The following is a 55,750-nucleotide window of genomic DNA, read 5'->3' on the forward strand; positions in this document are numbered from 1 at the left end:
CTTCAGCTTCGAGATGCAGATGGATACCATCGAGCAATTGCGCGGCTGACGCGCGGCTGACCCCGACGCCGCGCGCAGTTCCCGCCCGAGCGGCAGGGACGGCACGCGGAACCCTTGCCGGCAGCGAGGCTCCCTCCGTGGGTGAGCAATCCTTCCGTTATTTCCCGTTCCTTCTCCCAGACGCTGACTGCCTTGCATCCCCTGTCCATGACCCGGCTTCGCACCTACCTTCCCGACTGGATGCAGGAGTGGCTCGACATCATCGTGCCCGGCGTCCAGATCGTGCTCATCCTGGTGCTGGCCATGCTGCTGCAGCGAACGCTGCGCCGCCTGCTCGAACGTGCGGGCCGCCACTACCATTGGCCCATCGAGCTCATGGTGCCCATCAACGGCCTGGTGCGCTGGGTCATCATGGGCAGCGCCGTGCTGCTGGTACTGGAACGGCTGGGGGTTTCCGCCACCGTGCTGTGGACCGCATTCACCGGCTTCGCGGCCGTGGGCGCGGTCGCTTTCTTCGCGGCGTGGAGCGTGCTCTCCAACCTGTTCTGCGCCCTGCTGATCTTCACCGCCGGCCCGTTCCGGCTGGGCGACTACATCGAGGTGCTGGACACCGCTGAAAAGCCGGGCGCCAAAGGCCGCGTCGTGGACATCAACCTGCTCTACACCACGCTCGAGGATTTCCACGGCACGCCGGATGCGCCCGTGCTGCTGCAGATCCCCAACGCGCTCATCTTCCAGCGCGTGGTGCGGCGCTGGACCAGCGCGCCGCCCCGGCCGGCGGATGCGGCGCAGACACAGACCCCTGCGCCCGCGCATGCCACGACCCCGGTGGCGCCGGACACCCCATCGCTGCCAGCAGCCTGACGGAGAGCACGGGCCGCCACTCCGGCCCGCCCTCTATCCAGCACCTCAGCCGCCTTCGTGCGGCTTGTGCCCGCCTCCGTGGTGCGGAGGCTGCTGCTGCGGCGCGGGCCGGGATTCGCGCAGTGCCTCGTGCATGGCTGGCCGCGGCGCAGGCTGCTGCGGCGCATGCATGGCCGCGACCGGCATGCTGCGCGGCTCGGCATGCATGGGCTGCGGCTGCACAGGCTGCGGCATGTGGACGGGTTGCTGCTGCATGTGCGGCGAAGGCGCCGCCATCTGTCGAGGCTGCTGCAGGGCATGGGCCATCGACATATCCGCCGGCATCTGCGGGCGCTGCGACGGAGCCGGCATGGGAGAAGGAGGCGCCACGAAGGCGGCATGCGGGTTCCGGTTCTCGGGCATCGCGGGGTTGGCACGCCCGGTCTCCGGTCGCGGCGGCTGTCCTGCCGGAGCCAGCCCCATGGCGGACGCCATGGCCGGTGCCGCCGGGTTGTTCCGGTGTTCGGCGGAATGCTGTGGTTCGGCGGAACGCTGCAACTCCGGCGCACGCTGAGCTTCCATGGGACGCATGGCATGGCCGGTGCGGCTGTCCTGGAACGCTGCGGACAATGTTCGCGGCGCGCCAGGCACGGCCTCTGAGCCTGGCTGGGCGAAAGCGTGCGCCGGTGCGGGCTGGCCCGGTGCCACCGGCATCGGCGCCCGGCCCGGCCCCTGCATGAGGGCCTGGGGCTGGTGAACGCCATTCCGGTCGCCGGCCAGGGGCGGGGCCTGCACGTGGCGCTGCTCGAACGCCATGGGTCGCTGCCCTGCCGCGTGGCTGTCCTGCAGCGCCGCGGCCAGGGACTGGCCGTGCGGCCCGTTCGGGCCCATCGGCGGCGCCATGGCAGCGCGCACGGGGGCGGCCGGCCCGCCGGCGAATCCCAAGGCGGGCGCACCCGGCGCAGGCAGGCCTGGCGGCTGGCCCGGGGCATTCACATAGACATTGCGGTTGTTCACCGTGATGCGGTTATGGATGTTCTCGATCACCGTGGGTGAGTTCGACACGTAGGTGGCTCCGCGGTACACGACCGCAGGCCCCCAGGCGGGCGGCGGCGGCGCGGGCCCCCAGGCGATCGGTGGCGGAGGCGGCGGCCCCCAGTGCAGGTTCCAGTCGTTCCATCCCCAGCCATGGTGGTGGCTGGTGGCCAGCGCGCCCACCAGGACGCCGGCACCGAAGGCCAGCGCGCCCACGGCCACGGGGTCCGGCCCCACCGCCACCGGTGCCGGCTGCACCACCGGCACGGCCCAGCTGTAGCTGGGATACACGGGCACCGGCGTTCCATACACCACGGCCGGGTCATAGCGCGGCACGTAAACTGTCTGCACCTCGGCAGGCTCGATGGTGATGACGGTGGGTGGCGGAGTGACCACCGCCGGCCCCTGGTACAGCGCCACGGGCGCCTGCGATGGCGGCAGCGGCGGCGGCAGGGAACGGGCTTCCACCGTCGCCACGCGCAGGCGCGGTGAGCTCTTGAGCGTACCGGCATGGGCGGCGCGGGCGCGCATGGCCTGGATGGCGTTCATCACGTCCGCAGGATCGTGGTAATAGGCCTTGCCCAGAGCGGTCGTCCAGGGCAGGTTGGAGGCCATCTGCTCCAGCACATTGGGAAACGCCGTCAGGGATTTGACGCTGGGATCCCAGGGCTGGGGATCCACCGCATTCACCAGGGCGCTGCCCTTCAGCCCCGGATTCTGGGCGAGCCAGGTTTCAGCGGCAGAGACCTGGTCCGGGTAGGTTGCGCCGGCGAGCACCTGGGCCACGAGTTTGTCGGGATAGAGTGCGATCGGGGCCACCATCTGGTAGAGGACGTCCGCGGACGGCGGCGTGTAGGCCACTGGCACCGCGGCGGGCGCAGAGGCCGCGGGCTCCGGCGCGGGCACGCTGGCAGCAGCCTGGGGAGCGGGCGTCGTGACACGTTCGCAGCCGGCCAGGGCGCATGCGGCCGCTATGCAGGTGACGGCCGTACCCCATGCGGCTCGGCGGGGCCGGGTGGAGACGGCGACTTCAGGGAAAGCAGGATCACGCACCATGGAAAGACCTCCGGCAAGGGCCGCGCCGCCCTCATGGCCGCGGGCACTGCTTGCTGTTCGTAACGCCATGCTTGGGCACGCGTTGACGCCGTGTGTAGCCCGATGTGTCCGGCCTGCGGCCGGGCAATGCACATCCACGGCGCGGTTTTCCCATGCGCCCCGGCTTGTTACGAAAAACAAGCACCGCGCCACCACGGAATCATTTGGTTACAAACAATCCAGCCTCAGGGCAGGCAGTCCAGCGCCCTCAGGTAATCCGGCTCCAGCATGAGCTCGTCCCAGGGATGGGGCATCGTCTGTGGAAGCAGGGCGAGCCGGCGGGCCTCGCTGTCCGGGCTGGGGCGCCAGCGCCCTTCGCCGCGTGCGCGCTCCAGGGCATCGAGCACATCGTCGAGCGCCCTGCCCTGCTCGCGCCCCTCGCCCACCAGGCTCTGGTTGCACAGCAGCACGAGGTCGCAGCCGGCATCGAGAGCCGCGCGCGTGGCGGTCGCGAAGTCCACCGCATGGCCATCGATGCGGCGAGCGCCTTCCATGCTGAGATCGTCGCTGAACACCGCTCCGCTGAACCGCAGGCGCTGTCGCAGGATGTCCTGCAGCCAGCGGCGCGAGAACCCGGCCGGAAGCCGGTCCACGCGCGGATAGATGACATGCGCCGGCATCACGCCGGTCAGCGTGTTCGACAGCCAGGCATACGGCGCGGCGTCATCCGCGAGGATCGCGCCCAGAGGGCGCCGGTCCACGGGCACGTCGGTATGCGAGTCGGCCGCGACGAAGCCGTGTCCGGGGAAATGCTTGCCGCAATGCGCCATGCCTGCCTTGAGCATGCCGTGCGCCACGCTTTTGGCCAGCATTGCCACCACGCGCGGGTCGCGGTGGAAGGCCCGGTCGCCGATCACGCTGCTCGCCGAGGCGCTGCCTGCAGGCCCTCCCCCCCCCGGCGGCCAGTCCAGATCCAGCACCGGTGCGAACGAGAAATCCACGCCGCAGGCACGCAACTCGCTGGCCAGCACGTAGCCGGCGGCGCTGGCGGCATCCATCGCGCGCATCGCGCCGGTGCCCGGGCCCTGGCGGCCGTCGTCCATCCACAGGGTGCCCAGGGCCCGCATGGGCGGCAGGTGGGTGAAACCGTCGGTGCGAAAGCGCTGCACCCGCCCGCCCTCGTGGTCCACGCAGATGAGCAGGTCGTCCCGCACGGCCTTGATCGAGGCCGTGAGCTCCAGCAGCTGCGCCCGGTTGTCCCAGTTCCGGGCGAAGAGGATGATGCCCCCCGTGAGCGGATGGGCCAGGCGCCTGCGGTCGGCAGGAGTGAGCGCCGTTCCGGCGATGTCGAGGATGAGGGGGGCGTGTTCGATGTCGGCGGTCATGCAGGAAACGGGGTATGTGCGTAAAAAGGAAACGATGGATGCGGCGGTGCGGCTCAGGCCGGAAGGTGCTGCACGGTCTCCGGGCGGACGCCCTCGCCCGGATCCCCGCGCTCCACCACGCAGAAGCTCGCGGCATAGTCGCTCTCGTCGGTGACGCTCAGGTGGCAGCGCAGCCCCTGCGACTCGAACCAGGCCTTGAGCGCACCATGCAGCACGATGACGGGCTGGCCGCTGGGCAGCTTGGCCACCTCGCAATCCCGCCAGGTCATGGGCATGCGCATGCCCATGCCGATCGCCTTGCTGAAGGCCTCCTTGGCGGAAAAGCGCGTGGCGAGATAGCGCACGCCGCGCTCGGGCCAGCGCGCGCTGCGTTCGCGCCAGGTGTCCAGTTCGCCGGCCGCGAGCACCTTCTCGGCGAAACGGTCTCCATGGCGCTCCAGGCTCGCCCGGATGCGGCGGACGTCGCAGATGTCGGTGCCGATGCCGTAGATCATGCGCCGGCCTGCCGCTGTGCCATGCCGTCATCGATGCAGCGCTGGTAGGCCTGCACGGTGGCGGCGTAGCCCAGTTCCAGCGCATCCGCGACGAAGGCATGCCCGATCGACACTTCCATCAGGCCCGGCACGCGCGCCACGAAGGCCGCGAGATTGTCCCGGTTGAGATCGTGCCCCGCGTTCACGCCGAGCCCGGCCTCCAGCGCCGCCCGGGCCGTCGCCGCATAGCGCACGAGCTGCGCCTCCTGCGCGGGCGTGCCCCAGGCCGCGGCATAGGGTTCGGTATAGAGTTCCACGCGGTCGGCGCCCACGGCATGCGCTGCAGCCATCTGCGCCGGCTCCGCATCCATGAACAGGCTCACGCGCACGCCCAGCCCGCGGCATTCGGCCACCAGGGGCGCGAGGCGCTCGGCGTCCTGCGGAAAGCTCCAGCCGTGGTCGCTCGTGAACTGGTCCTCGCCGTCCGGCACGAAGGTGGCTTGGTGCGGACGCACAGCGCGGATGAACTCCATGAGGTTCTGCGACGGATTGCCCTCGATGTTGAACTCGCGGTCCGGCCACTGGCGCAGGAGCGCAGCCAGTGCGGGCACGTCGCCCGCGCGAATGTGGCGCCCGTCCGGGCGCGGATGGATGGTGATGCCCTGCGCGCCCGCCTCCAGGCACAGCAGAGCGGCGCGCTCCACGCCGGGAATGCCCAGGTGGCGCGTGTTGCGCACCAGGGCCACCTTGTTGACGTTCACCGACAGGGCGGTACGCACGGAATGCTGGGTCATAGGGATTGGAGATCGATCATGAGCTGCCGCGTCCGCAGCAGGGGACTGCCGCAATGGTATTGCAGCAGGGCGCGGAGCTGTGGCTTGAGGTCCGCGGCCGGAGAAGCGCTGGCGGCGAGCCCCGCCACGATCGCACGCAGCGTGGCCGTGTAGGGCTGGGCGTCGCCCAGCGAACGCTCCAGCTGGCGCCACTGCGCACCGCCCAGCGTGCTGCGGTCCGAGGGAAGGGCCGGACGCAGGCCGGCCTCCGGCACCAGCGCGTAGCGGGCCGCCGGAGCCAGCGGCGCCAGCGTGGACGTTTCCACATCCAGCGCGGGCAGCAGCCCGATCTCGCGCAGCAGCAGCAACTCGAAACTGCGCAGCACGGGCTCCAGCGCGTCGCCGTGCTCGCTGGCCAGCACCCGCACCACGCCGGCATAGGCGTCGAACAGCGCGGCATGCGTGTCCTCGCGCGCCAGCAGCCGCATCAGCAATTCATTGAGGTACAGGCCCGAGAGCAGCGCGTCGCCCGTCGGCATGACGTGCCCCCCCACCCACTCGGCCCCCTTGAGCCCATGCACCTCCTCCCGACCTTCGCCGTTCAACGTATAGGTGACGCGCAGCGGCTGCAGCGGCAGCAGCACGGGCCGGAAATTGGACGTCGGCTTCTTCGCCCCCTTGGCCACCAGCGCCACCCGCCCATGGTGGCGCGTGAACACATCCAGGATCAGGCTGGACTCGCTCCAGTCGTAGCGGTGCAGCACATAGGCGGGTTCGTCGGAAATGCGGCGTACGGCCATGGAGGGCTATGCAATCAATGGCGAGTTGGCGCTGGAAGACGAGGAAAGGCGAGCAACGATTCCACCCGAAATCCAAAGCGCCAGCGCCCTCACCCCGGAGCGCCCATCGCCGGCTGCCCCTGTGCTGCTCCGGAACGAAAGGCCGCGGAGCAGGCCAAGCCAGCAGACGCCGCGGAACCGGCTTCGCCGGGCCGCTGGCGTCGTCCCCCCTCCCGCAGGAGAGGGGGGAAGGCGCGCAGCGCCTCAGGGGGGTGTTCGTCACTCATACCCGAAAGAGCGCACCCGTGCCTCGTCGTCGGCCCAGCCAGAGCGCACCTTCACCCATACTTCCAGGAACACCTTCGCGTCCATCAGCCGCTCCATTTCCTGGCGCGCCTCGGTACTGATGCGCTTCAGGCGTTCGCCCTTGTCGCCGATCACCATGGCCTTGTGGCTGTCGCGCTCCACCACGATGGTGGCCGCCACGCGGATGAAGCGCTTGTGCGTCTTGCTGGGCTCTTCCTCCATCTTGTCGATCACGACGGTAGAGGTGTAGGGCAATTCGTCGCCGGTGAAGCGGAAGAGTTTCTCGCGCACCGTCTCGCTTGCGAGAAACTTCTCGCTGCGGTCCGTCAGCTCGTCTTCGCCATAGAACCAGGGCTGCTCGGGCAGGTACTTGGCGCAGATGCCGAACAGCCGCTCGATGTCGCCCTTGTTCTTGGCCGACATGGGCACGAACTCGGCGAACGGATGGCGTTCCTGCATGCCCTTGAGCCAGGGCGCGATCTCGGCGCGGCGGTGCACCTCGTCGAGCTTGTTGGCGATCAGCAGCGTGGGGATGCCGGGCTTGAAGAGCGACAGCACCTTGGCGTCGGCCAGCGTGAAGCTGCCTGCCTCGACCACGAAAAGGATCAGGTCCACGTCGCCGATCGCGCCCATCACCGTCTTGTTGAGCGACTTGTTGAGCGCCGTGCTGTGCCGCGTCTGGAAGCCGGGCGTGTCGACGAAGACGAACTGCGTGCCTTCGCGCGTGCGGATGCCGGTGATGCGGTGGCGCGTGGTCTGCGCCTTGCGCGAGGTGATGCTGATCTTCTGCCCGACCAGCGCGTTCATGAGCGTGGACTTGCCGACGTTCGGCTTGCCCACGATGGCGATGAGGCCGCAGCGCTGCGGGCCCTGCACGGCGGTGGCCTCCGCGACGGCTCCAGTGCCGCCCGGCTTGGCGGGCGCAGCGCCCGGTCGTGCCGCGGCCAGCATGGCCTCCAGGTCGTCCTGGGGAGCGGCAGGGGTAGCGGGGTTGCCGGAAGCGGGGGGAACGGAGGAATTCATGGGTGTTTCGCTTTCAGGGTGGCCAGCATGGCGGCGGCGGCAGCCTGTTCGCCCGCCCTCCGCGATCCGCCGATGCCGCGCTCGGTCAGGCCCAGTTCCGGGATATCGCATTCCACGTCGAAGGTCTGACGGTGGGCGGCCCCCACCGTGGCGACCACGCGGTACTGCGGCAGCTTCATTTTGCGGCCCTGCAGCCACTCCTGCAATGCGGTCTTGGCATCCTTCTCGGCCGCCTGCATGCGCGGATTGATCTCCACGTCCTGGTAGAGCCGGTGCACCAGTGCCTCGGCACACTGGTAGCCGGCATCCAGATAGACGGCGCCGATCAGGGCTTCCAGGGCATCGGCCAGGATGGACGGGCGCTGCTTGCCGCCGGACTTCGTCTCGCCCTCGCCCAGGCGCAGAACCTGCGGCAGCTGCAGGCCCAGGGCCAGACCGTGCAGGGCCTCCTGGCGCACCAGGTTGGCCCGCACCCGGGAGAGATCGCCTTCCGGCAGGTCGCGCAGGCGCTGGTAGAGCAGGCTCGATACGGCCAGATTCAGCACCGAATCGCCGAGAAACTCCAGGCGTTCGTTGTGGTCGGCCGAGAAGCTGCGGTGCGTGATGGCCCGCTGCAGCAGGGATGGATCGGAGAAGGCATGCTGCAGGCGGTCCTGCAGGGCGGAAAGACTGGGTGAAACCAAAACAGAGAAGGAAGGAGAAAAAGGGTCAGTTGGTCTGCTCGTGGAAGCGGTACACGAGGTAGGCGGGGCCGACGAGCGCGATCTCTCGCGAGTAGCTGAAGGACACCACGATCTTGTCGTTGCGCTTCGTCACTTCGAGGTCCTTGCCGGTGATGGAGCTGATGTCGTCGATGGCGGCTGCCCGGTCGAAGGAGGCCCGCACCTCCGGCACCGTGGACGCCTCGCGCGCTGCCTTGGCAGCCGCCTTGCGGATGGCCTGGTACTCCAGGAAGATGGGTACGGACTGGCCGCCGATGGCGAAGGCGGCCACCGCGAACACGGCGAGGAACACCAGGCCGATGAAGGACAGGCCGCGCTGGCGGGATCGCCGGACCGCCCGCGGGGCGTTCGATGCGGAGCGAGGCAGGTGGTGCTGATGCAGACCCATGGTCCGGACCCTCTTCTGAGCTTTAGGTATGTATTGGGGAGCGCCGCGGTCCGCGGCAAGCCGCTACTGGAAACCGCCGATGCGCTTCAGGTTGCTGAAATTCATCCACACGAAGAAAGCCTTGCCGACGATGTTCGCATCGGGCACGAAGCCCCAATAGCGTGAATCAAGCGAATTATCGCGGTTGTCGCCCATCATGAAATAGTGGCCCTCGGGCACCTTGCACACCACCCCCTCCACGCTGTAGCGGCAATTCTCGCGGAAAGCGTAGTCGCTGGCCCCCTGGATGAATGCCGGCACGTCGGGGTTGTTGATCATGCGGTGCGGCTTGGCGCCCAGGTGCTCGTCGTACTGCTTGAAGTAGCGCATCGTGTCCTCGTCGAGGAAATCGGGCAGCGCCGTGGTCTCGACCGGCTTGCCGTTCACCGTGAGCCGCTTGTTCAGGTAGGCGATCTCGTCGCCCGGCACGCCGACCACGCGCTTGATGTAGTCCATGCTGGGCTGCGGCGGATAGCGGAACACCATCACGTCGCCGCGCTGCGGCGGCGTGCCCTGCGTGATCTTCTTGTTGATCACCGGCAGGCGGATGCCGTAGGTGAACTTGTTCACGAGGATCAGGTCGCCCACCAGCAGGGTCGGGATCATCGATCCGGAGGGGATCTTGAACGGCTCGAAAAGGAACGAGCGCAGCACGAAGACGATGGCGATCACCGGAAAGAGTCCCGCCGTCCAGTCCAGCCACCACGGCTGCATCAGGATGCGGTCCTTCGTCTCCTGCACGTCGCCATCCACCTTGGCGATGCCCATGCGGTCCAGCTCGGCGCGCCGCTGCACGGCCGCCTGCTCGATGGCCTGGGCCGCGCGGCGGCGCCGCGGCAGGAAGACGAAGCGCTCGGCCAGCCAGTAGGCGCCGGTCACCACCGTCGCCAGCAGCAGCAGCAGCGCGAAATTGCCCTCGATGGCACCCACGTACCAGGCGCCCACGTAGCCGACGAAGGCCGCCAGGATGGCGGCGGTCACATATTGCATGGCTTGCATCGGATCACTCCTCCACTTGCAGGATGGCCAGGAAGGCTTCCTGCGGCACTTCGACGGAACCGATCTGCTTCATGCGCTTCTTGCCCGCCTTCTGCTTCTCGAGAAGCTTGCGCTTGCGGGTGATGTCACCCCCATAGCATTTCGCCAGCACGTTCTTGCGCAGGGCCTTGATGGTCTCGCGCGCGATGATGTTCGCGCCGATGGCCGCCTGGATCGCCACGTCGAACATCTGCCGGCTGATGATCTCCCGCATCTTGGCAGCCACCGCGCGGCCGCGGTAGGCCGACTGGCTGCGGTGGACGATGATGGACAGCGCATCCACCTTCTCGCCGTTGAGCAGGATGTCCACCTTCACCACGTCGGAGGCGCGGTACTCCTTGAACTCGTAGTCCATGGACGCATAGCCGCGCGACACCGACTTGAGCTTGTCGAAGAAGTCCAGCACGATCTCGCCCAGCGGCAGTTCGTAGGTCAGCATGACCTGCCGGCCGTGGTATGCCATGTTCAGCTGCACGCCGCGCTTCTGGTTGGCCAGCGTCATCACCGGACCGACGTATTCCTGCGGCATGTAGAGATGCACGGTCACGATGGGCTCGCGGACTTCCTGGATGCGACCCTGGTCCGGCATCTTGGAGGGGTTCTCCACCATGATGACCTCGCCGTCGCCCTTGACCACTTCATACACCACGCTGGGCGCGGTGGTGATGAGGTCCTGGTCGAACTCGCGCTCCAGGCGTTCCTGCACGATCTCCATGTGCAGCAGGCCCAAGAAGCCGCAGCGGAAGCCGAAGCCCAGCGCCTGCGACACCTCGGGCTCGAAATGCAGCGAGGCGTCGTTGAGCTGCAGCTTCTCCAGCGCGTCGCGCAACTGGTCGTATTCGCTGGCCTCGGTCGGGTAGAGGCCCGCGAACACCTGCGGCTGGATTTCCTTGAAGCCGGGCAGCGCCTGTTCGGCCGGGCCCAGGTTGTTGGGCAGCTTCTTCTCCAGCGTGATGGTGTCGCCCACCTTGGCGGCCTTGAGTTCCTTGATGCCGGCGATGATGTAGCCCACCTCGCCCGCGTTCAGCGCATTGCGCGACTCGTTGGCGGGCGTGAAGACGCCGAGGTTGTCGGCGTTGTACGCCGCACCCGAGGCCATCATCTTGAAGCGCTCGCCCTTCTGCAGCCTTCCATCGACCACGCGCACCAGCATCACGACGCCCACGTAGGGATCGAACCAGCTGTCGATGATCATGGCGCGCAGCGGCGCATCGGGATTGCCGCGCGGCGCCGGCACCTTGGCGACGATGAGCTCGAGGATCTCGTCGATGCCCATGCCGGTCTTGGCGGAGCAGGGAATCGCATCCGTCGCGTCGATGCCGATCACGTCCTCGATCTCGGCCTTGGCGTTGTCGGGATCGGCCTGCGGCAGATCCATCTTGTTGAGCACGGGCAGCACTTCCACGCCGAGGTCCAGGGCGGTGTAGCAGTTGGCCACCGTCTGGGCCTCCACACCCTGCGAGGCATCGACCACGAGCAGTGCGCCCTCGCAGGCGGACAGCGAGCGGGAGACCTCGTACGAGAAGTCCACGTGGCCGGGCGTATCGATCAGGTTGAGGTTGTACACCTGCCCGTCTTTGGCCTTGTATTGCAGCGCGGCGGTCTGGGCCTTGATGGTTATCCCACGCTCTTTTTCGATGTCCATCGAATCGAGCACCTGTGCTTCCATCTGGCGCTCTTCCAGGCCGCCGCAGCGCTGGATCAGGCGGTCGGCGAGCGTCGATTTGCCGTGATCAATGTGCGCAATGATCGAAAAATTTCTGATGTGATTCATCAACGAGAAGCGACAAGTAGTTGAATTAGAACGGCGCGCACAAGAAAAAAGGGCGCGTCAAGTGGTGACGCGCCCTGAACCAACAATCTTTGGCAACTGCGATGGTTGGAGCTTCATTGTAGGCAAAAAGGCCGACAGGGAAAGCCCGCATCATGACCCGCAGGGCGCGTTGCCACCCTGCAACGCAGTATTTATGCACAGCTTATTCACAATATGCCGACACATCATGAGAACAACTTGTGGGCGATCTGTGGAACACCTGTGCATGAAAAGGGGCGATCCCATATGGTGATGTTACCGGCTTTGCATATGCAGACATGCCCCTGAAAACGTGCAGCATTCTATCCAAATGCATAGATAGAACTTTTTTCCCGCCCCTGCGTGTTCAAAGCCCCCGCCCAGAGGGGGATCACCGGCTGCGGAAAGGCCCCAATTCCCACTCCAGGATGGGGCCTTTGCCTTTCATTGCCGCGTCTTACCGGCTCGGCCGGATGACGGCGTACTGGGTCCAGTCACCCCGGCGGAAAAGCACATTGATGGGCTTGGACTTGTCCGCCTTGGCCAGGACGGCATCGAAGTCCTTCATGCTGGAGACCTCGGTGTTGGCAACCCCCAGGATCACGTCGCCCTCCCGCAGGCCTGCCCTGGCCGCCGCATCGGTCACGCCCGTCACGCGCACTCCGCCCTTGACCTTCAGTTCCTTCTTCTGGGCATCGGTCAGGTCGGCGGCCGCGAGGCCGAGCTGCATTGCGGCAGGCGACGCCTTGGGCTTCGCGCCGCGGTCTCCGGCTGCGGCCGTCGGCTTGTCGTCGGGCTCCACCTCCGCCACCGTGATGGGCAGTTCCTTCGTGGCACCGCGCCGGAACACCGTCACGGTGCTCTTGTTGCCGGGCTTGGTGTTGCCCACCAGGCGCGGCAGGTCGGAAATCTTCTCGATGCTCTTGCCATCGAAGCGGGTGATGATGTCACCAGCCTCCACGCCAGCCTTGTCGGCCGGAGAGCCGGTTTCCACGCCCGTCACCAGCGCGCCCTGCGTCTTGCCCAGGCCGATCGATTCCGCCACATCCTTCGTGACCTGGCCGATCTGCACGCCGATGCGTCCGCGGGTCACGCGCCCCGTGGCCCGCAATTGGTCGCTCACGCGGATGGCCTCGTCGATCGGGATGGCGAAGGAGATGCCCATGAATCCGCCGGAGCGCGAGTAGATCTGGCTGTTGATGCCCACGACCTCGCCGCGCATGTTGATGAGCGGGCCGCCCGAATTGCCGGGGTTGATGGCCACATCCGTCTGGATGAACGGCAGGTAGTCGCCCGTGTCGCGCTGCTTGGCGCTCACGATGCCGGCGGTGACCGTGTTCTCGAGGCCGAACGGCGAGCCGATGGCCATCACCCATTCACCGACGCGCAGCCGGTTCATGTCGCCGACCTTCACCGCGGGGAGCCCCGTGGCGTCGATCTTCACCACCGCCACATCGGTGCGCTTGTCCGAGCCCACGATCTTGGCCTTGAACTCCCGCTTGTCGGTCAGCGTGACCAGCACTTCCTGCGCGCCCTCCACCACGTGGGCGTTGGTCATCACGTAGCCGTCGGAGGTGAGGATGAAGCCGGAACCCACGCCGCGCGGCTGCTCGTCGTCCGGGCGCTGGGGGCGCTGCTGGCGCGGCGCGCCCGGCATCGGCAGGCCGAAGCGCTTGAAGAACTCCAGCATCTCCTCGTCCATCCCATTCGCGGAGGAACGGTCGGGCGCTTTCTCGATGGTCCGGATGTTCACCACCGCCGGGCCGACCTGGTCCACCAGGTCGGTGAAGTCCGGCAATCCCTGCACCACCGGGGGCGGGCTGGCCGTGGCGGCCTGCGCGTGCAGCGCACCGGCGGGGACCAGGGCGACGGCTCCGGCTGCAGCGAGGGAGCGGACGAGTGTCCGGAAACGCGATGGGTTACACGGCATGGAGAACATGAAAGACCTTTCTTTCTTTTCGGGGCAAATCGCCGATGTTGTGCAAAAACGCATGCGAAGGTGTGAAGGACAAGGCCGTGTTTGGTTCCCGGCGCCACGGCGGGCATCCACCGGCCGCGCGCGGATCAACGCGCGGGCTCGATCTGCTCCACCAGTTGCCGCAGGGTCTCCTGCGGCACCTCGCCTACGGCGGTGAGCCAGGTGGAGCCTCCGCCCACCCGCTGCGCCAGGGTCTGGGTGGCGCCCATGTCCATGCGGCGCGGCTCGCCGGCGTGGCGCGCGGCGTCGTAGGGCTCGAAGAACAGGGAGACCGTTGCCAGGCCGTCCGAGAAAATGCACTGCAGGGGCGGCATGGGCATCCTGGCCAGCACGGCCGGATCCCGCTTGTAGCAATCGCCAGGGACAAAGCCGGCCACCGGCCTGCTCAGTTGCCACCCAGCCTCCCGTGCCGTCGTCTTCACCAGCGGAAGGGCCAGCAGCCGGAACCCGCGGGTATCGTCCATCTGCGCCGCCAGCTGGGGCACGGTGGGCGGCGTGTCGAAGTCGATCTGCGAGAACGCGGCCTGCTCCAGCACCTGGCCGCGCAGGCCCAGCGTCTGCAACTTGACGACCAGGCCGCTCGGCTGCGCCATCCAGATGCGGTATCCGAAGCGCAACCCGTCGCGGGGCTCCAGCCACAGGATGCGGGCATCCTGGCCCGCCACCCGGTCGCTGCCGAGGAACCGGGCCCGGTAATGGCGCAGCACGGCACTGCTTTCGGCCTGCGGCAGATGGGGAAACAGGCCCGGCATGTCCCGCCGCTCTTCCTTCACCACCTGCGCCCGCGGCAGGAAAGTTCGCACCAGATCGTCCTTGCGGAACACGGTGCGCGGCGAGCCATCCAGGGCCTCGATGCGCTCGATCTGCACCTTGCCGTCCGTGGCGTGCCAGATGCGCGAACTGGTCATGCCCCCTGCGGAAGACCAGACCACGAAGCTCCCGCGGTAGCTCTGCTCTCGCGATGCCCGGTGGATGCGCTCCACCCAGTCGTCGATCTCGGCGCGGACCTCCGGGGCGGAAGCGGCCGATGATCCAGTCCGGACCATGGCACCGGCACCGGCGCTGCCGTCCCCGGTGCCTGCCCAGGCGCCGGGCCACGGGGCGCATGCCAGCCATGCCGCCAGGCCCGCCACGGCCTTCGCCCGGTGACCGCACCGGGCCCACTTCCACCAGCCACCGGCGTTGCGCGGACCTGCCAATCCTGATCTCCGGTATTGCAAGCGCTCAGCGCTGGGGCGTCTCGAAGGTGGCATTGCGCAGGAAACCTGCCGGCATCTGGAGCGCGGAAGCACCTCCGTACTGGCGGTGCGCTGCCAGCAGCTCGTCCAGGCGCGGGTCGCGCAGCATCACCTGCGGTTCGCCCGAGGGATCCGTTGCGGACACCAGCGTCGTGGCGGCAGGCGCCTCCAGGCGGGCCGGCGCGGCAGCCAGCCGGGTTTCGCCACCGGCCGGCAGCCCGCCGGACAGGCCACTCCAGCCCAGCACGCCGACCGCGGCCAGCGATGCCATCCCGGCGACCATCTTCCAGCGGAACACGGCAGCATTCGCCGCCTCGCCCTGGGCCTGGACCGCAGGAGCGAGGGGGACCGCGGCGTCCGGCAGGGCCACCTCGGCGGCCGGCCGCCCTTCCCGTGCCAACTGGGCCATCACGCGATCGGCCAGCACAGTGCTTCCAGGACGGGCCAGCTCCGGGGAGCGCAGCACATCGCCGATCAGGTGATAGACGGCCCAGGCCTCCTGGCCTTCGGCGGTCTGGGCATAAGTGAAGGCTTCGCCCCACTCGGCCTCGCCGATGCCGCCGTCGGCCAGCGCGGAAAGCTGCTCACGCATTGTCGGATCGTCTTTCATGCTTCTCACCTGCTATCGTCCTTGGGCCGGCACGCCGCCCCGGCTCCCCGGGCACGCCTGCGTCACCAGCGCTTGCCTGTCTGCTTTTCCAGCAATGGCCGCACCCGGGCGGAAATCGCCTCCCGGGCACGGAATATCCTCGATCGCACCGTTCCTATGGGGCACTGCATCACCTCGGCGATTTCCTCATAGGTCAGGCCTTCGATCTCGCGCAGCGTGACCGCCTGGCGCAGATCCTCCGGCAACGCTTCCATGGCCGTGTTGACCGCCGCGGCGATCTCCTGCGCGGCCATCACGGTTTCCGGCGTTTCGTCGGTGGTTAGTTCGTGTCCGATACGGGAAGTTTCATCCTCGTCTTCTCCTCCGCGCAATGCGTTCTCGGAAATGACGGGATTGCGCTTGATGTCCATCAAGGCCTTCTTCGCCGTGTTGACCGCGATGCGGTAGAGCCAGGTGTAGAACTGCGCTTCTCCGCGGAACTGGTGCAGTGCACGGTAGGCACGCAGGAAGGTTTCCTGGGCGATGTCCTGCACCAGGTCCGAGTCGCGCACCATGCGGCCGATGAGGCGTTCGATGCGGCGCTGGTACTTCACGACCAGCAGCCCGTAGGCCCGCTGGTCGCCGGACACGGTGCGCTCCACGAGCTGGAGGTCGCTGTCGGCAGGGGAAGGCGGGGGCAGGGAAGCGTTCATGTATTCGTGAGCTCACGCATCGAGGCGATGAGCAGGGGGCATCGTCGGCCCCTGGGCTGCGGGCTCCCGTCTGGGGCGCGAATATACCGCACGGCGCAGCGCGGCCCATCCGGGGGCATGGCGGCCCGGCTCGAGGCCCAGCCATGCCCGCCGGCCATCCTGGCCTACGAGGCGAACCAGCAGGAACCGCTGCAGATCCAGCGCCACCTCCAGCCGCCCGCATACCGGGGGATGCGCCCTGCCACGGTCCAGGCGCCACAGCAGCCCATCCCATGCCACGACTCCGGACGGCCACCGGGACGCCGCATGCCAGCCCTGCAGCAGGACCACGCTCCACAGCACCATTGCGCAGGCGGCAGTCCGGACGGATCCGCCGCTTCCGAGGAGCGCCCATGCCGAACACGCCATGAAGCCCGCGAGACCGGCCCCGAGCACCCAGCTGCGCACACGGTGCCCTGCGCCTGCGGGATGGCGCAATACCGGAGCGAGGAACTCCTCCTGCGCGGAATCGGCCATGGATGCAGGTGCCTCGGAGCCGTGACGGCGGTGCAGCCGTCAGATGCGCCGGAAGACCAGCGTGCCGTTGGTGCCGCCGAAGCCGAAATTGTTCTTCACCGCGACGTCCATCTTCATGTCCCGCGCAGTGTTGGCGCAGTAGTCCAGATCGCACTCCGGATCCTGCTCGAAGATGTTGATCGTGGGAGGCACCTTCTGGTCATGCAGCGCCAGCACGGTGAACACGCTCTCGATGCCGCCGGCACCGCCGAGCAGGTGGCCGGTCATCGACTTCGTCGAGCTCACCACCATGTTCCGGGCATGGTCGCCCAGCGCCGCCTTGATCGCATTGGTCTCGTTCAGATCGCCCAGGGGCGTCGAGGTGCCATGTGCGTTCAGGTAATCGACCTCGTCGGCATTGATGCCGGCATTGCGCAGGGCCGACAGCATGGCACGCCGCGGGCCGTCCATGTTGGGGGCGGTCATGTGGCCGGCGTCCGCGCTCATGCCGTAGCCGGACAGCTCGGCATAGATCTTCGCGCCGCGGGCTTTCGCATGCTCGTACTCTTCCAGCACCAGCACGCCGGCACCTTCTCCCAGCACGAAGCCGTCGCGGTCCTTGTCCCACGGACGGGATGCCGTGGCGGGATCGTCGTTGCGCGTGGACAGCGCGCGCATGGCAGCGAACCCTCCCACACCCAGGGGCGAGACCGTGGATTCCGTGCCGCCGGCGACGATCACGTCGGCGTCGCCATACTCAATCTTGCGGGCGCCCTCGCCGATGCAGTGCAGGCCCGTGGTGCAGGCGGTGACCACCGAGAGATTCGGCCCCTTGAAGCCGAAGCGCATGGAAACATGCCCTGCCACCATGTTGATGATGGACGCGGGAACGAAGAAGGGAGTGATGCGACGCGGGCCGCGGTTCTCCAGCTCCGCATGCGTGTTCTCGATCAGCGGCAGGCCGCCGATACCCGAGCCGATGATACAGCCGATCCGGGTGGCCAGCTCCTCGTCCAGGGCTTCGCCCACAGGCAGGCCCGCATCGCGCACGGCCTGCTCCGCTGCGGCTATGCCGTAGTGGATGAAGCTGTCCATCGTGCGCGCATCCTTGGCGCTGATATAGGCATTCAGGTCGAAATCCTTGACCTCGCCAGCAATCCTGCAGGCAAAGTTCGAAGCATCGAACTTGGTGATGAGGCCAATGCCGGACTGACCGGCAAGGATTCGGGCCCAGGCTTCCGCCACCGTGTTACCGACGGGGCTGACGCAACCCAGGCCGGTCACGACGACGCGACGACGGCTCATGCGCTAAGACTCTTTCGTGCTGATACCGGACCGCAGGGCGATCCGAGGGGAAGGCGAGACCGCAGGCTCAGGCCTTCTGGTGGGTGTTCGCGTAGTCGATGGCGTTCTGCACCGTCGTGATCTTCTCTGCGTCTTCGTCAGGGATCTCGATGCCGAACTCGTCTTCCAGCGCCATCACCAGCTCCACCGTGTCGAGCGAGTCGGCACCCAGGTCGGCCACGAAAGCCTTTTCATTGGTGACTTGCGACTCTTCCACGCCGAGTTGCTCGGCGATGATTTTTTTGACACGTGCTTCGATATCGCTCATGGTTTCCCTTTGGGGGTTGTGAATGAATCCGCGATTCTAGCCGTATCGGGATACACCTCGAAATGGCTCGCCGGGCGGAACAACCGGCGTCAACTTTCATCAATTACATGTACATGCCGCCATTGACATGCAACTCCTGGCCGGTCACATAACCTGCGTCGTCCGAAGCGAGGTAGGCGACGGCCTTGGCGATGTCCGATGGCTGGCCCATGTGGCCCAGCGGGATCTGCGTCTGCAGGGCCTTGTGCTGCTCTTCGGAGAGCTCGGCGGTCATGTCGGTGCGGATGAAACCGGGGGCCACGCAGTTCACCGTGATGCCGCGGCTGCCCAGTTCGCGGGCCAGCGAGCGCGTCATGCCGGCAAGGCCTGCCTTCGCCGCGGCGTAGTTGGCCTGGCCCGGATTGCCGGAGGCGCCTACCACGCTCGTGATGTTGACGATGCGTCCGTAGCGCTGCTTCATCATCGGCCGCATCACGGCGCGGCAGGCCCGGAACACCGCCTTGAGGTTCGTGTCGAGCACGGCATCCCAGTCGTCGTCCTTCATGCGCATGGCGATCTGGTCGCGCGTGATACCGGCGTTGTTGACCAGCACATGCAGGCCGCCCTGCTCTTTCACGATGCCGTCGATCAGTGCGTCCAGCGCCGCGGCGTCGTTCACGTCGAGGGCGGCACCACGGCAGCCTGCGTGCGCGGACAGCGCCTGGGTGATGCGTTGCGCGCCGTCTTCGGTGGTGGCCGTGCCGATGACGCGGAAGCCCCGCGCCGCCAGTTCGGCGGCGATGGCGGCACCGATGCCGCGGGAGGCCCCCGTCACCAGAGCGATGCGGGTGGTGTTGTCGGAAGAATTCGAAAGGGTCATGGTGTCTCTCCGGGCAGCCGTCTCAGGCCAGCAGTTCGCGGGTTTCCTGCAGGGATGCGGGGTCGTACACGGAGCCGGCCACCAGGGTCGCGTCGATGCGCTTGGCCATGCCCGTGAGCACCTTGCCGGGGCCGCACTCGATCACGTGGGTTGCCCCCAGTGCCTTGAGCGCGCCGATGCACTCCACCCACCGCACCGGGCCGAAGGCCTGGCGATAGAGCGCATCGCGGATCGCGCCCGCATCCTGCACCACGGCCACGTCGATGTTGTTGACCACGGGGATGCGGGGAGCGGCCAGGGACAGGCCGGCCAGTGCCTCGCGCAGCTTCTCGGCAGCCGGCTTCATGAGGCTGGAGTGGAATGGCGCGGACACGGGCAGTGGCAGCGCGCGCTTGGCGCCCGCAGCCTTGAGCATCTCGCAGGCCTTCTCGACGCCCGCCTTGGTGCCGGCGATCACGGTCTGGGCCGGATCGTTGAAGTTCACGGCCTCGACGACGTCCGCGCCGCCAGCCCCGAAGGCGGCGGTGGCCTGGGCGCAGCCCTCGATCACCTTCGCGGATTCGAGCCCGAGGATGGCTGCCATGGCACCCACGCCCACGGGCACGGCTTCCTGCATGGCGGAAGCGCGCAGCCTCACCAGCGGAGCTGCCTGCGACAGGGTGAGCACGCCGGAGGCCACCAGGGCGGAATATTCACCCAGGGAGTGCCCGGCCACCGCGGCAGGTTGCGCGCCGCCTTCCGCGAGCCAGACGCGCCAGGCCGCCACGCCGGCGACCAGCATCGCGGGCTGGGTGTTGGTGGTCAGCGCCAGGGCTTCCTTGGGGCCTTCATGGATCAGGCGGCCGACGTCCTCGCCGAGTGCGTCGGAGGCCTCCTGGACGGCTTCGGCCACGGCGGGATGGCCGCTCCAGGCGTCGAGCATGCCGACGGATTGCGATCCCTGTCCGGGAAAGACGAATGCGAAGTTCTTCGTGGTCATGAGGGAAATTCAGGTCGTAAGAGGCACCGGGGCCGCGCGTCGGCGCAGCCGCGGCAGGCCTCACAGCGTGAGCAGCACGGCGCCCCAGGTGAAGCCGCCCCCCACGCCTTCGAGCAGCAGGTTCTGGCCGGGACGGGTCTGGCCGGAGCGCACGGCATGGTCGAGCGCCAGGGGAATGGATGCAGCCGACGTATTGCCATGCTGGTCCACCGTGACCACCACCTTGTCCATGGGCAGGCCCAGCTTCTTGGCCGTGCCCTGCATGATGCGGATGTTCGCCTGGTGGGGAATCAGCCAGTCCACGTCCGACTCCTTCAGGCCGGCCTTGTCCAGCACGGCGCGGGCGGCCTTGTCGAGCACGCCCACGGCCAGCTTGAACACCGCCTGGCCATCCATCTTGAGCAGCGGGTCGCCAAGGATCTGGCCGCCGTACACGTTGCCCGGCACGCACAGGATGCCGACATGCCTGCCATCCGCATGCAGGTCGCTCGCGAGGATGCCCGGCGTCTCGGAGGCCTCCAGGACCACTGCGCCCGCACCGTCGCCGAACAGCACGCAGGTGGTGCGGTCGTTGAAGTCGAGCAGCCGGCTGAACACTTCGGAGCCCACGACGAGGGCGCGGCGGGCACCGCCCGAGCGGATCATGGAATCCGCCACCGTCAGCGCATAGATGAACCCGCTGCACACCGCCTGAACGTCGAATGCGGGGCAGCCATTGGCGCCCAGCTTGTTCTGGAGGATGCACGCAGTGGAAGGGAAGACCATGTCCGGCGTGGACGTGGCGACGATGATGAGGTCGATGTCCGCAGGCTGCAAGCCCGCGGCATCCAGCGCCTGCCGCGCCGCCTCCAGCCCCAGATCGCTACTGCACACGTCCCGCTCGGCGAAATGCCGGGCGCGGATGCCCGTGCGCTCCACGATCCACTGGTCCGAGGTCTCAACGCCCCGCCCGGCCAGTTCGGCCACGAGGTCGGCGTTGGTCAGACGGCGCGGGGGCAGGCTGCTGCCGGTGCCTGTGATGCGGGAATAACGGCTCATTCATTGGGGCCCGAAACGGTCCGTCAGGGCGACGGCTGCGCGGCGGCGGGCCCCAGCAGGGGCGCGGCATGCGCAACCCGCGAACGGACTCGATCGAGCAGGTTGTTGCGGGCCGCATCATACGCGCGGATCAAAGCCTGCTCGAACGCCAATATGTCAGCGGACCCGTGGCTCTTGAAGACGAGCCCCCGCAGCCCGAGCAGCGCCGCACCGTTGTAACGGCGGTGGTCCATGCGCCGCATCAGCGCAGATAGCACCGGATAGGCCACAACTGCCGCGATTTTCGTGAAGATGCCGCGTTTGAACTCCTGCTTGAGTGCGCCGACGATCATCGATGCGACGCCCTCGCTGGCCTTGAGCGCCACGTTGCCCACGAAGCCATCGCACACGACGATGTCCACGGTGCCCTTGAATATGTCATTGCCTTCCACGTTGCCATAGAAGTTCAGGTCACCGGATTCGGACGCGGAGCGCAGCAGCTCGCCGGTGCGCTTGATGACTTCATTGCCCTTGATGACCTCTTCGCCAATGTTGAGCAGGCCGACCGCAGGCTCTTGCGCACCCTCGTGCAGCGCCGACACCAGGGCCGCGCCCATGACGGCGAACTGCAGCAGATGCTCGGCACTGCAATCCACGTTGGCGCCCAGGTCCAGCACGGTGGTCGCACCGCCCCGGGCATTGGGCATCTGGGTGGCGATGGCGGGCCGGTCGATGCCGTCCAGGGTCTTCAGGAGGTAGCGCGCGATCGCCATCAGTGCACCGGTATTGCCCGCCGACACGGCGACCTGGGCTGCACCGTCCTTCACCTGCTGAATCGCCACGCGCATGGAGGAGTCCTTCTTGCGGCGAAGGGCCACCTCCACGGGGTCGTCCATCGAGACGACCTCACTGGCCGGGACGACCTGGGCACGCTCGTGCGCGAACCCGCCCAGGCTCTCGGGCCGGCCCACCAGCAGCAGCCGCGCTTGCGGATGGTGTTCGAGGAATTGGCGGCAAGCCGCCAGCGTGACGCGGGGGCCGTGATCGCCCCCCATGCAGTCGACAGCCAGTGTGATCATGGGCGACTCGCCGGATCGCACGCGAGCGGGATCCGGAAAAAAGAAGCAGCGGACAAAACAAAGGCCCGCGCTACCGCATGTGTAGCAGCGGGCCTCGGCGCGCGGGCGAAGATCAGGCTTCGGACTTGTTCTTCAGCACCTGACGACCACGGTAGAAGCCGTTGGGGCTGATGTGGTGGCGCAGGTGGGTTTCGCCGGTGGTGGGCTCGACAGCGATGCCGGGCACGTTCAGGGCGTTGTGCGAACGGTGCATGCCGCGCTTGGAAGGGGACTTTTTGTTCTGTTGAACAGCCATGGTGGCTCCTGGTCTTGAAAGGGTGGGTTGGTAAAAACGCGATCAGCCCATTGAAGACACGAGGGGATTCGCGCGAAGCCCATGATTATAGCCCAAATGGTTTTTCAACCCCCAGGCTTGCCGGTCTTGAGGGATGCGAGCGCAGCGAAGGGGTTCGGCTTGTCCGCGCTGGCCTCCTCGAAATCCTCGTCGCTGGAGGCCATCCGCACGGGGGCAGGACATTCGTCGTGCCGCGGCACGAGCGGCAGCGCCATGAGGAGTTCGTCCTCGATCAGTTCACGCAGGTTGAATTCGCGGCTCAGGGCCAGCAGGTCTTCCTCGCTCTCGTCGTCGAGCGCCTCGGCCGTGGCCTCGTCGGCAACGAACCGGAACTCGCGATCGACCTCCAGGGGGACGTCCACCGGCCCGAGGCAGCGCTGGCAGGTCATGGGGAAAGCAGCGCGCACCCGCAGCCGCAGCCAGATCTGGCCACCGATGCCGTGCGTGGTCCGCACTTCGCCGTCGGCCGTCCAGTCCACGAGCAGGTCAGGGTGCAGCCCTTTGGCCTCCTGCGCCAGTCGCTCGTATTTCAGGAGCGAATCATGGCCGGACAGATGACCGCCCGCCTGCGCGAATGCCTTGACGTCGAGGCGCTGGGGAGAGAATTCCTTGGTCATGCCGGCAGTGTAAGAGAATCGCCGCCATGTCTGCCCCCGCCCCCCCTCTCCGCCCACTGGTACTGGGCTCCACCTCCCGCTACCGGCGCGAACTGCTCGCCCGGCTGGGAGTGCCTTTCGACGTTTCCGCGCCCGATGTGGACGAAACCCCTCAACCCGGCGAGTCTCCGCGCGATCTGGCCCTGCGGCTCGCGCAGGCCAAGGCGCGCGATGTGGCGCGGCGCCACCCCGATGCGGTCGTCATCGGCTCCGACCAGGTGGCGGACCTGTCCGGCTCCCCGCTCGGCAAGCCGGGCACCCATGAGCGGGCCGTGGCCCAGCTGCAGCGCATGCGCGGCCGGACCGTGGTGTTCCAGACGGCCGTGACCGTGGCCTGCGCCGCCACGGGTTTCGAGGCCACCGATCTCGCACCGGTGGAAGTGCGCTTCCGGGATCTCTCCGATGAAGAGATCGAGCGCTATCTGCGCGCCGAACAGCCCTATGACTGCGCGGGCAGCGCCAAGAGCGAAGGCCTGGGCATCAGCCTGCTGGACGCCATCGTGAGCGACGATCCCACGGCGCTGGTGGGCCTGCCGCTGATCCGCACGTGCCGCATGCTGCGCGACGCGGGCCTGGTGCTGCCATGACGGAGCAGGCCCGCCCTCCCCTGCCACCCGGTGCGGCCGGCACGTCCCGCGGCACGCTGTATCTCGTCCCGGCCCCCCTGGATTTCGGGTGCGACGAACAGGCACCGCTGGAGGATGCCCTTCCCGCGGGCACCCTGCGGAAGGCGGCAGGCATCACCCACTGGATCTGCGAGAACGCGAAGAGCACGCGCGCCTACCTCAAGCGCATCGATGCGCTCCACCCGCTGGCGGCGCCACTGCAGGAACAGTCCATTACCGAATTGCCGCGCGAGGTCCACAAGAAGGGGGACCACCAGGGAGCCCCCGGTGGCGCGGCCGGTTTCGATGCCAGCCCGTTGCTGGCCGCGGCGATGGCGGGCCACGACATGGGGCTGGTCAGCGAGGCAGGGATGCCCGCCGTGGCGGACCCCGGCAGCTCGGTGGTGCGCGCGGCCCATGACCTGGGCGTGCGCGTGGAGCCGCTCACCGGTCCCGTCTCGCTGCTGCTCGCCCTGGCGGCCAGCGGCCTCAACGGCCAGAACTTCGCGTTCAACGGCTACCTGCCGCAGGATGCGGCCCAGCGCACGCAGCGCATCCGGGAACTGGAGGCGCTGGCGCTGCGGCAGGGGCAGACACAGCTGTTCATCGAGACACCCTATCGCAACCCTGCGCTGTGGCAAGCCCTGGTCAAGACGCTGCAGCCCCACACCCGGCTGGCATTCGCCAGCGGCCTGACCCTGGCCAGCGCCCGCACGGCCAGCCAGCTCGTGCGCCACTGGCGCCAGCAGCCGGAGGCGCTGGACAGCCGCACGCCCGTCGTGTTCGCCATCGGACGGTGATCTCCGGCGGGAACGAAAAAGAGGCGCCGCGGCGCCTCTTTTTCTTGCGGGAGGGAACCCGCCTGTTCAGCGCACGGCCGGCAAGCTGGCACCCAGGGCGCGGATGGCGGTTTCGCCCATGGCGGCGCCGAACTTCTTCACCAGGCGCTCGGCCACGTTGTCCCGGCGCGTGTAGTCGATGATGTCCTCGGCCTTGACGACTTCGCGGGCCACGTAATCGAGGTTGCCCAGGTGGTCGGCCAGCCCCATGTCGACGGCCTGCTGGCCCGTCCAGAACAGGCCGCTGAACGTGTCCGCCGTGGGCTTGAGGCGATCGCCCCGCCCTTTCTGGACCACGTGGATGAACTGCTGGTGGATCTGGTCGAGCATGGCCTGTGCATAGGTACGCTGCTTCTCGGACATCGGGCTGAACGGATCGAGGAAGCCCTTGTTCTCGCCCGCCGTGAGCAGGCGGCGTTCCACGCCGAGCTTTTCCATGGTGCCGGTGAAGCCGAACCCGTCCATCAGCACGCCGATGCTGCCCACGATGCTGGCCTTGTCCACGAAGATCTGGTCGGCGCCGGCCGCGATGTAGTAGGCAGCCGATGCGCAGGTTTCCTCGACCACCGCATAGACCGGCTTGTTGTACTTGGCCTTGAGCCGGATGATCTCGTCGTTGATGATGCCAGCCTGCACGGGGCTGCCGCCAGGGGAGTTGATGAGCAACACCACGGCCTGGGAGCCGGAGTCCTCGAAGGCGCTGCGCATGGCAGCGACCACGAATTCCGCGCTCGCCTCTGCACCGGACGCGATCTCGCCCTTGATGTCCACCACGGCGGTGTGCGGCGTGCTTTTGCTGGGCGTCGTAACGTCGCGCGCAAGCAACACCCAGGCCACGGCGACCAGGAAAACCAGCCATGCCATGCGGGTGAAAACACGCCAGCGGCGCGCTGAGCGCTGTTCGGAGAGGGTGGCGAAGACGAGTTTTTCCAGCACCTCACGCTCCCAGCCAGGGGGCCTGTCGGCCGCGGCCGGGGTGTCTTTCGCTATTTTTTCAGGAGCACTCTGGGCCCACAGGTCAGGCGTGGGCGACGGATCAGCTTCCAGGCCGGAGGGTTCTTTCCGGGTCGGATCGGTCATGGGATGTCTCAGAATTCCACGGGTTGCAACTGGGAGCCAGTATGCCAGCGCACCACTCCGGACTCTTCCGAAATTGCGATCTTCACCAGTCCGCCACGGCAGGGGCCGCCCGCACAGGCGCCGGTGTCGGGGCGGTAGGCCGCGCCATGCGAGGCGCAGAGCAGCCAATGCCCCGTGTCATCGAAGAAGCGGTTGGGCTGCCAATCCATCTCCATGGGCACATGGGTGCACTGGTTCAGGTAGGCATGGACCTGCCCCTGGTAGCGGATGGCGAAGGCACGGCAGGACTGCCCGGCCCACACGACATCAAATGGAACGGCATCGCCGCCCTCCCGCAGCGCGTCGCTCGGGCACAGGGGAATGGCCGGTCCCGGGACATCGGTCATGTTCGGCCCTCCAGGGTGCGCCGGTGCGATCAGCCGTTGCGCACCAGCCAGTCGTGCAGGTCGGCCACGGAATGGGCGACGTGCAGCGGCTCCAGCGCATGGAATCCGGAGGGCTCGTGCGCTCCGTAGCTCACGCCCACGCCGGCACAGCCGGCCGAGCGGGCCATCTGCAGGTCGTGGGTGGTGTCGCCGATCATCAGCAGCCGCCCGGGCGGCACGCCGAACTCCGCCATCAACTCCTGCAGCATCAGGGGATGCGGCTTGCTGGCGGTCTCATCGGCCGTCCGGGATCCATCGAACATGCCCCGCAGCGAAACCGTGTGCAGGACTTCGTCGAGCCCCCGGCGGCTCTTGCCTGTGGCCACGGCCAACAGGTGGCCGGAGGCGCGCAGGTCTTCCAGCATCGGCAGCACCCCCTCGAAAAGGCTCAGGTCGTTCTGGTGGCGCGCGTAGTGGTAGCCGTAGCGGCTGCGCAGTTCCGCATGCTTTTCGCGCGGCACGTGGGGTGCTGCATGCGCCAGTGCCTCCATCAGCCCCATGCCGATCACCCAGGCGGCATCGCGGTCGCTGGGCACCTGCCCGCCCACGTCGCGCACGGCATCCTGGATGCAGCGCACGATGATGGCGGTGGAGTCGAACAGGGTCCCATCCCAGTCGAAGGCGATGAGGTCGAAGCGGCGGGCACGGGTGGCGGACATGGGGCGGCGGGCGTCAGGTGGGAGCGGGAGCGGGAGCGGCGGGCAGGAAGCCGGACAGCTCCGCCGGCAGTTCGGCATGCAGTTCGACGCGCTCGCCGCTGGCGGGATGGCTGAACTGTAACCGCCATGCATGCAGGAACATGCGGCGCAGGCCGTGCTTCTGGACACGGCGGTTCAGATCGAAGTCGCCGTATTTGTCATCGCCCACGATCGGGTGGCCCCGGCTGGCCAGGTGGACCCGGATCTGGTGGGTGCGGCCGGTCTTGATCGTCACTTCCAGCAGCGCCATGGCGGGCAGCCCCTCGGTCGGCCGGGCCGGTACGCGGCTGCGCACCTTCACGAGGGTGATGGAGCGCATGCCGTCGGGATCGACTTCCGTGGTCACGCGCACGCGGCGCTCGCCGTCGGCCTGCAGGTACTTGTGCAGGGGGGCGTCGATGACCTTCAGGCGCTCCGGCCACTCGCCCGACACGAGGGCCAGGTAGGTCTTGCCGGTTTCGCGCTCGCGGAACTGGTCCTGGAGGTGCGTGAGCGCCGAACGCTTCTTGGCCACGAGCAAAATGCCCGAGGTTTCCCGGTCCAGGCGGTGCACCAGCTCCAGGAAGCGCGCCTGCGGGCGCGCCTGGCGCAATTGCTCGATGACGCCGAAGCTCACGCCGCTGCCTCCATGCACGGCCACGCCGGCGGGCTTGTCCAGGGCGATCAGGTGCTCGTCCTCCAGCAGCAGGGGAAACTCCCTGGCCGGCGCGGGCCGCTCCGCCTTGGCAGCCACCTTATCGGAAATGCGCACGGGCGGCACGCGGACCACGTCACCGGCCTCGACGCGGGTGTCGGCCGCGGCCCGCCCCTTGTTGATGCGGACCTCGCCGCTGCGGATGATGCGGTAGACGTGCGTCTTGGGCACGCCCTTGAGCTCACGTATCAGAAAGTTATCCAGCCGCTGCCCCGCGGACTCGGCATCGACCTCCACCCAGCGCACGGCCACGGCACCCGGTTCGGAGTCGGCGGGGGGACGGCCGGGTGCCGGTTTGGCCCCTATAATGTGTTTCACCTGTGCGACGTTGTGTAAGTGGTTGATTTGTCTGGAGTTTAGTCCACGCGATCCAACACGCCGTACAGGAAGGTCGATGCCAACGGGCGTCGTGCGCGCAGATTGCAGGCCGGTTGCCTGCGAAGGCCCGCATGCCACCCGGCCCGGCTGACAAATTGAAACACCCAAACGGAATCCCCAACCGGCAGGCCGCCTCTCCACGGAGATCGCCCCTGCCGCGGATCAAAGCGAAAAACATGTTGGCGCTGATGGCTTGGATCATGGCACTGTGGCAGGGGCAGAAGCCCCTGGCGCGGGCCGTCCGCATGCCCGACGTGCCCGCATGGCGCGCCCTGCCGGCGACATTCTTCCCGGCCAGGAAGCGCGCTTCCTTCATCGCCCCCATCCACGCCCCACCACCCCGGCTGCCGAGCTAGTCAACAGCTTCGCGGCCGCCTGGCTTTCAGCGGCAATTCCCTTCGTTTCAGTGCGTCGGCCCCTGGCATCCATGGCTCCTGAAGAGCCTGTGTCAACGGTTGAACCCGGGACGCATGCAGCCCCTGTGCTGCGCGGCGTCCCGCACCCATACGAAGAAGGAAACGCATCATGAAGCGGATGCTCATCAATGCCACGCAGCCCGAAGAACGGCGCCTTGCCATCGTGGACGGCCAGAAGCTGCTGGACTACGAGATCGAGATCGAGGGGCGCGAACAACGCAAGGGCAACATCTACAAGGCGGTCGTCACCCGTGTCGAGCCCAGCCTGGAAGCCTGCTTCGTGGATTACGGCGAGGACCGCCACGGCTTCCTGCCCTTCAAGGAAATCTCCCGCCAGTATTTCGCCGAGGGCGTCTCGCCCAGCCAGGCCCGCATCAACGACGTGATCCGCGAAGGCCAGGAACTGCTGGTCCAGGTCGAGAAGGAAGAACGCGGCAACAAGGGCGCGGCCCTGACCACCTTCGTGTCGCTGGCCGGCCGCTACGTGGTGCTGATGCCCAACAACCCGCGCGGCGGCGGCGTGTCGCGCCGCATCGAGGGCGAGGACCGCGCCGAGCTCAAGGAGGCGATGGACCAGCTCGAGTACCCGAAGGGCATGAGCATCATCGCGCGCACCGCCGGCATCGGCCGCTCGGCGCCCGAGCTGCAGTGGGACCTAAACTACCTGCTCAAGCTCTGGACCGCCATCGACGGCGCCGCCAGGGGCGGCAAGGGTGCCTTCCTGATCTACCAGGAATCCTCGCTGGTGATCCGCGCGATCCGCGACTATTTCAACAACGACATCGGCGACATCCTCATCGATACGGACGACATCTATGAACAGGCGCAGCAGTTCATGTCGCACGTCATGCCCGAGCATGCCGCCAAGGTCAAGCGCTACCGCGACGACGCGGCGCTGTTCAGCCGCTTCCAGATCGAGCACCAGATCGAGTCCGCCTATGCCCGCACGGTAACCCTGCCCTCCGGCGGCGCCATCGTGATCGACCATACGGAAGCGCTGGTGTCCGTGGACGTGAACTCGGCCCGCGCCATCAAGGGTGGCGACATCGAGGAAACCGCCACCCGCACCAACCTGGAAGCCGCCGACGAGGTGGCCCGCCAGATGCGCCTGCGCGACCTGGGCGGCCTGATCGTGATCGACTTCATCGACATGGAGGAGAGCAAGAACCGCCGCGAGGTCGAGAACCGCCTGCGCGACGCGCTGCGCCACGACCGCGCCCGCGTGCAGTTCGGCACGATCAGCAAGTTTGGCCTCATGGAGATGAGCCGCCAGCGCCTGAAGCCGTCGCTCAGCGAAGGTGCGCACATCCGCTGCCCGCGCTGCGACGGCACCGGCCACGTGCGCGACACGGAAGGATTCTCGCTGCAGATCCTGCGCATGATCCAGGAAGAGTCCATGAAGGACAACACGGCCGCCGTGCACTGCCAGGTGCCGGTGGAAGTGGCTTCGTTCCTGCTGAACGAGAAGCGCACCGAGATCGCCAAGATCGAACTCAAGCAGCGCGTGAGCGTGCTCATGGTGCCCAACAAGACCATGGAGACGCCCAAGTACAAGCTCGAGCGCCTCAAGCACGACGACCCACGCCTGGACCACATCGCCGCAAGCTACAAGCTGGCCGAGGAGATGGAAGACCCGACCACGGTGACGCGCCGCTCCCAGGAGCCGACAAACAAGCAGACCCCTGTGATCAAGGGTGTGCTGCCCGATGCGCCCGCCCCGATCGCCGAGCCGCGCCCCGAAACGCCGCGTACGGCAGGCCCGCGCAACGGCTCGCACGCGGCCGCCGCGCCCGCCCCGGCACAGGCGCCTGCACCAGCCCCCGCTCCGGCACCGGCGGCCCCGCAGGAACAGGGCTTCTTCGCTTGGCTCAAGAGCCTCTTCGGCTTCGGACCGAGCACCGCTCCGGCACCGGTGTCCGCGCCGGTAGCGGCGCCGGCTCCCGCGCCTGCCGCCGATGCCCCGCGTGACGGACGCCGCGGAGGCCGGCGCGGCGGACGCGACGGCAACGGTGGCGGCCGCGACGGGCAGCGCGATAACGGTGGCGCGGAAGGCCGCGGACGCCGTGGCGAGCGCGGAGAGCGCCCCGAGCGCGCCGAAGGCGAAGCGCCGCGCAACGGCCGGGGTCCGCGCGATGCCGAGGGCCGCGAAGGCCGGCCGGCACGGGAACGCGATCGCGACCGCGAAGGTGGACGCGAGAACGGACGCGATGCATCCCTTCGCTCCGAAGGAGATCACGCGCCCCGCAATGGCCGCGAAGGCCGTGAAGGCGGCCGCGGCCGCGAACGCCGGGAGACCGGTGACGCTCCGCGCCAGCAGCCGCTGGGCACGGACGCCGGCATGGCGGCAGCCCAGGACGTCGGTATCGAAGGCCAGGGTGCCGCACCGCAGGAGCGCGGCGAGCGGGGTCCCCGCAACGGCGAGCGCCGGGAGCGCCGTGAACGCGGCGGCGACCGCCGTCCGCGCGCAGAGGAAGGCCAGGCCGAGTTCGTGGATACGTCCCCGATGGCCTCGTTGCCCGATCTGGACCTGACCGGCGGCGAAGCCGGCGGCCCGGCCGCGGGCTCCGCCTCGGGCGAGGAGCCGCGCCGCGAGCGGAGGTCGCGTGACCGCTACGGACGTGACCGCCGGGAGCGCGCACCGCGCGAAGGCGCCGAGGCGGAATCCGCACCGGTGGACGAATCCACCACGGCGCAGGCCGTGCAGGACGTGGCGGGGGAAGACGCTGCCCAGGAAGCGCCGCGCCGCAGCTACTTCAGCCAGGGCGGCAGCGCACCGGTGCCCGTCGCCGCGACGGCGGCTTCCGAAGCAGCGCCGCACGGCGAGGCCCCTGCGGAACCTGCGCAGGCCCCGGCCGGCATCCCGGCGGCAGCGCCGGCACCTGCAGTCGCCACGGCCGTGACCCCGGCGCCTGCGCCCGCTCCGGTCGCCACGCCAGCGCCTGCGCCGGCCGCAGCAGCCGCCGTGCCGGGACTGCCACGCGTGCAGGCCTTCCAGCTGCCGGTGGATGAGCTGAACCGCATCGCCGAAAGCTCGGGCCTGCAATGGGTGAACTCCGACGCGGAGAAGATCGCCGCCGCCCAGGCAGCGATCGCCGCGGAGCCCCGCCCGGTGCACGTGCCGCGCGAGCGGCCCCCGGCCGTCGTGCTGGATGAAGGTCCGCTGGTGCTGGTGGAGACCCGCCGCGACCTGCGCGACCTGAAGCTGCCGTTCGAACAGCAGCCTTCGTCCGTCGCCTGACGGGCCCTGACGGCCGGCGACGCCATGTGCATGGCGCCGCCGGCCGTCCGCATTTTTACGCACCATCCGTTCGCCCCGAGGGAATCCGCACCGATGCTGTTCCTGCTGTCTCCCGCCAAATCCCTGGATTACGACACCCCGCTGCCGCCAGGGCTGGCCCACACCCTTCCCCCTTTCATTCCCGAATCCACGCAGCTCATCGGCGTGCTGCGCGAGAAGTCTCCGCAGGAGCTCGCGTCCCTGATGGATATCAGCGACGCGCTGGCCGGACTCAATGCCGCGCGCTATGCCGCATGGTCGCCGCGGTTCACGGCCGACAATGCCCGCCAGGCGCTCTTCGCGTTCAACGGCGATGTCTATGAAGGCCTGGATGCCCGGAGCCTGGACGGCGACGGACTGCGCTGGGCACAGGACCATCTCGCCATCCTGAGCGGCCTCTACGGCGTGCTGCGCCCCCTCGACCGGATGCAGCCCTACCGCCTGGAGATGGGCACGCGGCTGGCCACCGGGGCCGGTGCCAACCTCTACCGGTTCTGGGGCAAGCGCATCGCGGAACACCTGAACCAGCGCCTCGCGGCCGACGCGACGCCGGTGGTGGTGAACCTGGCATCACAGGAATACTTCAAATCCGTGGACACCGCCGTGCTGAAGGCCCGCGTGATCGAATGCGTATTCGAGGACTGGAAGGGCGGCCGCTACAAGATCATCAGTTTCCATGCCAAGCGCGCCCGCGGTCTGATGGCGCGCTATGCCATCCAGCACCGCGTGGTGGCGCCCCGCCAGCTGGAAGGTTTCGATCTCGAGGGCTATGCGTTCGACGCATCCACCTCGGCGCAGGACCGCCTCGTCTTCCGCCGCAGGGACGCTGGCTGAGACGCGCCCTAAAAACCGCACTCCGCAGCCGTGTTTGGCACGGGGGTTAACGTACCCGATTGCCGATGGCTGCATCCCCACCCACTTTCCCGACCGAACACATGTCCGCCAACCGCCCCGTTGCAGCGCGCGCCGACACGGACGCCGCCCTCTCCCAATCCATCACGCCGGAACTGCGCACCTGGATCGTCGCGCAGGCGCAGGCAGGCTTCGGTGCGCCCGCCGTGCTGCAATCCATGCTCGACGCGGGCTGGAGCGAGGACGTGGCCACCTACGCGATGGAACACGTGCTGCGCGAGCACCTGGACGCGCTGGCGGTGCAGCAGGGCCAGCCGGCCGCCTCGCGCGTGCCCGAGCCGGACCTGGCGGAATCCCCCGGCAGCATCGACGTCGGCGACCGCCGCGTGGACGTGCTGATGGTCATGGCCCAGCCGCGCGTGGTGCTGTTCGGCAACCTGCTGTCGCCGGAGGAATGCGACGCCATCATCGATGCGGCCCGCCCCCGCATGGCCCGGTCGCTCACCGTCGCCACGCGCACGGGCGGCGAGGAGGTCAACGATGACCGCACGAGCAACGGCATGTTCTTCCAGCGCGAGGAAAACCCCATGGTGGCAAAGCTGGAGGCGCGCATCGCCCGGCTGGTGAACTGGCCCCTGGAGAACGGCGAGGGCCTGCAGGTGCTGCACTACCGGCCCGGCGCCGAATACAAGCCCCACTACGACTATTTCGACCCCGCGGAGCCCGGCACGCCGACCATCCTGCGCCGGGGCGGGCAGCGGGTGGCCACGATCGTCATCTACCTCAACGATCCGGAAAAGGGCGGTGGCACCACCTTCCCCGACGTGCATCTGGAGGTGGCTCCGCGCCGCGGGAACGCGGTGTTCTTCAGCTACGAACGCCCCCACCCTTCCACGCGCACGCTCCATGGCGGAGCCCCTGTCATCGCCGGCGACAAGTGGATCGCCACGAAATGGCTGCGCGAACGGCGCTTCGAATGATGCTGTCAAACACACCATGAACACTCCCGACCAATCCCAGCTGGGCCGCGTTTCCGGCTACGCCGACCAGTACGACGCCTCGCTGCTGTTCCCCCTGCCCCGCCAGCCCAAGCGCGACGAGATCGGCGTGACGGGAGCCCCGCCCTTTTTCGGGGCAGACCTGTGGACCGCCTTCGAGCTGTCATGGCTGAACCTGCGCGGCAAGCCGCAGGTCGCGCTCGCGCACATCACCGTTCCCTGCGAGACGCCCAACATCATCGAGAGCAAGTCGTTCAAGCTCTACCTGAACAGCTTCAACAACACGCGATTCGCGGATGCCGCGGAAGTGCAGGCGCGCATCCGGACGGACATCAGCGAGGCCGCGTGGCGCGGCTCGGACCGCCAGGCGACCGTGGGCGTGAAACTGGTGCTGCCCGAGATGTTCGACCGCGAGCCCGTGCAGGAACTCGACGGCCTGCTGCTGGACCGCCTGGACGTGGAGTGCACGCACTACACCCCCGCCCCGGAACTGCTGCATGCGAACCACGGCGAAGCCCCCGTCACGGAAACGCTCACCAGCCACCTGCTCAAGAGCAATTGCCTGGTGACGGGGCAGCCGGACTGGGGCAGCGTGCGCATCCAGTACAGCGGGGCCCAGATCGACCAGGCCGGCCTGCTGCAGTACCTGGTCAGCTTCCGCAACCACAACGAGTTCCACGAGCAGTGCGTGGAGCGCATCTTCATGGACCTGTGGACGCGTTGCCGCCCGATCAAGCTGTCGGTGTACGCGCGCTACACCCGGCGCGGCGGGCTGGACATCAATCCGCTGCGCACAAGCCATCCCCAGGCACTGCCGGCCAACATCCGCACGGCGCGGCAATAGGGTCAGTCGCCGGTACGCCGCAGCTGCTCGAGCCGCGCGGCGATGGCATCGACGTCGAGCGCGTCCTCGGCATGGGCCAGATAGGTTTCGAGGTCCGACACCGCCCCTTCCGCATGGCCGAGTTCAGCCCGTGCGAGGCCGCGGTCCCGCCACTCGCCCCAGGCATCGGGCAGCAGCAGCACCAGCCGTTCCTGCACGGCCGCGAGACGCCCCCAGTCCTGCTGGGACCGGTGGATTTCCTTCAGGTTGCGCAGCATGCGGGCAATGACCTCGCGGGCCGGGGCGGCCTGCAGGTAGAGCCCCAGGGGAACTTCGAAATCGTCCACCAGGCCGCTGCGCCGCCGGAACGGCTCCAGCCGCTCGGCCAGGTCTTCGCGGGACAGGGACTGGCCCGTGGTCGGGTCCAGCACCACCTGTCCACGCGGCAGCAGCACCTTGACCATGAAATGCCCGGGAAACGAGATGCCCCGCGCATGCAGCCCCAGCCCCTGCGCCAGTTCCATCCACAGCACGGCCAGGGAAATCGGAATGCCCCGGCGCGTACGGAGCACGGCGTTCAGATAGCTGTTGTCCGGGTCGTAGTAGTTGTTGACGTTGCCACCGAAGCCCAGGTCGTGGAAGAAGAACTGGTTGAGCGACCGCAGCCGCTGCAGCGACGAAGCATCCTCCGGCAACCGGCGACGCACACGCGCCAGCAACTGGTCCATGTCGCCAAGCAGCTGCTGCACGTCGAACTCGGGGTATTCGTCGTGGGCGATGCAGGCCGCGGCTTCCAGCAGGGGGAATTGTTCGTCGCTCTGCACGAGGGCGGCGAAGTATTCGAGCGGTGTCGGTAGGGAATAGCTCAGAGCCATGCCAGTGGTTGTACGGGCGTGCGCCGGGGGGCGTCAAGCAGACGCATTCCACGCATTGGTAAATTTTTTGTCGGGTTTCAGCGGCGCAGCAGCTGGCGCAGCTTCATCCCCGCCGCCCACAGCGCGCCAAAGTACAGCACCGCGGCCCCCGCCAGGAAAACCGCAAGCCACCCCACGCGCTGCGCCTCGTGGGCCCGCATCGCGATCCAGTCGATGTACCGGCTGGCCCAGATCAGGAAGATCGCCAGCAGGGCGCTGGCTGCCACGACCTGCAGCAGCAGGCGCCCCCAGCCGGGCTGCGGCTGGAAGCTGCCGCGGCGCAGCAGCCCGACCAGCAGCCACACGGCATTCACCAGCGCGCCCAGCCCGATGGACAGCGCCAGGCCCGCATGCTCCAGCGTCGGCACCAGGACGGCGTTGAGCAGCTGGGTCACGCACAGCACGGCCACCGCGATGCGCACGGGAGTGCGGATGTCCTGGCTGGCGTAGTAGCCGGGAGCAAGCACCTTGATGGCGACGAGGCCCAGCAACCCCACGCCGTAGCCGGCGAGCGCCAGGGCGATCTGCCCCACGTCGCCATCGTGCAGCGCGCCATGGTGGAACAGCGTGGCCACCAGCGGCTGCGCGAAGGTGAGCAGGGCCACGGCGCACGGCACGGACAGCACCACCACGATGCGAAGGCCCCAGTCCAGCATGGCGGAATACCGCTGCGCGTCGCCGGCGGCACGGGCGGCCGCCAGTTGCGGCGTGAGCACCACGCCCAGGGCGACGCCCAGCAGCGAGGTGGGGAACTCCATCAGGCGGTCCGCGTAGAACAGCCAGGTGACGCTGCCCGGGGCCAGGTAGGACGCGATCTGCGTGTTGATCATCAGGGAGATCTGCGCCACGCCCACGCCCAGCAGCGCCGGCCCCATGAGCGTGAGGATGCGCCGCACCCCGGGCGCCTGCCAGGCGGCCCGGACCGCGGCGGGCGACATGCCGATGCGCGGCAGCAGCCGCAGCCGGTGCAGCGCCGGCAGTTGCACGGCCAGTTGCGCGATCCCACCCAGCATCACCCCTCCCGCCATGGCGTAGATGGGCTCGATGCCGCGGGCGGCCAGTTGCGGCGCGCCCAGCCACGCGGCGAGGATCATGCAGAGGTTGAGCAGCACCGGCGTGGCCGCCGGCACGGCGAAACGCTTCCACGTATTGAGCACGCCGGCGGACAGCGCCACCAGCGACATGAAGCCGATGTAGGGGAACATCCAGCGCGTCATCAGCACGGCTGCGTCGTAGCCCTCCGGGTTCTGCCGCAGGCCGCTGGCCAGCAGCCAGACCAGCAGCGGCGCGCCCAGCACGCCCGCCAGGCAGGTGAAGAGCAGCACCCAGAAGAGCGTGGTCGCCACGCTCGAGATCAGCGCGCGCGTGGCGTCCTCGCCATGCTGCGCCCGGTGCGTGGCCAGCACGGGCACGAAGGCCTGGCTGAATGCCCCTTCGGCGAAGAGGCGGCGGAACAGGTTGGGAATGCGGAAAGCGACGTTGAAGGCGTCGGTGAGGGCGCTCGCGCCGAACATCGATGCCATGAGCAGATCGCGCGCCAGCCCCGTCACGCGGGAGGCCAGGGTCAGCAGGGAGACAGTGGAGGCGGCTTTGAACAGGGACACGGGCAGGAGTGTATGCGCTACGCACCGTGGCCCGCCGCCCCGCGGCAGGGGCAGGTGAAGCGCCCCGCGGCGGCCTGGGCTATAATTGCCGGCTTTGCTGACATCATCCTCAGACACCTAAGGAACACATCATGGCATCTGCCAAGCCCAAGAAAAAGAACCCCCGCCTCGCCTCCGGCCGCAAGCGCGCGCGCCAGGACGTGAAGCTGAACGCAGCCAACACCTCGCTGCGCTCGAAGTACCGCACCGCCGTCAAGAACGTCGAGAAGGCCGTCCTGGCCGGCGACAAGACGAAGGCCTCCGAACTGTTCGCCAAGATGCAGTCCGTGGTCGACACGATCGCCGACAAGGGCATCTTCCACAAGAACAAGGCCGCTCGCGACAAGAGCCGCCTGTCCGCCAAGGTGAAAGCCCTGGCACTGGCCGCCTGACCCTCTTCAGGCAAAACAGCCCGGGTGGCCCTGCCGCCCGCCGTTTGCAACGGGTGCGCTGTCAGCAAGAAAACGGAAAACCGCCTTCGGGCGGTTTTTTCGTTTCCGGCCCCTGCTGCGGCACGCAAAGTGGCACCAGGTGCGTATTGCCACTGTATTGATGGTCCCAATACCATGGACTGGGAAAACGAAGCTTGATTTTCGCAAAGGTTTTCACTTTGATGGGAGAATCCCGCTTCCAAAAATTTCTGTTTTCCGGTAGCAACGCACGGCCTGCCCATCCCTGACGGCAGGCTTTTTCGCGCGCTGCCTTCGTGCTCCATGAAAAAGATCCTCAAAGCCTTGTCCGGCACCCTGCTGGTGCTCGCCCTGGCCGCTGTACTGTTCCTGTACTGGCCCCTCTTCCCCCGCTCCGTCCCTCCCGCCGAAAACGACCAGCCCATCGATGTCGCGATGGTCGGCGCCGGCACCATGAGCACCACGCTGGCCACCTACCTGCAGGAGCTGCAGCCCGACTGGAAGATCCAGGTCTTCGAGCGCCTGGACGGCGTGGCCCTGGAAAGCTCCAATGGCTGGAACAACGCAGGCACGGGGCATTCCGGCTTCGCGGAACTGAACTACACGCCGCAGCTCCCCGACGGCTCCATCGAAACCAGGCGCGCGGTGGGCATCGCGGAGCAGTTCGAGGTGTCGCGCCAGTTCTGGGCGCACCAGATCGGCCGGGGCGCCATGCAGGCGCCGGGCACCTTCATCAACCCGACGCCCCACATGAGCTTCGTCTGGGGAGACGACAACATCGCCTACCTGCGCAAGCGCCATGCCGCGCTGGTCCGCAATCCGCTCTTCTACGGCATGCAGTACTCGGAGGACCAGGCACAGATCCGCCAGTGGGCTCCGCTGATGATCGAGGGTCGCGATCCGGCCCAGAAGGTGGCCGCCACCTACATGCCCCTGGGCACCGACGTGAACTACGGCGCGGTGACGAACCAGCTCATGGCGGGCCTGCGCAAGAACCCGAATTTCACGCTGAGCCTGCAGCACGAAGTGCGCGCGCTGCGCCAGAACGCCGACAAGACCTGGAACGTGACCGTGGCCCAGCTGGCCGAGGGCGGCAAGGAAAAGACCATCAAGGCCCGCTTCGTCTTCGTGGGCGCCGGCGGTGCGGCCCTCAAGCTGCTGCAGGCATCGGGCATTCCCGAGTCGAAGAACTACGCGGGCTTCCCCGTGGGCGGGCAGTTCCTCGCCACCGAGAACCCCGAACTCACCGCGCGCCATGACGTGAAGGCCTACGGCATCGCCTCGACCGGCTCCCCGCCGATGTCGGTTCCGCACATGGATGCGCGCAATCTGGACGGCAAGCCGGTCGTGCTCTTCGGGCCCTTCGCCCTGGCCACCACCAAGTTCCTGAAGCACGGCTCCTGGTTCGACCTGTTCTCTTCCGTCACGCACGACAACCTCGTGGGCATGCTGCGCGTGGGCATCCACAACCTCGACCTCGTGAAGTACCTGGTGCAGCAGGCGGAACTCACCGACGAGGACCGCTACAGGGAGCTGCAGGCCTACTTCCCGCAGGCCAGGCGCGAGGACTGGCGCCTGATCACCGCCGGGCAGCGCGTGCAGGTGATCAAGCGCGACCCGGAAAAAGGCGCGGTGCTGCAGTTCGGCACGGAAGTCGTGACGGATACCGACGGCACGATCGCGGCCCTGATGGGCGCCTCTCCCGGCGCATCGACGGCGCCCTACATCATGCTGAACCTGATGGCCAAGGCGTTCCCCCGGCAGATGACGGACGCCGGCTGGAAGCCGCGCCTGCAGCAGATCATCCCGTCGTATGGCAGCAAGATCAACGACAGCCCGGCCACGACCAACGAGATCAGGCGCATGACCAGCACGGCCCTGCACCTGCCCTACCTGGATGTTCCGGCCGGCCTCTCCCCGTCCGCCACGCCGCCGGCCGCCGTGGCACCGGCCGCTCCGCGCAACCAGAACAAGGAAATGCAGGCGCTCTGAGGCCGATGCCCAGGCGTACTGACTGAGCCGCGCTGGATGGCAATGCCGCCAGCGCGGCTTTTTTCATGCCGATCCGATGGCCGGCAGCCGTGCCCGGAGCACAGCGCGGCGGGCGAAGAAAAGCGCTCAGGCCTTGCCGGGAGCGGGGTTGCCGTCCGGCAGCAGGCAGGCCTCGGCCACCTGCAGGCCGTTGTCGCGCGCGAAATTCATGACGAAATCCCAGGCCATGGGTTCATGCGTCTGCAGGTCACGGTGGACCACCACGCACTTCACGCCATTCATGGTGGTGGGCACGCACCAGGGGGAATAGCTCAGGTGGCTGCCCGGCCGTGCGCCGCCGGGCCGGAACTGGCCCATGACGCCCGCCAGGCGCTCGGCCCAGTCGCTGGGGCGGAAGGTTTTCCCGTCGTGGGTGATGCCTTGGATGAAGACTTCTTTCGAGTTGGGGGAAACCATGGGGGATCGGGGGGTCGTGGAGGGAAGTCGCCGCAGGATCGCCGCCAGGCGCTACTGACCAGCATTCTAACTCTTATATAAGAGCTACCCACCCCAAAGACCCTGCCCCGGCCACCCCGCCGGCCCGCATGGCTGTGATGCGCAATCGTCAATGGCGCCGTCATGCCCTGCACCTAGAATCGTGCCTTCGCGCGCCGGGCGGCCTTCTCCCCGGACCGGCGCATTCTTTCCCGATACGCATCGAATGCCAGGAGATTTCCGCATGAGCGCTTCCGCCCAGCCCGCCTCGCCCCACGTGATGAACACCTATGGCCGCCTGCCGATCGCGCTCGAACGAGGCCAGGGCTGCAGGGTCTGGGACGTGGACGGCAAGCAGTACCTCGACGCGCTGGGCGGCATCGCAGTGAACACGCTGGGCCACAACCATGCAAAGCTCGTGCCTGCGCTGCAGGAGCAGGTGGCCAAGCTGATCCACAGTTCCAACTACTACCACGTGCCCCTGCAGGAGCGGCTCGCCGCCCAGCTGGTGGAGCGCTCCGGCATGACGAACGTGTTCTTCTGCAACTCCGGGCTGGAGGCCAACGAAGCCGCGCTCAAGCTGGCACGCAAGTACGGCCACGACAAGGGCATCGAGCGCCCGCAGATCGTGGTCTATGAGAAGGCTTTCCACGGTCGCTCCATCGCCACCCTGTCGGCCACCGGCAACCCGAAGGTGCAGGCCGGCTTCGGCCCTCTGGTCGAAGGCTTCATCCGCGTGCCGATGAATGACATCGAGGCCATCCGCAAGGCCACGGAAGGCAACCCGGACGTGGTGGCCGTGTTCTTCGAGACCATCCAGGGCGAAGGCGGCGTGAACCCGATGCGCGTCGAGTACCTGCAGCAACTGCGGCAGCTCTGCGACGAACGCGGCTGGCTGATGATGATCGACGAGGTGCAGTGCGGCATGGGCCGTACCGGCAAGTGGTTCGCGCACCAGTGGGCCGGCATCGTGCCGGACGTGATGCCGCTCGCCAAGGGCCTGGGCTCGGGCGTGCCGATCGGTGCGGTGGTGGCCGGCCCCAGGGCGGCAAGCATCTTCGCGCCGGGCAACCACGGCACAACCTTCGGCGGCAATCCGCTGGCCATGCGCGCGGGGGTGGAAACCATCCGCATCATGGAAGAAGAAGGCCTGCTGCAGAACGCGGCCGACGTGGGCGCCCACCTGAAGGCGGCCCTGCAGCGCGAGCTGGGCGGGTTGCCCGGGGTGAAGGAAATCCGCGGCCAGGGCCTGATGCTGGGCATCGAACTCGACCGGCCGTGCGGCGTGCTGGTGGGCCGTGCCGCCGAAGCCGGCCTGCTGCTGTCCGTCACCGCGGACAGCGTGATCCGCATGGTGCCCGCGCTCATCCTCACGCGCGAGGAAGCCGACGAGATCGTGTCCCTGCTCGCTCCGCTGGTCAAGGCCTTCCTGGCCGAATGAAAGCCGCCTCCCCCATGAAGCACTACCTGCAATTCAAGGACCTTTCCGCCGAGGAATACGCCTACCTGTTCGAGCGCGCGGCGGTCATCAAGGGCAAGTTCAAGAGCTACGAGAAGCACCATCCGCTCACGGACCGCACGCTGGCCATGATCTTCGAGAAGGCCAGCACGCGCACGCGCGTGAGCTTCGAGGCCGGCATGTACCAGCTCGGCGGCAGCGTGGTGCACCTCACCACGGGCGACAGCCAGCTCGGACGTGCCGAGCCCATCGAGGACAGCGCCAAGGTCATCAGCCGCATGGTGGACCTGGTGATGATCCGCACCTACGAGCAGACCAAGATCGAGCGCTTCGCTGCGCATTCGCGGGTGCCGGTCATCAACGGCCTGACCAACGAATTCCACCCCTGCCAGATCCTGGCGGACATCTTCACGTTCATCGAGCACCGCGGCTCCATCCAGGGCAGGACGGTGGCCTGGGTGGGCGACGGCAACAACATGGCCAACACCTGGCTGCAGGCGGCCGAACTCCTGGGCTTCACCGTGCACGTGAGCACGCCCTCGGGCTACGAAGTGGACAGCCGCATAGCGGGCGTGGCCACCGGATCCCACTACAAGGTGTTCGGCGACCCGCTGGAGGCCTGCCGCGGCGCCGACCTCATCACCACCGACGTGTGGACCAGCATGGGCTACGAGGCCGAGAACGAGGCCCGCAAGAAGGCCTTCGCCGACTGGTGCGTGGACGCCGAGATGATGGCCGCGGCGCGCCCGGACGCGCTGTTCATGCACTGCCTGCCGGCGCACCGCGGCGAGGAAGTGGAAGCCGACGTGATCGACGGCCCGCAATCCGTCGTCTGGGACGAGGCGGAAAACCGCATGCACGTGCAGAAGGCGCTGATGGAATACCTGCTGCTGGGCCGGATGGCCTGAAAAAGCGTTTCCACCGCGGCCCTGCCACCGCCATGGACTCCCGCCAGGACGCCCTGCTGGGCCGCTGGGAAACACTGGGCCGGTCGCTGTCCCGGCAGGGGCCCGCCTGGGCGGCAGAGGGACGGCGCCTGCTGCGCCACTGGTCGCTCTGGCCCCGCGCCTACCACGACACGCACCACCTGCGCGCCTGCCTGGACCACTGGGAGGCGGCGCTCATGGCTGCCGGGCCACAGCCCATGGAGGATCCGGAGGCCATCGCGCTCGCGCTCTGGTTCCACGACGCCGTCTATTGGCCCTGGTCGGGCCGCAACGAGGAACGCAGCGCGCGCTGGGCAGGCCGCTTCCTGCAGGGCCAGGGCCTGGGCACCGCGCGGGTGGAGACCGTGGAGCGGCACATCCTGGCGACGCGCCATGGAGCGGAACCGCATCCCGCTGGAGATGCCTGCTGGGTGGTGGACATCGACCTTGCCATCCTCGGGCAGCCTCCGGCGGTCTATGCCGAATTCGAGCGCAACGTGCGGTGCGAATACCGGTTCGTGCGCTGGCCGCGCTACCAGGCGGGGCGCTGCGCGGTCCTCCGGTCGTTCCTGGAACGGCCGGCCCTGTATGCCACGCCCTGGTTCCGCGAGCGCTACGAGGCCCAGGCGCGGGAGAATCTGCGGCATGCACTGGAGGTTCTGGGCCGGGGGATTTCTTCTAGGTAGCGGGCGTTCCTGCATCCAGATACCGGGGTCACAAGAGATAACAGTCCCTTCGCACACAGGTGACAACATCCACCTCCATACAGACAAGGAGGGAACATGCTCTTTTTCGATACGGAAGGGATGGTCGTGCGCGATCCCAAAATCAGGTCCTACCGGTTCACAACAATAGAGCGCACTGCGATGCAGGTGATTTCCGGCATCATCGTTCATCAGACGGGCGCAGCTACCGAAAAATCCACATTCAACAGTTATCGGCTGGCCAATGCGAACGGCGCCCACTTCCTGATCCTGAAGGACGGCACCATTTATCAAACGGCATCCGTGTTCAAGCGAACCAATCATGTAGGACCATTGAGGGCAAGGTGCTTGGCAGAACACCGCTGCACACCGTCGGAAATCAAGACCCTGAAGACTGCAACACCAACCACAACCCACCGCATCGAAATGCAAAAAGTTGTGCCTGGACGCTATCCGTCCAATAGTGACAGCATAGGAATAGAAATTGTCGGCTTAGCATCGCTTCCCCCTGGCGTCTCGATGCCACCCGGATTGAATGACCAACAGCAGAGGGCATTCATGGGCAATCGAGCAGTGTTTGAGCCGCTCACGTCGCAGCAACAGGCATCGCTGCGTTATTTAGTAGATGGGCTAACAAAAGCACTACGAATTCCATCCACCGAGATCCACAAGCACCCGGATGTAAGTCGGAAGAACGCTACCGAGGCGGCAACAGCGTCGTGGCAATGAAGATACATCCCATCGCGGTCACAGCCACCGCAGCCATGGCTTTGGGCACGGCGCTTGCCGCAGGTCGGCCGGCCCCGGAATTCTGGCGGGCACAACCATTGCGCCAGGTCACCATTGACCAGCCCGCAGCCCGCAGCTTCGGCCAGGGCCAATGCAGCCATCTGGTGCTCGACGAAAAGCGCCTGCGGTTTTTCCTGGCGCACGCCCGCGCGGGCACCCCGGAGCGCTACGACCAGGAGATGCTCGCCGATGACTGCAATGCCGAAGGCAGAGTGGAATTAAAGGACGGACGGCGGTTCAAGGTCTCCATCGACAACTGGACCGGCTGGGGCTCCATCAGCGATGACCGGAGCACGCAGTTCCTTTACTGCCGCAGCTGCACGGATATCCTGGAGCCGGGTTTCGGGTTCCAGCCGACCGGCCGCCGGGGAAGCGGCCGCAGGGATTGAGGCCCGCAGACAGGAGCCAGGAGCCGCAGGCTCAGGAAGAGGAGGCGCCCTGCTGCGGCCGGGAAGCCCCTGCGCCCTGGCTGCGCACCGGGGGGTGGAACACCACCGGCTGCCCATCGCCGCTGCCGGCCTGCGCCGGAGAGGTCGCGCAGCCGCCACCGCCACTGCTTCCGCAGCTGTCGCAGCCCCCGCAACCGGACGATGCCGCCAGCGCCGGATGGACTCCGCCCAGGCGGGCACGCCAGCGTGCGGGCATCCACTTCCAGGCGACATAGGCCGCGGCCAGGGCGACGGCCGCCGCGACGATCCATTCCTGCGCCGTCATGTTCATCCACCTCCGGAAGTCAGGGCGAGCGCCACGCGGTAGGTGACGAAGCTCGCGGCATAGGCCAGCGCGAACAGGTAGGCCGCCATGATGAGCGGATAGCGCCAGCTGTTGGTTTCACGCCGCACGGCGGCGATGGTGGAAATGCACTGGGGTGCGAACACGAACCACACCAGCAGGGACAGTGCCGTGGCGAGCGACCAGGTCTGGCCGATCAGCGTGCCCAGTTGCGCCGCCGCCTCCTCGCCCGTGGCGGACAGCGCATAGACGGTGCCGAGCGCGCTCACGGCGACTTCGCGCGCGGCCATGCCGGGCACCAGGGCGATCGCGATCTGCCAGTTGAAGCCGATGGGTGCGACCAGGGGCTCCAGGAAGGCGCCGATGCGGCCGGCGAAGCTGTAGCCGATGGCTGCACCCGTGGCGCCGTCCGGCGGCGCCGGATAGCTGGAAAGGAACCACAGCAGGATGGTCACCGCCAGGATGATGCCGCCCACGCGCTTGAGGAAGATCATCGCGCGCTCGTACAGGCCCTGTGCCAGGCCCCGCAGGCTGGGCCAGCGGTAGGCGGGCAGTTCCATGAGCAGCGGCGTCGCGCCCTGCTGGCGCCGCGCCAGGCGGGCCACGGCCGCCACGGCCATGGCACTCGCGATGCCGCCGGCGTACAGCGCGAACAGCACCAGGCCCTGCAGGTTGAACACGCCGGCCACCGCGCGCTCGGGAATGAACGCGCCGATCAGCAGGGCATAGACCGGCAGCCGCGCCGAGCAGGTCATGAGCGGCGCGATCATGATGGTCACCAGCCGGTCGCGCCAGTGGGTGATGGAGCGCGTGGCCATCACGCCCGGAACGGCGCAGGCGAAGCTGGAGAGCAGCGGGATGAAGGAGCGCCCCGACAGGCCGACCGTGCCCATGACGCGGTCCAGCAGGAACGCGGCGCGGGGCAGGTAGCCGGAGTCTTCCAGCGCGAGGATGAAAAGGAACAGGATCAGGATCTGCGGCAGGAAGACCAGCACGCCTCCCGTGCCGGCCAGGATGCCGTCGGTGAGCAGGCTGCGCAGCGGCCCTTCGGCCATGTGGGCGTTGATCCAGCCCGACAGCGCCGCCACACCGTCCTCGATGAGGCCCTTGGGGGCCTCGGCCCAGCTGAAGACGGCCTGGAACATGAGGAACAGGGTCACGGCCAGGAGCACCAGGCCCCAGAACGGATGGAGCACCACCGCATCGATGCGGTCGTCCGCGCGCAGGCTGGCGGCCGCAGGCTCGCGCACGGCCGCCGACATGATCCGCCGCACTTCCTGGTGCAGCTGCATAGCGCGCTCGGACGCGGAAGCCGGGCCCTCCCCCGCGACAACGGAGGCGGTGGGCAGCGGTGGCGTGGCCGTATCCAGCCAGCCCAGCAGTTCCCGCGCGCCGTCGCTGCGCACGCCGACCGTGGAGATCACCGGCATGCCGAGCTCCCGCGACAGCGCCTCGCGGTCGATGGAGATGCCCTGGCGCTCGGCCATGTCGCTCATGTTGAGCGCCAGCACCATGGGCAGGCCGAGCGCGCGGGCTTCCAGCACCAGCCGCAGGTTGAGCCGCAGGTGCGTGGCATCGGTCACGCACACGAGCAGGTCGGGCAGGGCCTCACCCGCGCGGCGTCCGGTGACGATGTCGCGCGTGACGGCTTCGTCCAGGCTGTGGGCGTTCAGGCTGTAGGCGCCGGGCAGGTCGAGCACTCGCAGGCGCCGCCCGCCCGCCGTCTGCAGGTGGCCTTCCTTGCGCTCCACGGTCACGCCCGCGTAGTTGGCGACCTTCTGGCGGGCGCCGGTCAGCAGGTTGAAAAGCGCGGTCTTCCCGCAGTTGGGATTGCCCAGCAGGGCGATGCGCAGCGGCTGGGCGCCGGAGGTCGAAGCCTGCGCCGTCATGCCGAGGCCTCCCCGGGTTGCACCTGGACCAAGGCCGCCTCATGGCGCCGCAGGGCGAAGGTGGCCTGCCCGATGCGGACGGCGAGGGGATCGCCTCCGGGAAAGCCGCTGGCCACGATGCGCACGGGCTCGCCCGGCAGGAAGCCGATTTCCATGAGGCGCTGCACGATCGCCTGCTCGCGCTCGTCGCGCGCCGGCTGAAGGGATGCCACGTGCGCGGCCACCCGGCGCGGCAGCTGGTCCAGCCCCATGGGCGCGTGCGGGGAGGAAGGCCGGGCGTGCGCGAGCCCGGCCGCATCGTCAGCGGACATCTTCATGGGAGCTATTGTTAGCAATGATATTAATTCTCATTCTACCTGGCAGAACCTTGTGGGCCTTGCGATGGATCACAGACCCCTATCGCGCACAAAGGTTCTCGCACGGCCGGGATTTTCTCTCGTCCGGGCGCCGCCCGCGCCATGCGCCGCGCGGCATGCGGGCGAGCCGCGGCACAATCGCCCCGCCATGAGCCTTCACCCCTGCCTGACGTGCGGCGCCTGCTGCGCGAGTTTCCGCGTCGATTTCTCGGTGTACGAGTCGCAGGAGGAAGGCGGCTGCGTGCCCGCCGGGCTCGTGGTGGAAGTGAATGCCGGCCTGCGCCGCATGCGGGGCACCGACCACACGGCGCCGCGCTGCGCCGCGTTGTCCGGACAGGTGGGCACGCGGGCTGCCTGCGGCATCTATGAATGGCGCCCTTCGCCCTGCCGTGAATTCGAGGCGGGCAGCGGCGCCTGCGCGCAGGCCCGGCGGCGCCACGGCATGGCGCCGCTTCCGGACGGCTTCGTCCTTTAGCCTGAGTCAGGGCACGGGCAGGCCGCCGATGCGCCCCTTGAATTCCTGCAGCGAGAAGTAGCTGTGCACCCGGCGCACGCCGGGCAGGCGGTGCAGGCGGTTCTGCAGCAGTTCGGAATAGGCGTCGAGGTCGCGGGCGACGACCACCAGCATGAAATCCTCCGGTCCGGAGATGCCGTGGAACATGACCACCTCGGGGATGGCGCACACCGCCTCCTCGAAAGGCAGGGACGACGCTTCGGTCTGGTGGTCGATGCCGATCATCACGAACACCATCACCCCCAGGCCGAGCGCGCGCCGGTTGAGGGTGGCGTGGTAGCCCGCGATCACGCCGTCTTCTTCGAGGCGCTTCACGCGGCGCCAGCACGGGGATTGCGAGAGATGGGCCATCTGGGCCAGTTCGCCGGATGTCAGCCGGGCGTTGTCCTGCAGGGCCGATACCAGTTGCCGGTCCGTGCGATCCAGTTCGGTTTGCATAGATATTCCCCCAAGGCGCCGAAATGGGAAGGATTTTCCAATTTTCCGGCATGTAGGGATTAAACGACACCACGCGGGTGTGGGCTGCCTAGGATGCGCGCGTTGGCGGTGTTGCCGCCGCAAGGAGCCTTCCCCATGACCACGCCCCGCTCTCTTTGGGATATTTCCGCACCGGTGCATGCCGGCAGCCCGGTGTTTCCCGGCGACACGGCCTATGCGCAGCAGTGGTGCGCCACCATCGGGCCGCAGTGCCCGGTCAACGTGAGCGCGGTGACGATGTCGCCCCACGTGGGCACGCATGCGGATGCGCCCCTGCACTACGACCCGCAGGGCGCATCGATCGGCGACGTATCCCTGGACGCTTTCATCGGGCCCTGCCGCGTGATCCACGCGATCGGCAAGGGCCCGCTGGTCGCATGGGAGCACATCGCCCACGCACTGCGCGCCGACCGGCCCGCCGTGCCGCGGCGCATCCTGGTGCGCACCTACGAACGCATGCCGGTGGACCGCTGGGATGCCGCGCTGGCCGCCTACGCACCGGACACCATCGAGCGCCTGGCCGACCTGGGCGTGGTCCTGGTGGGCATCGACACCGCCAGCATCGACCCCGCCGACAGCAAGTCGCTGGACAGCCACCAGGTGATCCGCCGGCGCGGGCTGCGGGTGCTGGAGAACCTCGTGCTCGATGCGGTTCCGGAGGGCGACTACGAACTCATCGCCCTGCCCCTGAAGCTCGCCACCGCGGACGCCTCGCCCGTGCGCGCCGTGCTGCGGGCGCTGGCCTGACACGGGCTGCCCGCCTTATCCATTCCCGATCCTTCCCTGCCCTTCACCATGACCACACTCGAAGACTGCCGCGCACTGGATGCGCACGACCCGCTGCGCGTCCTGCGCGGCCATTTCCAGCTGCCCGACGGGGTGATCTACCTGGACGGCAACTCCCTGGGCGTGCTGCCGAAGGCCACCCCCGCGCGCATCGCCGAGGTGGTGGCGCAGGAATGGGGCACCGACCTGATCCGCTCCTGGAACAGCGCCAGCTGGTTCGACCTGCCGCAGCGCCTGGGAGACCAGCTCGCGCCGCTGATCGGCGCGGGCCAGGGCGAGGTGGTCTGCACCGACAGCACCTCCATCAACCTCTACAAGGTATTGAGCGCCGCATTGAACATCGCCCGCGAGGACGCACCCGCGCGCCGCCGCATCGTGAGCGAGCGCAGCAACTTTCCCACCGATCTCTACATCGCCGAAGGCCTGTGCCGCGAGCGCGGCCTGGAGCTGGTGCTGGTGGAGCCCGAAGAGATCGCCGCCGCGCTCACCGCCGACGTGGCGGTGCTGATGCTCACGCACGTCAATTACCGCACGGGCGCGATGCACGACATGGCTGCCGTCACCGCCGCGGCGCACGCGCAGGGCATTCTCTGCGTGTGGGACCTCGCGCACAGCGCCGGTGCGGTGCCGGTGGACCTGCGCGGTGCGGGCGCGGACTTCTCGATCGGCTGCGGCTACAAGTACCTCAATGGCGGCCCCGGCGCACCGGCCTTCGTCTGGGTGCATCCGCGCCATGCCGGCCGCTTCTGGCAGCCCCTGTCGGGCTGGTGGGGCCACGCAGCGCCGTTCGCGTTCACGCCGGACTACCAGCCGGCCCCCGGCATCGCACGCTACCTGTGCGGCACCCAGCCCATCATCAGCCTCTCGGCACTGCAATGCGGGCTGGACGTGTTCACCGCCGCGCAGCCGCTGGGCGGCATGCAGGCGCTGCGCGCGAAATCGCTGGCGCTGACGGACCTGTTCATCCGCCTGGTGGAAGAGCGCTGCGCAGGCCACGGCCTGGGCCTGGCGACACCCCGCGAGCACGCACGGCGCGGCTCCCAGGTGTGCCTGACGCGCGATGAAGGACAGGGCGTGGACGGCCGGGGCAGCGGCGCCTATGCCATCGTGCAGGCGCTGATCGCGCGCGGGGTGATCGGCGACTTCCGCAAGGGCGACGGCGGCCAGGGGCCGCACAAGGACATCCTGCGCTTCGGCCTCACCCCGCTCTACCTCGGCTTCGAGGACGTGTGGAATGCCGTGGAGCACCTGCGCGCCGTCCTGGACGGCGGCGAGTGGCGCCGCCCCGAGTTCAACCAGCAACACGCCGTGACCTGAAGGCCGGCAGGAGACATCGCACCATGTGCCCCCACGCCACGCAAGCATCCAGCGCGCCTTCGTTCACGGCCCCTTCCGCGCACGCGTCTTCCCAGTCCGAAGCCATCGTGCACGAGGAACGCGCGCAGCTCGATTTCAGCCGCGACATGAGCTATGGAGACTACCTGCAGCTCGACGCGATCCTGAATGCGCAGAAGCCGCTCTCGCCCAACCACAACGAGATGCTGTTCATCGTGCAGCACCAGACCAGCGAGCTGTGGATGAAGCTCATGCTGCACGAGCTGCGCTCGGCGATCGACCACGTGGCGCGGGACGATCTGCCGCCGGCCTTCAAGATGCTCGCGCGCGTCTCCAAGATCATGGAGCAACTGGTGCACGCCTGGGACGTGCTGGCCACGATGACGCCTCCCGAGTACAGCGCCATCCGGCCCTACCTCGCGCAGTCGAGCGGCTTCCAGAGCTACCAGTACCGCTGCATCGAGTTCTCGCTGGGCAACAAGAACGCGGCGATGCTCAAGCCGCACGCGCACCGGCCGGATCTGCTCGCGCAGGTGCAGGCCGCCTACGAGGCGCCCTCGCTCTACGACGAGGCGCTGCGCCTGCTGGCCCGCCGGGGCATTCCCGTGCCGGCGAGCCACACGGACCGCGACTGGACACAGCCCTATGCCGAAAGCGATGCAGTGGAAGGCGCATGGCTCGCCGTCTATCGCGATACGCAGCGCTACTGGGACCTGTACCAGCTGGGCGAGAAGCTCACGGACCTGGAAGACGCCTTCCGTCTCTGGCGGTTCCGCCACGTGACCACGGTGGAGCGCGTGATCGGCTTCAAGCGGGGCACCGGCGGCACGGGCGGCGTGAGCTACCTGCGGCGCATGCTGGACGTGGTGTTGTTCCCTGAGATCTGGCGGTTGCGCACGAGTCTTTGACTCGCCCTGAGTCGCCTTCGGCGCCTTGCCATGCCTTCCACGCCACCGTTGACCGCCACCGGGGCCTCGCCGCGCCCGGAACCCGGCGCGCCCTGGGCCATGCTGCTCGCGCTGGTGTCGGGCTTTGCGCTCAGCCAGGCGTTCCGCACGGTCACGGCCATCATGGCCACGGGGTTGCAGGCCGAGTTCGGGCTGACGGCGCAGGCACTGGGCGTGTTCGCGGGGGTGTTCGCGTTCGCCTTCGGCGGCATGCAGATTTTCATGGGTGTCGGCATCGATCTGTTCGGCGTGCGGCGCACGGCGCTCGCGGTGTTTCCGCTCGCGGCCGCGGGCTCGCTGCTGTCCGCAGTCGCTCCGGGCTACGGAACCGTGCTGCTGGGGCAGGTGCTGATCGGCGTGGGCTGCGCGCCGGCCTTCCTGGTCTGCACGGTGTTCATCGCGCGCCACTTTCCCGCGCGGCGGTTCGCCTTCGTGTCCGGCGTGGCGATGGGCGTGGGCGGGCTCGGCATGCTGTTCACCGGCACGCCGCTGGCCCGGCTGGTGCAGCATGCGTCCTGGCGTACGGGCTTCGCCGTGCTCGCGGGCCTGTCCACGGCGGCCTGGCTGCTCATCGCCTGGCGCGTGCGGGAGCCCGCCATGCCGCCCCCGGCGGACGCGGCGGCGACAGCGCCTCAGCGGGAATCCCTGGGTGCCGCGGTGCGCGGCTTCGGCGCGCTGTTCCTGCTGCCCCACACGCCAGGCATCATGCTGCTCGCGCTCGTGAGCTATGCGTCTTTCCTGGCCTTGCGCGGGCTGTGGCTGGGCCCGATGCTCATCGGGCGGCACGGCTTTTCGCTGGTGGACAGCGGCACGGTGGCGCTGGCGGTGTCACTGGTGTCGCTGTTCGGGCCCGCGACGTTCGGCCGGCTCGACCCGGGGCCGGCCCGGCGCAGGCGCTGGATCGTCGCAGGCACGCTGCTGCTCGCGGCGGTGTTTCTCGCCATGGGGCTGCTGCACAGCACCGTGGCGGACGTGGCCGGTGCACTCGCAGTGGGCGTGCTGTCAGGTGCCACCGTGCTGCAGTACGCGGACGTGCGCTCCTCGTATCCGCCGGCCATGACGGGCCGCGCCATGGCCGTGTTCACCATGGCGATGTTCCTCGGCGTGGCGCTGGTGCAGTGGGTGACCGGGCTTGCGGCCTCCATGGCGGCGGCGCGCGGCGCCGACCCCTATGCGGCGGTGCTGTGCACCATCGCCGGGCTGCTCGCCGCAGGCGCGCTCGCCTACCGGCTGCTGCCGGGACCCGCACCCATCGCTTCCGCGGCCTCGCCCCGGTAGAGCCAGGGCTGGTCGAGCAGGCGCGCCCCGAGCAGGCGCAGGGAGGCGTCGCGGGCCCAGCGCAGGGGCCCCCTGGCATGGAAGATCCTGCCGTTGCGCTCTGCCCTGGACTGCACGCGCGCGTTGCGCTGCCACCGTCCGGCCGCATAGCGCACCAGGCGGCCCGGCACATCGCCACCGCCACCGCCACCGGACAGGGCGAGCCCGAGCGCGGCGGCATCCTCGATCGCCATTCCGGCGCCCTGGGCCAGATAGGGCCGCATCGGATGGGCGGCATCGCCCAGCAGGGCCACCCTGCCGCGCGCCATCTCGTGCGGTCCGGACAGCGGGGGCCGGTCGGACAGCGGCCAGAGGCGCCAGCCGCCACCCGCCTGCGGCACCGCGCGCACAAGATCCTGCAGCGCCGCGCAGGTGGGGCGCAGCGCCCCTTCCAGGTCCCCCGCGTTGCCGGCATGGTCCCAGTGGTCGAGGTCCTCCGGCGCCCGTCCATGGCGGATGGCAACGATGTTCATGAGTTCGCCGCGGCGCACCGGGTACTGGACCACATGCAGGCCCGGCCCCAGCCAGGCCGTGACCTGCGTGGTGCGCAGGCGCTCGGGCAACGCCTGCTGGGGCACCACCGTCCGGTAGGCCAGATGGCCGGATATCCGCGCGGTCTCCGCGCCCAGCAGCCGGGCGCGCGTGGCGCTGCGCAGTCCATCGGCGCCGACGAGGGCGGCCCCCTGCACCGGGTGTCCCGCCACCGTGCGCACCATGATTCCTGCGGCATGCTCCTCGTGGTCTGCGATGGTCTCGCCGAGATGGAGCTCGACGCCGGGCCGTCCGCGCACGGCCTCCAGCAGCAGGCCATGCAGGTCTGCGCGGTGGATGGCCACGTAGGGTGCGCCGTAGCGGGACGCGATGGCCGTGCCCAGCGGCATGGCCGCCAGCACCCGGCCGTCCAGCGCGCTGCGCACCTGCAGCCTGTCGGGATACGCGGCAACGGCCTGCAAAGCGGCCTCGAGCCCCCACGCATGCAGCAGCCTCACCGCATTCGGCCCGAGCTGCACGCCCGCGCCCACTTCGCTGAAAACGGGCGCTCGCTCGTACAGCTCCACGGACCAGCCCGCGCGCGAGCCCGCCAGGGCCGCGGACAGGCCTCCGATGCCGCCGCCCGCGACCAGAAGCACGGTCTGTCGTGTGTGTTGCATGGGCCGATTGTGCGGGCTCCCCCGCACCCCGGGGTCGAGGCAGGTCAAAGCCAGGCCCTGCCGCGGCGTCGGATCAGAGCGCCGGGCGCAGCGCCCGCTCCAGCACGGCAGCCGGCGCCGGCCGCCCGAAGAGGTGGCCCTGGAACGCCTTGCAGCCGTGGCGCTGCAGGAATTTCAGCTGGCCCGTGGTCTCCACCCCTTCTGCGACCACCTCCAGGTCGAGGCTTCGGGCCAGCGCGAGGATGGTCCGCACGATGGCGGCGTCGTTGGGGTCGGTCAGCACGTCGCGCACGAAGCTCTGGTCGATCTTCAGCTGGTCCAGCGGCAGCCGCTTGAGGTAGGCGAGCGACGAGTAGCCCGTGCCGAAGTCGTCGATGGCGAAGCCCACCCCGTGCGCCCGCAGTTGCTCCATGCGTGCGATCACATCTTCCACGTCTGCCATGAGCAGGCTTTCGGTGAGCTCGATCTTGAGCAGCCGCGGCTGCGCCCCGCTGCGGCGCAGCGTCTGCAGCAACTGGTCCACGAAGTCGGGCTGGCGGAACTGGCGCACGCTCACGTTCACCGCGAGCACGAGCTGTGCCGTGGCGGCGTTCCGGCTCCATGCCACCAGTTGGGCACAGGCCCGCTCCAGGACCCACTGCCCCAGCGGGACGATCAGGCCGCCCTGCTCCGCCGCCGGGATGAATTCCCCGGGCATCACCAGACCGCGCTGCGGGTGGCGCCAGCGCACCAGCGCCTCCGCGCCCAGCATGCTGCCGTCGCCGTTGACCAGGGGCTGGTAGTGCAGCAGGAGTTCGTCCGATTCGAGGGCGTGCCGCAATTCCGACTCGAGTGCCGCGCGCGCGAGCACCGCCTGCAGCATCGAGGGATCGAAAAAGCGGATCGTGTTGCGCCCCGCGGCCTTGGCCTGGTACATGGCGAGATCGGCATGCTTGAGCAGGTCGTCCACGCCAGCCGCGTCCCCGGTGCCGCCGCCGAACAGCGCCAGCCCGATGCTGGGCGTGCTGTGGTGGTATCCCATCCCCCCGACCGCGTAGGGCCTGCCCAGCGCCGCCGTGATCCGGTTGGCCAGCACGGCCGCATCGGCGCGGGCCCGGTGCATGTCGCCCGGCAGGCCTTCCGCCAGCACCACGAACTCGTCGCCCCCAAACCGGCTCACCGTATCACCGGCACCGACGCAGGCGAGCAGGCGCTGCGCCGCCTGCACGAGCAGGCGGTCGCCCATGTCGTGCCCGAGCGTGTCGTTGAGGTCCTTGAAGTTGTCCAGATCGAGGAAGAGCAGCGCGCCGTGGCTGCGCTCTTGCGCCGCCGCGCCGATGGCGCGGTGCAGGCGGTCGGTGAGCAGGCGCCGGTTGGGCAGGCCGGTCAGCGGGTCGAAGAATGCCAGGCGTTCGATCTCCGCGTCCACGCGCTTGCGCTCGGTGATGTCCCGGCCGACACCGCGGTAGCCCAGGAAGGCGCCGTCCGCGCTGAAGACCGGGATCCCGCTCACGGACACCCAGTAAACGCGACCGTCGGCCGTGGTACGCCGCAGCTCCAGATCCCGGAAGGGCTGGCGCGCGGCCAGGAGGCGCTGGTGCTCGATCCAGTCCTGCGCGGAGAGATTGGACGCGCCCAGCTCCCACCGCGTCCGGCCGACCATCTCGTCCTCGGCAATGCCCAGGCCCTTGAGGCCCTGGTTGAAATGGACGAAACGGTGCTCGGCATCCTGCTCCCAATACCAGTCGGACGACAGGTCGCACAGGCTTCGGAACCGCGCCTCGCTGAGACGCAGTTCCGACTGCAGGAGCATGTGCGGGGTCACGTCGGAAAAGGTGCGCAGCCACTCCCCGCCCGGCAGGGGCGCGGTGAAGACCTCGAGCATGCGGCCGTCGGGTGTCTTGCGCCAGTAGATGCCGGGGGGCGGAAGGACATCGCCGCTCTCCACGTACGGCCGCCCCCGCTCGTCCACCCGCTCGAAGCCCGGACCGAAATCGCCACGCCGGGCCTGCCACTCCTTGAGTTCAGCCAGGGTGGGGGCGGAATCGAGCAGGGTGCGCGGAAGGTCGAGTATCTCGGGCAGGCGGTCGTTGTAGAAGCGCACGCGGCGGTCCGCCCCCAGGATGAGCAGGCCGGATGCCATGTGGTCGAGCGCCGTGCGCAGCATTTCCGGCGGCGCGGCATGGCCGGGAGGGCCGGCCGCCCCGTCTCCCTCCGGCCGGGCCACCCCTTGCCGCATCCCGTCGATGCCGCCCCGCTCGCAGGCAGCCAGCAGGGCCGACAACCGCAGGGCCAGGTCGCGCATCGTGCCGTCACCCGGGCCCGAGCGCAGGACATAGTCTCCCGGACCGGCGCGCAGCGCCCTGGCCGCCAGGGCCTCCTGCTGGGGCTGTGCATCGAGATACAGCAGCAGCGGCAGTCGCCGGCCCGGCTGTACGGACCAGGTGGGCAACGTCACCGCGTGCGGTGGCGGCACCAGCACCACGGCGTCGAACCCGGCGCCCGGACCGGGGCCGTCGCGCATCGACATCCAGGACATCGGGAACACGTCCCACGCATGCCCCCAGTGCCCGCCCTCCGATGCCAGGGACGCTGCTGCCGCGGAACTCTCGCCGTCCGCGGCGGAATCGATCCACCCGATGCGCATGTTCAGAGCACCGCGCCGGCGGTTCCGCGGGCCGCGGCAGGCTC

57 protein-coding genes (2 of these 57 only partly in view) are annotated in these 55,750 nt (G+C 68.3%); 20 read left to right on the top strand and 37 right to left on the bottom strand.

From position 1 onward, the window contains the following. Nucleotides 1-49, top strand: partial view of a GGDEF domain-containing response regulator gene (locus T336_RS0104565; protein WP_026431657.1) — the end only. It extends 998 nt beyond the left edge of the window; 49 of the gene's 1,047 nt are visible here — the last part of the coding sequence; its start codon lies off the left edge, out of view; the stop codon is at nt 47-49. 158 nt (nt 50-207) lie between these two features. Continuing rightward, nucleotides 208-864, top strand: a complete 657-nt coding sequence (locus tag T336_RS0104570; RefSeq protein ID WP_244883868.1) for a mechanosensitive ion channel family protein — start codon at nt 208-210, stop codon at nt 862-864. 45 nt (nt 865-909) lie between these two features. Here the strand turns inward: T336_RS0104570 and T336_RS0104575 are convergent, their stop codons facing one another. The 23 genes from T336_RS0104575 to T336_RS0104685 all read right to left on the bottom strand — a co-directional run bounded on the left by T336_RS0104575 (nt 910) and on the right by T336_RS0104685 (nt 23,141). Further along, on the bottom strand, nt 910-2,934 hold the full coding sequence (locus tag T336_RS0104575; protein WP_026431659.1) for a DUF3300 domain-containing protein: 2,025 nt from the start codon (nt 2,932-2,934) through the stop codon (nt 910-912). Between the two features lie 224 nt (nt 2,935-3,158). Then, a complete protein-coding gene (gene nagZ / locus T336_RS0104580) occupies nt 3,159-4,298 on the bottom strand; it encodes a beta-N-acetylhexosaminidase (protein WP_026431660.1) in 1,140 nt (379 codons plus the stop codon). Nucleotides 4,299-4,351: 53 nt separating this feature from the next. Beyond that, nucleotides 4,352-4,792 carry a holo-ACP synthase gene (gene acpS, locus T336_RS0104585; protein WP_026431661.1) on the bottom strand — a complete coding sequence of 147 codons (441 nt, stop codon included), beginning with the start codon at nt 4,790-4,792 and terminating at the stop codon, nt 4,352-4,354. Continuing rightward, entirely contained in the window at nt 4,789-5,565 is a 777-nt protein-coding gene (locus tag T336_RS0104590) for a pyridoxine 5'-phosphate synthase (protein ID WP_026431662.1), read from the bottom strand. The genes acpS and T336_RS0104590 overlap by 4 nt, the downstream gene beginning before the upstream one ends. Further along, entirely contained in the window at nt 5,562-6,344 is a 783-nt protein-coding gene (gene recO, locus T336_RS0104595; protein ID WP_013593670.1) for a DNA repair protein RecO, read from the bottom strand. The genes T336_RS0104590 and recO overlap by 4 nt, the downstream gene beginning before the upstream one ends. A 258-nt stretch (nt 6,345-6,602) precedes the next feature. Further along, nucleotides 6,603-7,652, bottom strand: a complete 1,050-nt coding sequence (gene era / locus T336_RS0104600; RefSeq protein ID WP_026431663.1) for a GTPase Era — start codon at nt 7,650-7,652, stop codon at nt 6,603-6,605. Continuing rightward, a complete protein-coding gene (gene rnc, locus T336_RS0104605; RefSeq protein WP_019703684.1) occupies nt 7,649-8,335 on the bottom strand; it encodes a ribonuclease III in 687 nt (228 codons plus the stop codon). The genes era and rnc overlap by 4 nt, the downstream gene beginning before the upstream one ends. 25 nt (nt 8,336-8,360) lie before the next feature. Continuing rightward, a complete protein-coding gene (locus tag T336_RS0104610) occupies nt 8,361-8,762 on the bottom strand; it encodes a DUF4845 domain-containing protein (protein WP_019703683.1) in 402 nt (133 codons plus the stop codon). Nucleotides 8,763-8,825: 63 nt separating this feature from the next. Then, on the bottom strand, nt 8,826-9,800 hold the full coding sequence (gene lepB, locus T336_RS0104615) for a signal peptidase I (protein ID WP_019703682.1): 975 nt from the start codon (nt 9,798-9,800) through the stop codon (nt 8,826-8,828). A gap of 4 nt (nt 9,801-9,804) precedes the next feature. Further along, nucleotides 9,805-11,613 (bottom strand): translation elongation factor 4, encoded by a 1,809-nt coding sequence (gene lepA / locus T336_RS0104620; RefSeq protein WP_019703681.1) that lies wholly within the window; start codon nt 11,611-11,613, stop codon nt 9,805-9,807. 475 nt (nt 11,614-12,088) lie between these two features. Beyond that, nucleotides 12,089-13,570: a DegQ family serine endoprotease gene (locus T336_RS0104625; RefSeq protein WP_026431664.1), complete on the bottom strand. Its 1,482-nt coding sequence runs from the start codon at nt 13,568-13,570 to the stop codon at nt 12,089-12,091. 125 nt (nt 13,571-13,695) lie between these two features. Beyond that, nucleotides 13,696-14,655: a MucB/RseB C-terminal domain-containing protein gene (locus T336_RS0104630; RefSeq protein ID WP_035225312.1), complete on the bottom strand. Its 960-nt coding sequence runs from the start codon at nt 14,653-14,655 to the stop codon at nt 13,696-13,698. A gap of 178 nt (nt 14,656-14,833) precedes the next feature. Beyond that, a complete protein-coding gene (locus tag T336_RS0104635) occupies nt 14,834-15,457 on the bottom strand; it encodes a sigma-E factor negative regulatory protein (protein WP_026431666.1) in 624 nt (207 codons plus the stop codon). Nucleotides 15,458-15,519: 62 nt separating this feature from the next. Then, entirely contained in the window at nt 15,520-16,149 is a 630-nt protein-coding gene (gene rpoE / locus T336_RS0104640) for an RNA polymerase sigma factor RpoE (RefSeq protein WP_013593661.1), read from the bottom strand. Between the two features lie 12 nt (nt 16,150-16,161). Beyond that, on the bottom strand, nt 16,162-16,665 hold the full coding sequence (locus T336_RS0104645; protein ID WP_026431667.1) for a hypothetical protein: 504 nt from the start codon (nt 16,663-16,665) through the stop codon (nt 16,162-16,164). A gap of 39 nt (nt 16,666-16,704) precedes the next feature. Beyond that, complete coding sequence (gene fabF / locus T336_RS0104650) at nt 16,705-17,949, bottom strand: beta-ketoacyl-ACP synthase II (protein ID WP_019703676.1); 1,245 nt, start codon at nt 17,947-17,949, stop codon at nt 16,705-16,707. 67 nt (nt 17,950-18,016) lie between these two features. Beyond that, complete coding sequence (gene acpP / locus T336_RS0104655; RefSeq protein ID WP_003058049.1) at nt 18,017-18,256, bottom strand: acyl carrier protein; 240 nt, start codon at nt 18,254-18,256, stop codon at nt 18,017-18,019. Nucleotides 18,257-18,359: 103 nt separating this feature from the next. Continuing rightward, a complete protein-coding gene (fabG, locus tag T336_RS0104660; protein WP_026431668.1) occupies nt 18,360-19,115 on the bottom strand; it encodes a 3-oxoacyl-ACP reductase FabG in 756 nt (251 codons plus the stop codon). Nucleotides 19,116-19,137: 22 nt separating this feature from the next. Continuing rightward, nucleotides 19,138-20,094: an ACP S-malonyltransferase gene (fabD, locus tag T336_RS0104665; protein WP_019703674.1), complete on the bottom strand. Its 957-nt coding sequence runs from the start codon at nt 20,092-20,094 to the stop codon at nt 19,138-19,140. Nucleotides 20,095-20,154: 60 nt separating this feature from the next. After that, nucleotides 20,155-21,132 carry a beta-ketoacyl-ACP synthase III gene (locus T336_RS0104670; RefSeq protein ID WP_026431669.1) on the bottom strand — a complete coding sequence of 326 codons (978 nt, stop codon included), beginning with the start codon at nt 21,130-21,132 and terminating at the stop codon, nt 20,155-20,157. Between the two features lie 23 nt (nt 21,133-21,155). After that, nucleotides 21,156-22,190, bottom strand: coding sequence for a phosphate acyltransferase PlsX (plsX, locus tag T336_RS0104675; RefSeq protein ID WP_019703672.1), 1,035 nt, complete (start codon nt 22,188-22,190; stop codon nt 21,156-21,158). Between the two features lie 112 nt (nt 22,191-22,302). Continuing rightward, nucleotides 22,303-22,485: a 50S ribosomal protein L32 gene (gene rpmF / locus T336_RS0104680; RefSeq protein ID WP_005794249.1), complete on the bottom strand. Its 183-nt coding sequence runs from the start codon at nt 22,483-22,485 to the stop codon at nt 22,303-22,305. Between the two features lie 104 nt (nt 22,486-22,589). Beyond that, nucleotides 22,590-23,141 (bottom strand): YceD family protein, encoded by a 552-nt coding sequence (locus tag T336_RS0104685; RefSeq protein WP_019703671.1) that lies wholly within the window; start codon nt 23,139-23,141, stop codon nt 22,590-22,592. Between the two features lie 26 nt (nt 23,142-23,167). Here T336_RS0104685 and T336_RS0104690 point away from each other — a divergent pair, with 26 nt between their 5' ends. Next, entirely contained in the window at nt 23,168-23,767 is a 600-nt protein-coding gene (locus T336_RS0104690; RefSeq protein ID WP_026431670.1) for a Maf family protein, read from the top strand. Then, complete coding sequence (locus T336_RS0104695; protein WP_019703669.1) at nt 23,764-24,585, top strand: SAM-dependent methyltransferase; 822 nt, start codon at nt 23,764-23,766, stop codon at nt 24,583-24,585. Before T336_RS0104690 ends, T336_RS0104695 begins: the two co-directional genes overlap by 4 nt. Nucleotides 24,586-24,651: 66 nt before the next feature. Here the strand turns inward: T336_RS0104695 and T336_RS0104700 are convergent, their stop codons facing one another. Genes T336_RS0104700 through T336_RS0104715 form a run of 4 tightly spaced genes read right to left on the bottom strand, consistent with a single transcriptional unit; the run spans nt 24,652 to nt 27,839 of the window. Next, nucleotides 24,652-25,704, bottom strand: a complete 1,053-nt coding sequence (locus T336_RS0104700) for a S49 family peptidase (protein ID WP_019703668.1) — start codon at nt 25,702-25,704, stop codon at nt 24,652-24,654. A gap of 8 nt (nt 25,705-25,712) precedes the next feature. Beyond that, entirely contained in the window at nt 25,713-26,090 is a 378-nt protein-coding gene (locus T336_RS0104705; protein WP_019703667.1) for a Rieske (2Fe-2S) protein, read from the bottom strand. Between the two features lie 29 nt (nt 26,091-26,119). Further along, a complete protein-coding gene (locus T336_RS0104710) occupies nt 26,120-26,788 on the bottom strand; it encodes an HAD-IA family hydrolase (RefSeq protein ID WP_019703666.1) in 669 nt (222 codons plus the stop codon). A gap of 13 nt (nt 26,789-26,801) precedes the next feature. Beyond that, nucleotides 26,802-27,839, bottom strand: a complete 1,038-nt coding sequence (locus tag T336_RS0104715) for an RluA family pseudouridine synthase (protein ID WP_019703665.1) — start codon at nt 27,837-27,839, stop codon at nt 26,802-26,804. A gap of 585 nt (nt 27,840-28,424) precedes the next feature. On the opposite strand from T336_RS0104715, the gene T336_RS0104725 reads away from it, so the two are divergent. From T336_RS0104725 to queF, 4 genes are all read left to right on the top strand, one after another. After that, nucleotides 28,425-31,553, top strand: a complete 3,129-nt coding sequence (locus T336_RS0104725; protein ID WP_026431672.1) for an Rne/Rng family ribonuclease — start codon at nt 28,425-28,427, stop codon at nt 31,551-31,553. A 93-nt stretch (nt 31,554-31,646) separates the two neighbouring features. Beyond that, on the top strand, nt 31,647-32,426 hold the full coding sequence (gene yaaA / locus T336_RS0104730) for a peroxide stress protein YaaA (RefSeq protein ID WP_026431673.1): 780 nt from the start codon (nt 31,647-31,649) through the stop codon (nt 32,424-32,426). Between the two features lie 101 nt (nt 32,427-32,527). Continuing rightward, nucleotides 32,528-33,424, top strand: a complete 897-nt coding sequence (locus T336_RS0104735; RefSeq protein ID WP_019703660.1) for a 2OG-Fe(II) oxygenase — start codon at nt 32,528-32,530, stop codon at nt 33,422-33,424. A gap of 16 nt (nt 33,425-33,440) precedes the next feature. Then, entirely contained in the window at nt 33,441-34,286 is an 846-nt protein-coding gene (queF, locus tag T336_RS0104740) for an NADPH-dependent 7-cyano-7-deazaguanine reductase QueF (protein WP_013593643.1), read from the top strand. Between the two features lie 2 nt (nt 34,287-34,288). Here queF and T336_RS0104745 read toward each other — a convergent pair whose 3' ends face one another. Beyond that, on the bottom strand, nt 34,289-35,140 hold the full coding sequence (locus T336_RS0104745) for a SirB1 family protein (protein ID WP_013593642.1): 852 nt from the start codon (nt 35,138-35,140) through the stop codon (nt 34,289-34,291). A 77-nt stretch (nt 35,141-35,217) separates the two neighbouring features. Further along, nucleotides 35,218-36,783 carry a murein biosynthesis integral membrane protein MurJ gene (gene murJ, locus T336_RS0104750; RefSeq protein WP_026431674.1) on the bottom strand — a complete coding sequence of 522 codons (1,566 nt, stop codon included), beginning with the start codon at nt 36,781-36,783 and terminating at the stop codon, nt 35,218-35,220. 131 nt (nt 36,784-36,914) lie between these two features. Here murJ and rpsT point away from each other — a divergent pair, with 131 nt between their 5' ends. Together rpsT and mqo are read left to right on the top strand one after the other, a co-directional pair. Further along, nucleotides 36,915-37,214, top strand: a complete 300-nt coding sequence (gene rpsT / locus T336_RS0104755; RefSeq protein WP_011794312.1) for a 30S ribosomal protein S20 — start codon at nt 36,915-36,917, stop codon at nt 37,212-37,214. Nucleotides 37,215-37,535: 321 nt separating this feature from the next. Further along, nucleotides 37,536-39,224: a malate dehydrogenase (quinone) gene (gene mqo / locus T336_RS0104760; protein WP_026431675.1), complete on the top strand. Its 1,689-nt coding sequence runs from the start codon at nt 37,536-37,538 to the stop codon at nt 39,222-39,224. 126 nt (nt 39,225-39,350) lie between these two features. Here the strand turns inward: mqo and T336_RS0104765 are convergent, their stop codons facing one another. Then, nucleotides 39,351-39,680 carry a DUF3579 domain-containing protein gene (locus T336_RS0104765; RefSeq protein WP_013593639.1) on the bottom strand — a complete coding sequence of 110 codons (330 nt, stop codon included), beginning with the start codon at nt 39,678-39,680 and terminating at the stop codon, nt 39,351-39,353. 262 nt (nt 39,681-39,942) lie between these two features. On the opposite strand from T336_RS0104765, the gene T336_RS0104770 reads away from it, so the two are divergent. From T336_RS0104770 to T336_RS0104785, 5 genes are all read left to right on the top strand, one after another. Next, nucleotides 39,943-41,139, top strand: coding sequence for an aspartate aminotransferase family protein (locus T336_RS0104770; protein ID WP_026431676.1), 1,197 nt, complete (start codon nt 39,943-39,945; stop codon nt 41,137-41,139). Continuing rightward, on the top strand, nt 41,136-42,065 hold the full coding sequence (gene argF / locus T336_RS0104775; RefSeq protein WP_019703657.1) for an ornithine carbamoyltransferase: 930 nt from the start codon (nt 41,136-41,138) through the stop codon (nt 42,063-42,065). Before T336_RS0104770 ends, argF begins: the two co-directional genes overlap by 4 nt. A gap of 32 nt (nt 42,066-42,097) precedes the next feature. Continuing rightward, nucleotides 42,098-42,769 carry an HD domain-containing protein gene (locus T336_RS0104780; RefSeq protein WP_026431677.1) on the top strand — a complete coding sequence of 224 codons (672 nt, stop codon included), beginning with the start codon at nt 42,098-42,100 and terminating at the stop codon, nt 42,767-42,769. A gap of 96 nt (nt 42,770-42,865) precedes the next feature. Next, nucleotides 42,866-43,516, top strand: a complete 651-nt coding sequence (locus T336_RS25930; RefSeq protein WP_084151367.1) for a peptidoglycan recognition protein family protein — start codon at nt 42,866-42,868, stop codon at nt 43,514-43,516. A 35-nt stretch (nt 43,517-43,551) separates the two neighbouring features. After that, the gene (locus T336_RS0104785) at nt 43,552-43,965 is read left to right on the top strand and encodes a hypothetical protein (protein WP_244883869.1); all 414 of its coding nucleotides are present in this window, start codon (nt 43,552-43,554) and stop codon (nt 43,963-43,965) included. Nucleotides 43,966-43,996: 31 nt separating this feature from the next. Here T336_RS0104785 and T336_RS0104790 read toward each other — a convergent pair whose 3' ends face one another. The 3 genes from T336_RS0104790 to T336_RS0104800 are packed head-to-tail and all read right to left on the bottom strand — an operon-like array spanning nt 43,997 to nt 46,514. After that, entirely contained in the window at nt 43,997-44,290 is a 294-nt protein-coding gene (locus T336_RS0104790) for a hypothetical protein (RefSeq protein WP_026431679.1), read from the bottom strand. Between the two features lie 2 nt (nt 44,291-44,292). Beyond that, a complete protein-coding gene (gene feoB, locus T336_RS0104795) occupies nt 44,293-46,197 on the bottom strand; it encodes a ferrous iron transporter B (protein WP_026431680.1) in 1,905 nt (634 codons plus the stop codon). Next, complete coding sequence (locus tag T336_RS0104800; RefSeq protein WP_019703652.1) at nt 46,194-46,514, bottom strand: FeoA family protein; 321 nt, start codon at nt 46,512-46,514, stop codon at nt 46,194-46,196. Before T336_RS0104800 ends, feoB begins: the two co-directional genes overlap by 4 nt. Nucleotides 46,515-46,701: 187 nt before the next feature. On the opposite strand from T336_RS0104800, the gene T336_RS0104805 reads away from it, so the two are divergent. Then, the gene (locus T336_RS0104805) at nt 46,702-47,028 is read left to right on the top strand and encodes a YkgJ family cysteine cluster protein (protein ID WP_026431681.1); all 327 of its coding nucleotides are present in this window, start codon (nt 46,702-46,704) and stop codon (nt 47,026-47,028) included. Nucleotides 47,029-47,034: 6 nt separating this feature from the next. On the opposite strand, the gene T336_RS0104810 is transcribed toward T336_RS0104805, so the two are convergent. Beyond that, nucleotides 47,035-47,505 (bottom strand): Lrp/AsnC family transcriptional regulator, encoded by a 471-nt coding sequence (locus T336_RS0104810; RefSeq protein ID WP_019703650.1) that lies wholly within the window; start codon nt 47,503-47,505, stop codon nt 47,035-47,037. A 135-nt stretch (nt 47,506-47,640) separates the two neighbouring features. On the opposite strand from T336_RS0104810, the gene kynB reads away from it, so the two are divergent. Genes kynB through T336_RS0104830 form a run of 4 tightly spaced genes read left to right on the top strand, consistent with a single transcriptional unit; the run spans nt 47,641 to nt 51,890 of the window. After that, nucleotides 47,641-48,291, top strand: coding sequence for an arylformamidase (kynB, locus tag T336_RS0104815; protein ID WP_026431682.1), 651 nt, complete (start codon nt 47,641-47,643; stop codon nt 48,289-48,291). Between the two features lie 48 nt (nt 48,292-48,339). Then, nucleotides 48,340-49,647: a kynureninase gene (gene kynU, locus T336_RS0104820; RefSeq protein WP_026431683.1), complete on the top strand. Its 1,308-nt coding sequence runs from the start codon at nt 48,340-48,342 to the stop codon at nt 49,645-49,647. Nucleotides 49,648-49,670: 23 nt separating this feature from the next. After that, the gene (gene kynA / locus T336_RS0104825) at nt 49,671-50,573 is read left to right on the top strand and encodes a tryptophan 2,3-dioxygenase (RefSeq protein ID WP_026431684.1); all 903 of its coding nucleotides are present in this window, start codon (nt 49,671-49,673) and stop codon (nt 50,571-50,573) included. 30 nt (nt 50,574-50,603) lie between these two features. Further along, nucleotides 50,604-51,890, top strand: a complete 1,287-nt coding sequence (locus T336_RS0104830; RefSeq protein ID WP_026431685.1) for an MFS transporter — start codon at nt 50,604-50,606, stop codon at nt 51,888-51,890. On the opposite strand, the gene T336_RS0104835 is transcribed toward T336_RS0104830, so the two are convergent. The 3 genes from T336_RS0104835 to T336_RS0104845 form a co-directional block, all read right to left on the bottom strand. Then, on the bottom strand, nt 51,836-53,080 hold the full coding sequence (locus T336_RS0104835; protein WP_026431686.1) for an FAD-dependent monooxygenase: 1,245 nt from the start codon (nt 53,078-53,080) through the stop codon (nt 51,836-51,838). The genes T336_RS0104830 and T336_RS0104835 overlap by 55 nt on opposite strands. A 73-nt stretch (nt 53,081-53,153) precedes the next feature. After that, the gene (locus T336_RS0104840; RefSeq protein WP_026431687.1) at nt 53,154-55,706 is read right to left on the bottom strand and encodes a putative bifunctional diguanylate cyclase/phosphodiesterase; all 2,553 of its coding nucleotides are present in this window, start codon (nt 55,704-55,706) and stop codon (nt 53,154-53,156) included. Nucleotides 55,707-55,708: 2 nt separating this feature from the next. After that, nucleotides 55,709-55,750, bottom strand: partial view of an EAL domain-containing protein gene (locus tag T336_RS0104845; protein WP_026431688.1) — the final stretch only. 3,321 nt of this gene lie beyond the right edge of the window; 42 of the gene's 3,363 nt are visible here — the last part of the coding sequence; its start codon lies off the right edge, out of view — the gene reads right to left on this strand; it ends in the stop codon at nt 55,709-55,711.

Source organism: Paracidovorax oryzae ATCC 19882 (genome assembly GCF_000687165.1).
Taxonomy (GTDB): Bacteria; Pseudomonadota; Gammaproteobacteria; order Burkholderiales; family Burkholderiaceae_C; genus Paracidovorax; species Paracidovorax oryzae.

Bases quoted from the DNA above. Each gene is read 5' to 3' on its own strand.
- T336_RS0104710 (WP_019703666.1), bottom strand. From the start codon at position 26,788: ATGTCCGCCACCCGTGCCCGCCGCTTCGACCTCATCGCCTTCGACTGG.
- mqo (WP_026431675.1), top strand. From the start codon at position 37,536: ATGAAAAAGATCCTCAAAGCCTTGTCCGGCACCCTGCTGGTGCTCGCC.
- T336_RS0104835 (WP_026431686.1), bottom strand. From the start codon at position 53,080: ATGCAACACACACGACAGACCGTGCTTCTGGTCGCGGGCGGCGGCATC.
- kynA (WP_026431684.1), top strand. From the start codon at position 49,671: ATGTGCCCCCACGCCACGCAAGCATCCAGCGCGCCTTCGTTCACGGCC.
- T336_RS0104735 (WP_019703660.1), top strand. From the start codon at position 32,528: ATGTCCGCCAACCGCCCCGTTGCAGCGCGCGCCGACACGGACGCCGCC.
- T336_RS0104610 (WP_019703683.1), bottom strand. From the start codon at position 8,762: ATGGGTCTGCATCAGCACCACCTGCCTCGCTCCGCATCGAACGCCCCG.
- fabF (WP_019703676.1), bottom strand. From the start codon at position 17,949: ATGAGCCGTCGTCGCGTCGTCGTGACCGGCCTGGGTTGCGTCAGCCCC.
- yaaA (WP_026431673.1), top strand. From the start codon at position 31,647: ATGCTGTTCCTGCTGTCTCCCGCCAAATCCCTGGATTACGACACCCCG.
- T336_RS0104670 (WP_026431669.1), bottom strand. From the start codon at position 21,132: ATGAGCCGTTATTCCCGCATCACAGGCACCGGCAGCAGCCTGCCCCCG.
- T336_RS0104590 (WP_026431662.1), bottom strand. From the start codon at position 5,565: ATGACCCAGCATTCCGTGCGTACCGCCCTGTCGGTGAACGTCAACAAG.
- rpoE (WP_013593661.1), bottom strand. From the start codon at position 16,149: ATGAACGCTTCCCTGCCCCCGCCTTCCCCTGCCGACAGCGACCTCCAG.
- fabD (WP_019703674.1), bottom strand. From the start codon at position 20,094: ATGACCACGAAGAACTTCGCATTCGTCTTTCCCGGACAGGGATCGCAA.
- T336_RS0104770 (WP_026431676.1), top strand. From the start codon at position 39,943: ATGAGCGCTTCCGCCCAGCCCGCCTCGCCCCACGTGATGAACACCTAT.
- acpS (WP_026431661.1), bottom strand. From the start codon at position 4,792: ATGATCTACGGCATCGGCACCGACATCTGCGACGTCCGCCGCATCCGG.
- T336_RS0104830 (WP_026431685.1), top strand. From the start codon at position 50,604: ATGCCTTCCACGCCACCGTTGACCGCCACCGGGGCCTCGCCGCGCCCG.
- T336_RS0104625 (WP_026431664.1), bottom strand. From the start codon at position 13,570: ATGTTCTCCATGCCGTGTAACCCATCGCGTTTCCGGACACTCGTCCGC.
- fabG (WP_026431668.1), bottom strand. From the start codon at position 19,115: ATGACCCTTTCGAATTCTTCCGACAACACCACCCGCATCGCTCTGGTG.
- T336_RS0104810 (WP_019703650.1), bottom strand. From the start codon at position 47,505: ATGCAAACCGAACTGGATCGCACGGACCGGCAACTGGTATCGGCCCTG.
- T336_RS0104805 (WP_026431681.1), top strand. From the start codon at position 46,702: ATGAGCCTTCACCCCTGCCTGACGTGCGGCGCCTGCTGCGCGAGTTTC.
- T336_RS0104635 (WP_026431666.1), bottom strand. From the start codon at position 15,457: ATGAAAGACGATCCGACAATGCGTGAGCAGCTTTCCGCGCTGGCCGAC.
- T336_RS0104745 (WP_013593642.1), bottom strand. From the start codon at position 35,140: ATGGCTCTGAGCTATTCCCTACCGACACCGCTCGAATACTTCGCCGCC.
- T336_RS0104575 (WP_026431659.1), bottom strand. From the start codon at position 2,934: ATGGTGCGTGATCCTGCTTTCCCTGAAGTCGCCGTCTCCACCCGGCCC.
- T336_RS0104705 (WP_019703667.1), bottom strand. From the start codon at position 26,090: ATGACCGATGTCCCGGGACCGGCCATTCCCCTGTGCCCGAGCGACGCG.
- T336_RS0104785 (WP_244883869.1), top strand. From the start codon at position 43,552: ATGGCTTTGGGCACGGCGCTTGCCGCAGGTCGGCCGGCCCCGGAATTC.
- acpP (WP_003058049.1), bottom strand. From the start codon at position 18,256: ATGAGCGATATCGAAGCACGTGTCAAAAAAATCATCGCCGAGCAACTC.
- queF (WP_013593643.1), top strand. From the start codon at position 33,441: ATGAACACTCCCGACCAATCCCAGCTGGGCCGCGTTTCCGGCTACGCC.
- T336_RS0104695 (WP_019703669.1), top strand. From the start codon at position 23,764: ATGACGGAGCAGGCCCGCCCTCCCCTGCCACCCGGTGCGGCCGGCACG.
- T336_RS25930 (WP_084151367.1), top strand. From the start codon at position 42,866: ATGCTCTTTTTCGATACGGAAGGGATGGTCGTGCGCGATCCCAAAATC.
- T336_RS0104570 (WP_244883868.1), top strand. From the start codon at position 208: ATGACCCGGCTTCGCACCTACCTTCCCGACTGGATGCAGGAGTGGCTC.
- rpmF (WP_005794249.1), bottom strand. From the start codon at position 22,485: ATGGCTGTTCAACAGAACAAAAAGTCCCCTTCCAAGCGCGGCATGCAC.
- T336_RS0104690 (WP_026431670.1), top strand. From the start codon at position 23,168: ATGTCTGCCCCCGCCCCCCCTCTCCGCCCACTGGTACTGGGCTCCACC.
- T336_RS0104840 (WP_026431687.1), bottom strand. From the start codon at position 55,706: ATGCGCATCGGGTGGATCGATTCCGCCGCGGACGGCGAGAGTTCCGCG.
- lepB (WP_019703682.1), bottom strand. From the start codon at position 9,800: ATGCAAGCCATGCAATATGTGACCGCCGCCATCCTGGCGGCCTTCGTC.
- T336_RS0104630 (WP_035225312.1), bottom strand. From the start codon at position 14,655: ATGGTCCGGACTGGATCATCGGCCGCTTCCGCCCCGGAGGTCCGCGCC.
- era (WP_026431663.1), bottom strand. From the start codon at position 7,652: ATGAATTCCTCCGTTCCCCCCGCTTCCGGCAACCCCGCTACCCCTGCC.
- lepA (WP_019703681.1), bottom strand. From the start codon at position 11,613: ATGAATCACATCAGAAATTTTTCGATCATTGCGCACATTGATCACGGC.
- kynB (WP_026431682.1), top strand. From the start codon at position 47,641: ATGACCACGCCCCGCTCTCTTTGGGATATTTCCGCACCGGTGCATGCC.
- plsX (WP_019703672.1), bottom strand. From the start codon at position 22,190: ATGATCACACTGGCTGTCGACTGCATGGGGGGCGATCACGGCCCCCGC.
- T336_RS0104790 (WP_026431679.1), bottom strand. From the start codon at position 44,290: ATGACGGCGCAGGAATGGATCGTCGCGGCGGCCGTCGCCCTGGCCGCG.
- nagZ (WP_026431660.1), bottom strand. From the start codon at position 4,298: ATGACCGCCGACATCGAACACGCCCCCCTCATCCTCGACATCGCCGGA.
- feoB (WP_026431680.1), bottom strand. From the start codon at position 46,197: ATGACGGCGCAGGCTTCGACCTCCGGCGCCCAGCCGCTGCGCATCGCC.
- T336_RS0104685 (WP_019703671.1), bottom strand. From the start codon at position 23,141: ATGACCAAGGAATTCTCTCCCCAGCGCCTCGACGTCAAGGCATTCGCG.
- kynU (WP_026431683.1), top strand. From the start codon at position 48,340: ATGACCACACTCGAAGACTGCCGCGCACTGGATGCGCACGACCCGCTG.
- T336_RS0104765 (WP_013593639.1), bottom strand. From the start codon at position 39,680: ATGGTTTCCCCCAACTCGAAAGAAGTCTTCATCCAAGGCATCACCCAC.
- T336_RS0104645 (WP_026431667.1), bottom strand. From the start codon at position 16,665: ATGGCCGATTCCGCGCAGGAGGAGTTCCTCGCTCCGGTATTGCGCCAT.
- argF (WP_019703657.1), top strand. From the start codon at position 41,136: ATGAAAGCCGCCTCCCCCATGAAGCACTACCTGCAATTCAAGGACCTT.
- T336_RS0104700 (WP_019703668.1), bottom strand. From the start codon at position 25,704: ATGACCGATCCGACCCGGAAAGAACCCTCCGGCCTGGAAGCTGATCCG.
- T336_RS0104800 (WP_019703652.1), bottom strand. From the start codon at position 46,514: ATGAAGATGTCCGCTGACGATGCGGCCGGGCTCGCGCACGCCCGGCCT.
- recO (WP_013593670.1), bottom strand. From the start codon at position 6,344: ATGGCCGTACGCCGCATTTCCGACGAACCCGCCTATGTGCTGCACCGC.
- T336_RS0104780 (WP_026431677.1), top strand. From the start codon at position 42,098: ATGGACTCCCGCCAGGACGCCCTGCTGGGCCGCTGGGAAACACTGGGC.
- T336_RS0104725 (WP_026431672.1), top strand. From the start codon at position 28,425: ATGAAGCGGATGCTCATCAATGCCACGCAGCCCGAAGAACGGCGCCTT.
- rpsT (WP_011794312.1), top strand. From the start codon at position 36,915: ATGGCATCTGCCAAGCCCAAGAAAAAGAACCCCCGCCTCGCCTCCGGC.